Source organism: Pseudomonas sp. 91RF (assembly GCF_003576265.1).
GTDB lineage: Bacteria > Pseudomonadota > Gammaproteobacteria > Pseudomonadales > Pseudomonadaceae > Aquipseudomonas > Aquipseudomonas kribbensis.
The window spans coordinates 114,558-172,088 of record NZ_QWFC01000043.1 but is presented as its reverse complement, the minus strand read 5'-3'; the positions used below and the strand labels follow the sequence as shown (position 1 = coordinate 172,088).

50 protein-coding genes and 1 tRNA gene (2 of these 51 running past the window's edge) are annotated in these 57,531 nt (G+C 60.7%); 30 read left to right on the top strand and 21 right to left on the bottom strand.

The annotated features are described in order from the left end of the window. The 5 genes in view from DXT77_RS22400 to DXT77_RS22380 are tightly spaced (at most 15 nt apart) and all read left to right on the top strand, a layout consistent with a single transcriptional unit that may run on beyond the window. Positions 1-289, top strand: partial view of a non-ribosomal peptide synthetase gene (locus tag DXT77_RS22400; RefSeq protein WP_119429215.1) — the 3' end only. It extends 3,824 nt beyond the left edge of the window; 289 of the gene's 4,113 nt are visible here — the last part of the coding sequence; its start codon lies off the left edge, out of view; the stop codon is at positions 287-289. After that, the gene (locus DXT77_RS22395; RefSeq protein WP_119429214.1) at positions 286-9,381 is read left to right on the top strand and encodes a hybrid non-ribosomal peptide synthetase/type I polyketide synthase; all 9,096 of its coding nucleotides are present in this window, start codon (positions 286-288) and stop codon (positions 9,379-9,381) included. The genes DXT77_RS22400 and DXT77_RS22395 overlap by 4 nt, the downstream gene beginning before the upstream one ends. Beyond that, positions 9,378-10,052, top strand: a complete 675-nt coding sequence (locus DXT77_RS22390) for a hypothetical protein (RefSeq protein WP_256663010.1) — start codon at positions 9,378-9,380, stop codon at positions 10,050-10,052. The genes DXT77_RS22395 and DXT77_RS22390 overlap by 4 nt, the downstream gene beginning before the upstream one ends. Continuing rightward, the gene (locus DXT77_RS22385; RefSeq protein WP_119429213.1) at positions 10,049-10,255 is read left to right on the top strand and encodes an MbtH family NRPS accessory protein; all 207 of its coding nucleotides are present in this window, start codon (positions 10,049-10,051) and stop codon (positions 10,253-10,255) included. The genes DXT77_RS22390 and DXT77_RS22385 overlap by 4 nt, the downstream gene beginning before the upstream one ends. 15 nt (positions 10,256-10,270) lie before the next feature. Further along, on the top strand, positions 10,271-11,140 hold the full coding sequence (locus DXT77_RS22380) for a TauD/TfdA family dioxygenase (RefSeq protein WP_119429212.1): 870 nt from the start codon (positions 10,271-10,273) through the stop codon (positions 11,138-11,140). 34 nt (positions 11,141-11,174) lie between these two features. Here the strand turns inward: DXT77_RS22380 and DXT77_RS22375 are convergent, their stop codons facing one another. From DXT77_RS22375 to DXT77_RS22355, 5 genes are all read right to left on the bottom strand, one after another. Further along, a complete protein-coding gene (locus tag DXT77_RS22375; RefSeq protein WP_119429211.1) occupies positions 11,175-11,864 on the bottom strand; it encodes a hypothetical protein in 690 nt (229 codons plus the stop codon). Beyond that, the gene (locus DXT77_RS22370) at positions 11,833-12,867 is read right to left on the bottom strand and encodes a GSCFA domain-containing protein (RefSeq protein WP_119429210.1); all 1,035 of its coding nucleotides are present in this window, start codon (positions 12,865-12,867) and stop codon (positions 11,833-11,835) included. The genes DXT77_RS22375 and DXT77_RS22370 overlap by 32 nt, the downstream gene beginning before the upstream one ends. Before the next feature lie 38 nt (positions 12,868-12,905). Beyond that, complete coding sequence (locus DXT77_RS22365; protein ID WP_119429209.1) at positions 12,906-13,421, bottom strand: GNAT family N-acetyltransferase; 516 nt, start codon at positions 13,419-13,421, stop codon at positions 12,906-12,908. Positions 13,422-13,657: 236 nt separating this feature from the next. Continuing rightward, on the bottom strand, positions 13,658-14,707 hold the full coding sequence (locus DXT77_RS22360) for an NAD(P)-dependent alcohol dehydrogenase (RefSeq protein ID WP_119429208.1): 1,050 nt from the start codon (positions 14,705-14,707) through the stop codon (positions 13,658-13,660). Between the two features lie 98 nt (positions 14,708-14,805). Next, positions 14,806-15,723: a LysR family transcriptional regulator gene (locus DXT77_RS22355; protein ID WP_119429207.1), complete on the bottom strand. Its 918-nt coding sequence runs from the start codon at positions 15,721-15,723 to the stop codon at positions 14,806-14,808. 124 nt (positions 15,724-15,847) lie between these two features. Between DXT77_RS22355 and DXT77_RS22350 the strand changes: the two genes are divergently transcribed. From DXT77_RS22350 to DXT77_RS22315, 8 genes are all read left to right on the top strand, one after another. Then, positions 15,848-16,606, top strand: coding sequence for a 5-oxoprolinase subunit PxpA (locus DXT77_RS22350; protein ID WP_119429206.1), 759 nt, complete (start codon positions 15,848-15,850; stop codon positions 16,604-16,606). An 89-nt stretch (positions 16,607-16,695) separates the two neighbouring features. Further along, positions 16,696-16,941, top strand: a complete 246-nt coding sequence (locus DXT77_RS22345; protein ID WP_085708515.1) for an acetyl-CoA carboxylase — start codon at positions 16,696-16,698, stop codon at positions 16,939-16,941. A 10-nt stretch (positions 16,942-16,951) separates the two neighbouring features. Continuing rightward, positions 16,952-18,325 carry an acetyl-CoA carboxylase biotin carboxylase subunit gene (locus tag DXT77_RS22340; protein ID WP_119429205.1) on the top strand — a complete coding sequence of 458 codons (1,374 nt, stop codon included), beginning with the start codon at positions 16,952-16,954 and terminating at the stop codon, positions 18,323-18,325. Continuing rightward, on the top strand, positions 18,322-19,194 hold the full coding sequence (locus DXT77_RS22335; RefSeq protein ID WP_119429204.1) for an allophanate hydrolase subunit 1: 873 nt from the start codon (positions 18,322-18,324) through the stop codon (positions 19,192-19,194). Before DXT77_RS22340 ends, DXT77_RS22335 begins: the two co-directional genes overlap by 4 nt. Next, positions 19,191-20,165, top strand: coding sequence for a biotin-dependent carboxyltransferase family protein (locus DXT77_RS22330; RefSeq protein WP_119429203.1), 975 nt, complete (start codon positions 19,191-19,193; stop codon positions 20,163-20,165). Before DXT77_RS22335 ends, DXT77_RS22330 begins: the two co-directional genes overlap by 4 nt. 183 nt (positions 20,166-20,348) lie before the next feature. Next, positions 20,349-21,599 (top strand): cytosine permease, encoded by a 1,251-nt coding sequence (locus DXT77_RS22325; protein ID WP_256663008.1) that lies wholly within the window; start codon positions 20,349-20,351, stop codon positions 21,597-21,599. Positions 21,600-21,779: 180 nt separating this feature from the next. Beyond that, positions 21,780-22,832 (top strand): alpha/beta hydrolase, encoded by a 1,053-nt coding sequence (locus DXT77_RS22320; RefSeq protein WP_119429201.1) that lies wholly within the window; start codon positions 21,780-21,782, stop codon positions 22,830-22,832. 19 nt (positions 22,833-22,851) lie between these two features. After that, positions 22,852-24,003, top strand: coding sequence for a carboxymuconolactone decarboxylase family protein (locus DXT77_RS22315; protein ID WP_119429200.1), 1,152 nt, complete (start codon positions 22,852-22,854; stop codon positions 24,001-24,003). Positions 24,004-24,010: 7 nt separating this feature from the next. Here the strand turns inward: DXT77_RS22315 and DXT77_RS22310 are convergent, their stop codons facing one another. Next, positions 24,011-24,904 (bottom strand): LysR family transcriptional regulator, encoded by an 894-nt coding sequence (locus tag DXT77_RS22310; RefSeq protein WP_119429199.1) that lies wholly within the window; start codon positions 24,902-24,904, stop codon positions 24,011-24,013. A 299-nt stretch (positions 24,905-25,203) separates the two neighbouring features. Between DXT77_RS22310 and DXT77_RS22305 the strand changes: the two genes are divergently transcribed. After that, positions 25,204-27,045, top strand: coding sequence for a potassium transporter Kup (locus DXT77_RS22305; RefSeq protein ID WP_114882369.1), 1,842 nt, complete (start codon positions 25,204-25,206; stop codon positions 27,043-27,045). Between the two features lie 15 nt (positions 27,046-27,060). Here the strand turns inward: DXT77_RS22305 and DXT77_RS22300 are convergent, their stop codons facing one another. From DXT77_RS22300 to DXT77_RS22275, 6 genes are all read right to left on the bottom strand, one after another. Then, positions 27,061-28,410 carry an ATP-binding protein gene (locus DXT77_RS22300; protein WP_119429198.1) on the bottom strand — a complete coding sequence of 450 codons (1,350 nt, stop codon included), beginning with the start codon at positions 28,408-28,410 and terminating at the stop codon, positions 27,061-27,063. Then, positions 28,386-29,051, bottom strand: a complete 666-nt coding sequence (locus DXT77_RS22295; RefSeq protein WP_119429197.1) for a response regulator — start codon at positions 29,049-29,051, stop codon at positions 28,386-28,388. Before DXT77_RS22295 ends, DXT77_RS22300 begins: the two co-directional genes overlap by 25 nt. Before the next feature lie 86 nt (positions 29,052-29,137). Next, positions 29,138-29,575, bottom strand: coding sequence for a hypothetical protein (locus tag DXT77_RS22290; protein WP_085708504.1), 438 nt, complete (start codon positions 29,573-29,575; stop codon positions 29,138-29,140). 28 nt (positions 29,576-29,603) lie between these two features. Beyond that, a complete protein-coding gene (locus DXT77_RS22285; RefSeq protein ID WP_085708503.1) occupies positions 29,604-30,368 on the bottom strand; it encodes a hypothetical protein in 765 nt (254 codons plus the stop codon). A gap of 90 nt (positions 30,369-30,458) precedes the next feature. Further along, positions 30,459-31,328: a GyrI-like domain-containing protein gene (locus tag DXT77_RS22280; RefSeq protein WP_119429196.1), complete on the bottom strand. Its 870-nt coding sequence runs from the start codon at positions 31,326-31,328 to the stop codon at positions 30,459-30,461. Between the two features lie 122 nt (positions 31,329-31,450). Next, positions 31,451-33,418, bottom strand: a complete 1,968-nt coding sequence (locus tag DXT77_RS22275) for an alkyl/aryl-sulfatase (protein ID WP_119429195.1) — start codon at positions 33,416-33,418, stop codon at positions 31,451-31,453. A gap of 86 nt (positions 33,419-33,504) precedes the next feature. On the opposite strand from DXT77_RS22275, the gene DXT77_RS22270 reads away from it, so the two are divergent. Together DXT77_RS22270 and DXT77_RS22265 are read left to right on the top strand one after the other, a co-directional pair. After that, a complete protein-coding gene (locus DXT77_RS22270) occupies positions 33,505-34,434 on the top strand; it encodes a LysR family transcriptional regulator (RefSeq protein ID WP_256663006.1) in 930 nt (309 codons plus the stop codon). Between the two features lie 104 nt (positions 34,435-34,538). Next, positions 34,539-36,737 carry an OsmC domain/YcaO domain-containing protein gene (locus DXT77_RS22265; RefSeq protein WP_119429193.1) on the top strand — a complete coding sequence of 733 codons (2,199 nt, stop codon included), beginning with the start codon at positions 34,539-34,541 and terminating at the stop codon, positions 36,735-36,737. A 75-nt stretch (positions 36,738-36,812) separates the two neighbouring features. Here the strand turns inward: DXT77_RS22265 and DXT77_RS22260 are convergent, their stop codons facing one another. Further along, the gene (locus DXT77_RS22260) at positions 36,813-37,181 is read right to left on the bottom strand and encodes a VOC family protein (RefSeq protein WP_119429192.1); all 369 of its coding nucleotides are present in this window, start codon (positions 37,179-37,181) and stop codon (positions 36,813-36,815) included. Positions 37,182-37,317: 136 nt separating this feature from the next. On the opposite strand from DXT77_RS22260, the gene DXT77_RS22255 reads away from it, so the two are divergent. The 4 genes from DXT77_RS22255 to DXT77_RS22240 all read left to right on the top strand — a co-directional run bounded on the left by DXT77_RS22255 (position 37,318) and on the right by DXT77_RS22240 (position 39,692). Beyond that, on the top strand, positions 37,318-37,878 hold the full coding sequence (locus DXT77_RS22255) for a fasciclin domain-containing protein (protein ID WP_119429191.1): 561 nt from the start codon (positions 37,318-37,320) through the stop codon (positions 37,876-37,878). A 77-nt stretch (positions 37,879-37,955) separates the two neighbouring features. Next, the gene (locus DXT77_RS22250; protein WP_119429190.1) at positions 37,956-38,411 is read left to right on the top strand and encodes a VOC family protein; all 456 of its coding nucleotides are present in this window, start codon (positions 37,956-37,958) and stop codon (positions 38,409-38,411) included. A gap of 96 nt (positions 38,412-38,507) precedes the next feature. Then, positions 38,508-39,014 carry a peptide-methionine (S)-S-oxide reductase MsrA gene (gene msrA, locus DXT77_RS22245; RefSeq protein WP_119429189.1) on the top strand — a complete coding sequence of 169 codons (507 nt, stop codon included), beginning with the start codon at positions 38,508-38,510 and terminating at the stop codon, positions 39,012-39,014. 198 nt (positions 39,015-39,212) lie between these two features. Continuing rightward, on the top strand, positions 39,213-39,692 hold the full coding sequence (locus tag DXT77_RS22240) for a hypothetical protein (RefSeq protein WP_119429188.1): 480 nt from the start codon (positions 39,213-39,215) through the stop codon (positions 39,690-39,692). Between the two features lie 93 nt (positions 39,693-39,785). On the opposite strand, the gene DXT77_RS22235 is transcribed toward DXT77_RS22240, so the two are convergent. Together DXT77_RS22235 and DXT77_RS22230 are read right to left on the bottom strand one after the other, a co-directional pair. Beyond that, a complete protein-coding gene (locus DXT77_RS22235; protein WP_119429187.1) occupies positions 39,786-40,694 on the bottom strand; it encodes an alpha/beta fold hydrolase in 909 nt (302 codons plus the stop codon). 121 nt (positions 40,695-40,815) lie between these two features. Further along, on the bottom strand, positions 40,816-41,256 hold the full coding sequence (locus DXT77_RS22230; RefSeq protein WP_119429186.1) for a GFA family protein: 441 nt from the start codon (positions 41,254-41,256) through the stop codon (positions 40,816-40,818). A gap of 104 nt (positions 41,257-41,360) precedes the next feature. Here DXT77_RS22230 and DXT77_RS22225 point away from each other — a divergent pair, with 104 nt between their 5' ends. From DXT77_RS22225 to DXT77_RS22215, 3 genes are all read left to right on the top strand, one after another. Beyond that, positions 41,361-42,245 (top strand): LysR family transcriptional regulator, encoded by an 885-nt coding sequence (locus tag DXT77_RS22225; RefSeq protein ID WP_119429185.1) that lies wholly within the window; start codon positions 41,361-41,363, stop codon positions 42,243-42,245. A 175-nt stretch (positions 42,246-42,420) separates the two neighbouring features. Then, positions 42,421-43,548, top strand: a complete 1,128-nt coding sequence (locus DXT77_RS22220; RefSeq protein WP_119429184.1) for a saccharopine dehydrogenase NADP-binding domain-containing protein — start codon at positions 42,421-42,423, stop codon at positions 43,546-43,548. Between the two features lie 2 nt (positions 43,549-43,550). Further along, positions 43,551-44,042: a DUF2269 domain-containing protein gene (locus tag DXT77_RS22215; protein ID WP_119429183.1), complete on the top strand. Its 492-nt coding sequence runs from the start codon at positions 43,551-43,553 to the stop codon at positions 44,040-44,042. Positions 44,043-44,105: 63 nt separating this feature from the next. Here DXT77_RS22215 and DXT77_RS22210 read toward each other — a convergent pair whose 3' ends face one another. Continuing rightward, positions 44,106-45,095 carry a zinc-dependent alcohol dehydrogenase family protein gene (locus tag DXT77_RS22210; RefSeq protein ID WP_119429182.1) on the bottom strand — a complete coding sequence of 330 codons (990 nt, stop codon included), beginning with the start codon at positions 45,093-45,095 and terminating at the stop codon, positions 44,106-44,108. A gap of 168 nt (positions 45,096-45,263) precedes the next feature. Between DXT77_RS22210 and DXT77_RS22205 the strand changes: the two genes are divergently transcribed. After that, complete coding sequence (locus tag DXT77_RS22205; RefSeq protein WP_085733973.1) at positions 45,264-46,154, top strand: LysR family transcriptional regulator; 891 nt, start codon at positions 45,264-45,266, stop codon at positions 46,152-46,154. A gap of 81 nt (positions 46,155-46,235) precedes the next feature. Here the strand turns inward: DXT77_RS22205 and DXT77_RS22200 are convergent, their stop codons facing one another. After that, complete coding sequence (locus DXT77_RS22200; RefSeq protein WP_119429181.1) at positions 46,236-46,760, bottom strand: hypothetical protein; 525 nt, start codon at positions 46,758-46,760, stop codon at positions 46,236-46,238. Between the two features lie 90 nt (positions 46,761-46,850). Here DXT77_RS22200 and DXT77_RS22195 point away from each other — a divergent pair, with 90 nt between their 5' ends. Then, on the top strand, positions 46,851-47,228 hold the full coding sequence (locus tag DXT77_RS22195) for a hypothetical protein (RefSeq protein WP_119429180.1): 378 nt from the start codon (positions 46,851-46,853) through the stop codon (positions 47,226-47,228). A gap of 34 nt (positions 47,229-47,262) precedes the next feature. Here DXT77_RS22195 and DXT77_RS22190 read toward each other — a convergent pair whose 3' ends face one another. Continuing rightward, positions 47,263-47,808: a GNAT family N-acetyltransferase gene (locus DXT77_RS22190; RefSeq protein WP_256663005.1), complete on the bottom strand. Its 546-nt coding sequence runs from the start codon at positions 47,806-47,808 to the stop codon at positions 47,263-47,265. A 113-nt stretch (positions 47,809-47,921) separates the two neighbouring features. Then, the gene (locus DXT77_RS22185) at positions 47,922-48,845 is read right to left on the bottom strand and encodes a LysR family transcriptional regulator (protein ID WP_178083484.1); all 924 of its coding nucleotides are present in this window, start codon (positions 48,843-48,845) and stop codon (positions 47,922-47,924) included. 124 nt (positions 48,846-48,969) lie between these two features. On the opposite strand from DXT77_RS22185, the gene DXT77_RS22180 reads away from it, so the two are divergent. Then, the gene (locus tag DXT77_RS22180; protein ID WP_119429178.1) at positions 48,970-50,412 is read left to right on the top strand and encodes an aldehyde dehydrogenase family protein; all 1,443 of its coding nucleotides are present in this window, start codon (positions 48,970-48,972) and stop codon (positions 50,410-50,412) included. A 51-nt stretch (positions 50,413-50,463) separates the two neighbouring features. Here DXT77_RS22180 and DXT77_RS22175 read toward each other — a convergent pair whose 3' ends face one another. Next, positions 50,464-52,026 carry a sensor domain-containing diguanylate cyclase gene (locus DXT77_RS22175; RefSeq protein WP_119429177.1) on the bottom strand — a complete coding sequence of 521 codons (1,563 nt, stop codon included), beginning with the start codon at positions 52,024-52,026 and terminating at the stop codon, positions 50,464-50,466. 226 nt (positions 52,027-52,252) lie between these two features. Between DXT77_RS22175 and ycaC the strand changes: the two genes are divergently transcribed. The 4 genes from ycaC to DXT77_RS22150 all read left to right on the top strand — a co-directional run bounded on the left by ycaC (position 52,253) and on the right by DXT77_RS22150 (position 57,282). After that, complete coding sequence (gene ycaC, locus DXT77_RS22170) at positions 52,253-52,885, top strand: isochorismate family cysteine hydrolase YcaC (RefSeq protein WP_119429176.1); 633 nt, start codon at positions 52,253-52,255, stop codon at positions 52,883-52,885. A 12-nt stretch (positions 52,886-52,897) separates the two neighbouring features. Beyond that, the gene (locus DXT77_RS22165; protein ID WP_119429175.1) at positions 52,898-54,130 is read left to right on the top strand and encodes a hypothetical protein; all 1,233 of its coding nucleotides are present in this window, start codon (positions 52,898-52,900) and stop codon (positions 54,128-54,130) included. A gap of 742 nt (positions 54,131-54,872) precedes the next feature. Continuing rightward, positions 54,873-54,947, top strand: a tRNA-Lys gene (locus DXT77_RS22155). Between the two features lie 25 nt (positions 54,948-54,972). Then, positions 54,973-57,282 carry a hypothetical protein gene (locus DXT77_RS22150; RefSeq protein ID WP_119429174.1) on the top strand — a complete coding sequence of 770 codons (2,310 nt, stop codon included), beginning with the start codon at positions 54,973-54,975 and terminating at the stop codon, positions 57,280-57,282. 52 nt (positions 57,283-57,334) lie between these two features. Here the strand turns inward: DXT77_RS22150 and DXT77_RS22145 are convergent, their stop codons facing one another. Next, positions 57,335-57,531, bottom strand: partial view of an FAD-binding oxidoreductase gene (locus DXT77_RS22145; RefSeq protein WP_119429173.1) — the 3' portion only. Its footprint extends 1,066 nt past the window's final position; 197 of the gene's 1,263 nt are visible here — the last part of the coding sequence; the start codon falls outside the window, past its right edge; the stop codon is at positions 57,335-57,337.

Genomic DNA, 57,531 nt, shown 5'->3' with positions numbered 1-57,531 from the left:
GCAAGTCGAGCGCTATTTCCATATCTACAACCACAACCGTCTGGCCATGGCCGCCTATGAATGTGCGCCGCGCGCCGGGCGTGTGGTGCTGATTCAGGCAAGGGAAGACTTCAGTCGCCATCAGTTGCATGAGCTGCGCGGGTTTTGGCGGCGTCGCGCGGGCAGCGGTTATCTGGCGAAACTGGTCAGCGGCGGGCACTGGGACATGCTCGAAAGTGCAGAAATCCATCGGGTCTCGCAGATTATCCGGCAGGAGCTGCAACGCTTCGCCGCGCAGGAGGCGAAATGATGAGCGCATCCAATGACCTGACGTTGCTCGCACGCTTTGCCGAGCAAGTGCAGCACAATCCGCAAGCCCTGGCCGTCATCGACGGCTCGGTAACCCTGACTTACGCCGAACTGGCCAGCGCCAGCGAGCGCATCGCCCGAGGGTTGCTGGCACGCGGCGTCGGGCCCGGCCAGTCGCTGGCGTTGTGCATGCCGCGTTGCTGGCAATGGCTGGCGGCGATTCTCGGCGCGTTGAAGGTTGGCGCGGTGGTCGTACCGCTGGACCGTGCCAGTCCGCTCAAACGGCGGGAATTGATGCTGGCGGATGCGGCGTGTGTAGGGCTGATTACCCTGAACGAAGAGCCACTGATGTCGTCCTCACTCTGGCAAGTCAGTGTCGAGGCGTTGCTCGATCAACCGGACGTTCCGCCGCAAGCGCTGACCGCAGAGTTCGCCGAGGTGATGTTCCTGTTCTACACCTCGGGCACCACCGGCACACCGAAGGCGGTCGAGGTTGGCGAGCGCGGTTTGTTGCGACTGGCGCACACCGCCGGCTATATCGAAATTCGTCCAATGGACCGGTTTGCCTGCCTGTCCAACCCGGCGTTCGATGCGTGCAGTTTCGAGCTGTGGGCGCCGCTGCTCAACGGCGGTTGCTGCGTGATGATCGCCGACGAAGACGTGCTGGATGCCCGGCGTCTAGCCGAGGTGCTGGAACGGACGCAGGTCGACAACCTGTTCATGACGGTGTCGCTGTTCAACACCTTGATTGCCGAGTGGCCGTCGTGCTTTTCCAGCGCACGTCAGGTGCTGATCGGCGGCGAGCAGATCAGCGCTGCGGCCGTCCGTGGCTGGTATCGGGCGAATCCTGATAGCGGGTGCCGGATTCATAACGTGTACGGTCCCACCGAATGCACCACGTTCGCCCTGTGCTGGCCGATCAGCCGCGACTTTACCGGTGACCTGGCGCCCATTGGCCGACCGTTACCGGACACCGGTGTGTTGTTGCTGGATGAGCAGCAACGGCCGGTGCCTGCGGGAGAGATGGGCGAGTTGTACCTGAGTGGCAGCGGCGTCGCCCGTGGCTACCGCAACCGGCCCGAAGAAACCGCCCGCCAGTTCGTCCGGTTGCCCGACCTCGACGGTGGCGCGCACGTCCATTACCGCACCGGCGATCTGGTGCGGCGCAATGCCGAGGGCTTGATCGAGTATCTGGGGCGGGTCGACCGGCAGGTGAAGATTCGTGGTTTCCGCATCGAGCCGGGGGAGGTGGAACAACGGATCCTGGAGCATCCGGGCGTGGCGCAGGTGTATGTCTGCACCCGGCGTCAGGCGGCGGAGGATCATCAGTTGCTGGCGTTCATCGTGCCGCGCGGGGAGCTGGACTATCACGCCTTCGAAACCCATCTGCGGGCGCAACTGGCGCCATACATGAGACCGCATCAGTTGTTCCTGCTGGGGCGCCTGCCGCTGACGGCCAATGGCAAGATCGATCGCGACAGCTTGCTGGGGCAACCGCTGAACCCATGGCATCCAGCTTCCGTGGCCATGGAAAACGACAACGCTTCGCCGACGCTGGACTGGTTGCTGAGCCAGGCGCGTTCGCTGCTCGGCCAACCGGGCCTGAGTGCGCAGGACGACTGGCTGGGCAGTGGTGGTGATTCGCTCAAGGCCATGCGTCTGCGCTCGGCGATTCGGACCCGTTGGCAGCGCGAGATCCCCCTCGACACGTTGCTCAGCAAGTCTTTCTCATCACTGGCCGGACAACTGCTGGGCGAGCGTGGCGATTCGATCTATCCACCTGCGCCTGCGATCAGCCGCGCCGCACGCTTGCCGGCCACCGCCGAACAGCGCCGCTTGTGGCTGTTGCAGCAACGTTCGCCGACTTCGACCGCTTACAGCGTGCCGCTGATTCTGCATCTGGCGGCAGGTGTCGAGGTCGCAGCACTGGGCGAGGCCGTGGACCGTCTGGTGAAGCGCCATCCTGGTTTGCGCATGGCATTCGCATCGGGTGCCGAGGGTCTTGATCAGGTGATTGCCGAGCAAGGCTCGGTCTGTAGCACTTTTGCCGTCGGGCATTTCACCGAAGACAACTGGCAGGCCTTTGCGGAGCTGGTGTTCGCCACGCCGTTCGACCTGTCCACGCCGAACCTGTTTCAGGCGTGGCTGTTGCCGTTCGCCGATGGCAGCTGTCGGCTGCTGCTGAATCTGCATCACATCATCGTCGATGGCTGGTCGGTGAACCTGCTGTTCGACGACCTGAAGCAGCTCTATGCCGACGCCGTGCAAGGTCGCGAAAGCCCTGAATCGGCAGCCCATCTGACGACGCTGGAGTTTGGCCAGTGGCAGCGGCAGTGGAGCGTCGATCCGCATTACCGCGACCAGCGGCGAGCCCTGGCTGAGCTGCATCGGCGGCAGGAAGAACCATCGCCCGCGCTGATGCCGATGCGCCCGGTCAGCCCGGACGCGAGGTTGCACCGCGAGACCCTCGGCGCGGTGCGCAGTGCAGCCCTTGAACGGTTCTGCACGCAACAGCGACTGACCCGTTTCGAAGTGCTGTTCAGTGTCTTCGCCTGGAGTCTTTACGCCCTGACCGGGTGCGAGCGGGCCCGGATCGCCAGCCCGGTGGCCAACCGGCCCCTGGCGGAGTTCGAGGACAGCGTCGGCATGTTTGCCAACACCGTGCTGATTCCCACCGCCGTAAACCACGCAGCGACCCTGAGTGAACAGCTGCATCAACAGACCGCCACCGTGCGCGAGGTGCTGGCGCTGCAAGATGTGGCACTGGCGGATCTGGTCGAAGATCTGCGGTTGTCGTCGAATACTGCGCTGTTCGATTTCATGTTCGTGCTGGAAAACACCGAATACGCGGCGCTGGCTGACTCCAGCCTGCGCGCGACCCTTGAGTTCAACGAACACCTGCACGCCAAATGTCCGCTGACCTTGTTGATGGTGGGCAGCGGTTCGCAGCTGGAGTGCTGGTGGGAATATCAGTGCAGCTATTTCGATGCCGACCAGATGAGCACGGTGAACGCATTGTTCCGCCGTGGTCTGGACCTGTTGCTGGAAAGCCCGGCGGCAACGCTCGACAGTCTGCTGGGGCCTTATCGACATGCTCTGGCCCCGGCCAGTGAAGGTCCGAAGGGCGAGCTGCCGTTCAATACACTTGCAGACTGGTTCGAGCATCAGGTGCATTGCACGCCGGATGCGGTTGCGCTGGTGCAAGGTCAGCGTCGTTTCAGCTATGCCGAGCTGAATGCGCTGGCCGATTCCCTGGCGGCGACATTGATCACGCGTCATCCATTACCGGAGGGAAAAGCGCCGCTGCATGTGGTGCTGTTCCTCGATGCCTCGGTCGAGCACATCGTCGCGCTGCTGGCCCTGGCCAAACTCAATCTGACCGCCGTGCCGCTGGATCCCGGTTATCCGGTGGCGATCCAGCGTCAGGTGCTGGAACAGGCGCAACCGCATTGTGTGCTGTTCAGCGACACGACGGTGGCCGCGCTCGATGATCTCAATGACGGACGATTCGCCACGCACCGGGTCAATCTGCACGTCGATGCCGAAGCGTTCGAGCGTCCACGTCACGCCGGTGAGCGACCGCTGTACACGCTGTTTACCTCCGGCTCGACCGGCAGGCCCAAAGGTGTGCAAGTGTCGGAACGCACCCTGTGCAATCTGCTGCAATGGCAGCGCACGGAAGGGCAGTTGCCGGCAAAAGCGGTGACCTTGCAGTTCTCGATGCTGTCGTTCGACGTGTCGTTTCAGGAGATTTTCAGCACTCTGTGCGGGGGTGGCTGCTATCACCTGATCACGCCGCGCTGGCGTCAGGATGCCGAGGCGTTGTTGGGATACATGGTCGAGGCGCGGATCGAGCGGTTGTTCCTGCCGTACGTGGCGTTGCAGCATCTGGCGCAAACCGCTGTGGCTCGCGGAGTGTATCCGTCGGCATTGCGCGAAGTGATCACCGCCGGGGAGCAATTGCTCTGTACCGACGCGCTGCGCAACTGGTTCGGCGGTATGCCGCAGGCTTCGTTGTTCAATCACTACGGCCCGACCGAAACCCATGTGGTCAGTGCCTTGCGTCTGCCTCCGCAGCCCCGTGACTGGGCGTTGCGTGCACCGATCGGTCATGCCGTCGGCAATGCCCGGTTGCTGTTGGTCGATGAGCAAGATTGCCCGGTGCCAATTGGCAGTCGCGGCTATCTGCTGGTGGCCGGGCCGATGGTTTCCCGATGCTATCTGGGTGATGCAGGTCTGAATGCCAAGCGGTTTGTAGAGTTGCCAGAGGGCCGCTTGTTCTATCGCACCGGCGATCTGGCGTGGGCCGATGCCCAAGGCTGTCTGCATTATCTGGGACGTGACGACCAGCAGATCAAACTCAGCGGCCATCGTCTGGAGCTGGGGCAGATCGAGGCGGCCCTGATGCAGGTGCCGGAAGTGGTCAACGCGGTGGTGGCGGTTCAGGCTGATCCGCCGCGCCTGATCGCCTGGCTGCAACTCGACGGCGAGCCTGCGACGTCGCAAGAGCTCGATCGTCAGGTCGCGAAACAGCTGCCGGCCCATGTGCGGATCGATGAATATCGGCGGATCGACGTCTGGCCGCGCACCCCCAGCGGCAAGATCGACCGCAAGGCCTTGCCGAATGTGGGTGAGGCGCTGGAGCGGCGCAGTACGCTACAACCGGTTGTTCAGTTGAGCGCACTGGAGCGGCAACTGAGCGAGCTGTTCCGGGATGTGATCGGCCGTGACATCGAACCGGAACAGACCTTCTTCGAGGCCGGCGCCACCAGTCTCGGCCTGATGCGTTTGCATGGTCGTTACGCCGAAGCGCTGCCGCACAAGGTGACGATGGCCGACCTGTTCGAACACGTCACGATTCGGCGTCTGGCGGCGCATCTGTCGACGGCTTCGGTGGCAGCAGTGGAGCGTGTCCGGCAGACCGATGCTGGTCATCAGCCGATGGCAATCATCGGCATGTCGGTCAATGTGGCCGGGGCGCAGAACCTGTCCGAGTTCTGGGCGATGGTGCAGGGTAACGAGCTGGGCATCGAACACTTTGCCGCCGAAGAAGGTCTGGTCGGCGCCCGCAGCCAACTGGCCGGCATGCTCGACTTCGATCCCGAGTACTTCGGCATCAGCCGCCAGGAAGCGCGTCTGATGGATCCGCAACAGCGGCATCTGCTGATGGGGTGCGTTCAGGCCTTGCAACACGCGGGCATCGTCCCGTCGGCGGATGGTCCGCGCATCGGCCTGATCGCCAGTTGCGGCGAAACCACCTACTTCCAGCAGATGCTGCGCGACACTGCAGAAGGCGATCTGCCGGACGGCTTCCAGATGGCGCTGCATCACGACAAGGACTTTCTGGCGACCAAAGCCGCGTATCACCTGGACCTCAACGGCCCGGCCCTGAGCGTGCAGGCGGCGTGCGGCAGTTCGCTGATCGCCGTGCACCTGGCCAGTTCGATGCTGCGCCAGGGCGACAGTGACGTGATGCTGGCCGCCGGCGTGCTGATCGACCCGACCCTGACTGATGGCTACCGTCATCGCTCGCAGCACATCTTTTCCGCCGATGGTCTGTGCCGTCCATTCAGTGACGACGCCAGTGGCACCATCGGCGCCAGCGGTTATGGCGTGGTGGTGCTCAAGCCATTGGCCAGGGCGCGGGCGGATGGCGACCGGATCTACGCGTTGCTCGAAGGCTCTGCACTGAACAACGATGGCCGGGCCAAGATGAGCTACACCGCGCCATCGGTGGCCGGGCAGAGTGCAGTCATCAGCGACGCCTTGAATCGCGCCAGACTGACGGGCGCTGACATCGGGTACATCGAAGCCCATGGCACCGGCACTTTGCTGGGGGATCCGATCGAGGTCGCGGCGTTGACCAAGGCCTTCGGCGAAGCGCCGGCCGGCAGCTGCGCGCTGGCCTCGGTGAAGAGCCAGATCGGCCATCTGGGTGCGGCGGCGGGGGTGGTCGGGCTGATTCGCGCCAGTCTGGCGGTGTTCCATGGCGTGTTGCCGCCGAACCTCGGGTTTGGCCGGATCAACCCGCAGATCGATCTGGAGCATTCGCCGTTCTATGTGCCCACTGCATCGCGGCCGTGGCCGGAAGGGCGGCGGCGTCTGGCGGGTGTCAGCAGTTTCGGGATTGGTGGCACCAACGCCCATGTGATTGTCGGCGCTGCACCCAAGTCGCAGGACTTGACCGAGGAAACGCTGCCACTGTTGATGATCTCGGCCCACAGCCGAGCGGAGCTGCTGCGCGATATCGCGGTGATTCGCGAGCACATGCAAGCGCATCCGGAACAGCGGACTGCATTGCTGCGGCACTTGCAGTCTGGTCGCCGGCAACTGCGCTGGCGCTTTGCGATGGTCTGCCAACCGGGTGACGCAATTCCTTTGCAGCCGACAACGATCAAGGAAATCACCACTTCGGGTGCACAGCTGACCGTTCGTGATCATACAGCGCAGGCGTTGCTGGAAGCCTGGTACGAAGGCGCCCATATCCAGTGGCCGCAGCGTTCGGCACCGCCGCCATGGGATTTGCAGCCGTCGTCTTTTGATCTCCAGACCTATCGGTTTCAACCCCCTGGCGAAATCGTTGCCCCGGTTTTGGCAGGCATCGAGCGGCAGCCGCTGGCGCAGTGGTTTCATCAGCGGCAGTGGGTGCGTGTCCAGCGCCTGGGCTTGAAAGCACCAGAGGCCATACGAGAAACGCTGATCCTTTGCAGCCATGAAGCACCCGGCGCGGCATTGCTGGAACATCTGCGAACGGTTTATCGACGTGTGGTTCAAGTCCGCACCGGCAATGGCTTCAAGCATCTCGGCGCAGATCGATTCGAACTGGATCCGCTGGACACCGAAGCCCTGAGCCGTTTGCTCACCGAGGTCACAGAACCTGAACCCGGCGAACTCGACTGGCTGCACACCTTGCCGCTGGCAGTGTCCGGCGCGGTCAACGAGCAATCGCTGGATCTGGCGCAGTGGGCCTGTCTGGACACGGTCAGTGCGCTGATGCAGGCCTGGGGGCAAACCGCGCGCACGACACGACTGCGGTTGTGGCTGATGTCGTGGCAGGCGTGTCCGGTGGATGGCGAAGTACGGCGTCCCGAGCTGGGGGCGCTGGCCGGGATCAGCGAGGTGGCGCCGCAGGAATACCCGGTGCGTTGCCACTGGCTGGACTGGCCGTCGCCGCACCTTGATGCGCAGGCCAGAGAGCTGGCGGCGCTGCTCGGCGATCCGGCCGCGTTGCCTCGGCGGATGGCGGTGCGCGACGGTTACCTGTGGCAGCCACGGTTGATCGCTCAGCCATTAACGGGTCCGACCACGACTTCCAGCCTGCTGCCGGAGGACGGCACGTTTCTGGTGCTGGGCGGCACTGGCGGGATTGGTCGAACCCTTTGCGAACATCTGTTGCAAGCACCTGCGCGGCGTGTGGTGTTGCTCTCCCGTCAAGGTGAATTGCCTGTAGAACTCGCGGCCTACGCCTCGCGAATCGACTGCGTTCAGGCGGACATCGCTGACCTGTCACGCTGGCCGCAGGTACTCGAGCAACTGGCCCGACGTTACGGTCAGCTGACCGGGGTGATTCATGCGGCGGGTGTCGGTGCGGGCAGTCTGATTCGCCATCGCGATGCCCGGCAGATGGCCGAGGCGATGGCCGCCAAGACTCGCGGCATGCTCGCGGTCGAAAGCCTGATCGAGCAGCTTTCGCCGGGCTTCGTCCTGTACTGCTCGTCGATGTCGGCACTGTTCGGCGGCGCAGGGCATCTGGACTATTCGGCAGCCAGTGGTGTGCTCGACGGCTTCGCGCATTACCGTCCGGACACGACCAATGCTTGCCTGCGTCTGGGGATCAACTGGGACATCTGGCGCGACATCGGCATGGCCACGACCAGCAATGGCGGGGACGCTGCGCATCAGGAGCATCTGACGGTCGGCTTGTCGGCCGAAGAGGGTTGTCGGGTGTTCGATCTGGCGATGGCGGCGCAGTTGCCGCAATTGCTGGTTTCGACCACCGGTATCGACACCGCGCGGCGTTTCTATCCGGTTCGCCATGGCGCCGTGGCCGCGCCGGTCGCAGTGCCGAAGGGCGTGGATCTTTCCGCGCGCCTGCGTGAATGCCTGTGCAAATGGCTCGGCGTGGCTGAGTTGGAGGACGACGATTCGCTGTACGACCTGGGCGCGGATTCGCTGACCCTGCTGGACCTGATCGATGAACTGCAAGCGGCCACCGGCGAGGTGTTCCAGCTGTCGCAGTTCAGCCACAAGGTCAGCCTGGGCGAGGTGTTGGGGCTGGTGGCAGATTCCACGGCAGAGGCTTCAGATGACGCGTCGCACAGCTGGAACGACGCGGTGCGGATCGATCAATGGCATGCCGGCGCCGGTCGCGAGTGGGTGTATTTGATCCATCCGGTGGGCGGCGATGTTCAGGCCTATCGGGAACTGGTTTCGACGCTGCCGACGGAACTGGGTGTCTGCGTGATTGCAGACCCTGCGTTGCGTGTGCCGGCGCTGCCGAACATCAGCATTGTCGAGCGGGCCCGGTGGTATCTGCAGGCGATCAAGTCCCACATTCCGGACGGTTGCGCCTGGCGTCTGGCGGGTTGGTCGTTCGGGGCCTGGGTGGCGCAGGCGCTGTGTCTGCAAGCTCAGGCTGAAGGCTTCAGGCAACCGCTGCTGTATCTGATCGACCCACCCGCGCCGGATGCCGGTGCGGAACTGGCCGGCATCGACGAGCGGACCATCGAACAGGTGTTCCAGCGAGAGTTCGCCCAACGCTGGCCTGACGTTGAAGGGCATGGGATGTCCGAGGAGCGTCAGGCTTATCTGCAACGGCTGACGGTGTGCTGTCGCAATAACATGGCCAGCATGGTCGATTTCCAGCCCCCGGCGTTGGTCGCCACATCCGTGTGGATGTTTATCGCCGGGCACGCCAACCCTTATGGGCTGGGCAACGCCTGGAACATGAATGACCTGCAACGCAACTGGCAGGCCTTGCTGCCGCAGTTGCAGAGCTGGCAGCAACTGGACACCGACCACTACGGCATCGTGGCGGGCCGTTGGGCGCGGTTGCTGGCCGAGGTCATCGGCACGGAGGAGTCGTCGAGATGAATGAGCCGATCTTGATGCCTCGGTGGTTGCCAACCTTGGCGCAGGTGCTGTGCGAAGAGCAGCCCGATGTCTTGCTTCAAATGATTTACAGGGTCGATGAACCGCAGTCGCTTCGGCCAGTTCATCGTTGGCAAGCCGACGTGGTGCTGCCGATGCTATGCGAGGCATTGCCGAAACACCGGCCAGCGCTGCTCGCACTGCAAAGCCTGCATCAACGGGCGGCCCTCGGTTTGTCCGGGCGTCACGGCGAGTGGCGGGCCACCCTCAAACCGGTGTTGCTGGCGTTGTATCGACGGGCCTATGCCTATGACGCGGCGTACGCCCAGGCCCATGCCAGTGCGATGACTTACGGCCTCGCGCCGAGCAACACCGCGATGATCGCCGAGCACTTCGGCGATGCCGAGGCGTTCGCGGTGTATTACGCGCAACTGAATACCGACGCCAGCGCCACTGCGTTCGCTCAGGCCCATGCCGCCGCCAATGTTGAAATCTCGTCCCGGGCTTTTGCGACTGACGACGCGGATGCGTATGCGCAGGTTTGCGCAGCGTCGGCGCGGGTTTATGTCTGGGCCTGTGCGAAGACCGACGAGGAGCGACGTGCGCTGTTCAACCATCTCGCACAAGGGCTGATCCGGCACCTGCAGTCCCATCCAACAGGAGAAACGACATGAACGATGCACAGCAGCAATTCGATGTGGTGATCAACGCTCAGGGTCAGTATTCCCTGTGGCCGGCGGGCAAGCCGATGGCCAGCGGCTGGAATGCGGCCGGGATGCGTGGCGAACGTCAGGTCTGTCTGGATTACATCAATGAGCACTGGATCGACATGCGCCCGCGTTCTCTGCGCGAGCAGTCATCGGTGTCGTTCCAATAAGAAAGGTGAGAGAACATGGATCAGTTGGCACTCAAGGCAATCGAGCGCATCGCCGCAGAAAAGCGCGCGCCGTATCAGCGCATCACGGTCGACCGGATCACGCCGATCATCGGTGCCGAAATCGGCGGCGTCGATCTTTCGCAACCGCTGGATGACGCTCAGCTCGCGGAAATCCGCCGGGCCTTTCTGGAGAACCACGTACTGGTGTTCCGCGATCAGCATCTGACGGTCGAGGAGCACAAGGCGTTTGGTCGGCTGTTCGGCGAACTGCGGGCGTTGCCGGTGGAGGATATCGACGGCGATGACCCGGAACTGGTGGTAATCCGCGCCAATGCGCAATCGCGCTATGTGGCTGGCGAAACCTGGCACACCGACGGCACGGCTGACCTGGCGCCGTCCATGGGTTCGATGCTGTACGTCAAGGAAACCCCGGCCATCGGCACCGGCGGCGATACGCTGTTCGCCAACATGCACCTGGCGATTGAAATGCTTTCGCCAACGATGCAGCAGTTTCTCGGCGAATTGACCGCGATTCACGACGGCGCGATTCCGTGGAAAGGCTATGAGGCGCCGGCCAACCTGCCAAAAACCGAACACCCGGTGGTGGTGCGTCACCCGGAAACCGGACGCAAGTCACTGTTCGTCAATTCCGGGTTCACGTCGCACATCGTGCAGTTGTCCGGAGGCGAAAGTCAGGTGCTGTTGAACATGCTGTTCGACCTGGTGGCCCGTGAGCCGTCCCTCAGCTGCCGGGTTCGCTGGGCGCCGAACACGCTGGTGTTCTGGGACAACCGCTGCACCCAGCACCACGCGATCTGGGATTACTTCCCGCATTCGCGTTATGGCGAGCGGGTGACGATTCTCGGCACGCAGCCCAAGGCTTGAAAACATCAGAGGGAGCCATGCGCTCCCTCTTTTTCTAAATGCCGCGACGAATCAGTTGCTCGACGATCAACTCACCGAACGCCAGATTGCCGTGCAGCGGGTCATCCACTTCGCAGAACGCCTCACGCTGAAAACCCTGCTCATCGTTCGCCGCCTCGCGCACGTCGATCAGCTCGACGCCAAGCCCTTGCAAACGTTCGATCAACAATGACTGCGCCGCCATGAACACGCGCGGGTCGGACAACTCCGGCACCCGTTGCGGCGGCAGCGCGGCGAACACCTTGAGGTTCAGCGCCAGAGCCTGTTCATAGAAAGCCAGGGCGGGACGGGACAGGGTGTCGATGATCGTCTCGAACAACGGCCCGGCGAGAAAACCGTCGTCGAACTCACCCTGCGCATTCTGGTAACAGGTCCAGTTCGGTGCGGTGGCGAGGTAGTGCAGGCTCAGGCCGATTGTGCTCACCAGCGGCACGCCGACCTTCGCCAGTTGCGGGACTTCCAGCGTGTTGAGGGCCTGGCGGTACAGTCGATCCATTTCCGCATCCCGAAAGACGACGTCATGACGGGTCAACTGGAAGAAGTCGACGGCGAAGTCCCGACCGGTTCCCAGCGGGCCGCCACCGAAAGCTATCTCACGGGCCTGCGCCGCCTTGCCGATGACGCCGGCATGGGAGTCGCCCAGCAGCAGAAACCTAGGCGTAGTAATCGAGTACGGCGTCTTCACAGACAAGATCCTCGCTGGACACACGGGTGGAGGAGGTCGGCGCCTGCACCGACTGGACGGCTTCAAGTCCGGCAAAGAATTGCTGCATCACGAACGCCACGCCTTCTGGCGTGACTTCCCGCTGGTTAGGCTGGTAGAACGCGCCCTTGAACGGCGTGCCGGTGATGATTTCGTAAGACGGGAAATAGTCGACGTCGGGCAGGTCTTCACACAATTGCCCGGCGACTGCGCGCAGGACCGATTTGGAGTAGGTCGTGGCGCTCAGCACATGTTGCCCGGTGGCGGTGGCCGTCAGGGGCACCGGTGAAACGGTGAGCAGCAGGCGCAGTTGCGGGTTGATCGAACGCATCAGTTCCAGCGCCCTGACCATGTCGCCGTAAGTGTCCATGAAACCGAAGTTGCAGAACCGGTGGAGCAGCGGATCGAAAGTGCCACGCACGGTGCCGGGGCACACGGGATAGACCAGACCGGTCTCGCGATGTTGCCAGGCTTCGGTCAGGCCGAGGGTGAACACAAACACCTTGGCCCGACGCAGTGCTTCGCGGATGGCGTCGAGGGTGGCCTCACGCGACTCGAACAACGCCTGCTCGCTGGCAAATCCGTCAGGCTCCACGGCGGGGCGGAACGGATCGAAGAAACGCCCGTCATGCACCCAGGCCTCATCCGGCGGAGCGCTCACGCCCAGCGCCCATTCAAGCCATTGGCACAACATCGCCGGGGTATAAAGATTGCCGGTGCGAAAGGAAAACACCCCGTAGTTGTGGGCTTTCCAGTCGGCCTCGGGCAACGCGTCCGGGGCGGGCTCCGCGTCCAGCCAGTGCATGCCGCGTTCCACCAGCGCGCGGCCGATGTGCTGGGCGAAACAGGAGCCGGCGGTAACGATGGCATCCTTGTTGCCGATCTCGAATTGCGGGGTCCACAGTTCACCGATGTCCGGCGCGGACTTGTCGGCGACGGCCGTACGCCAGAAAGCGCGGGGTGGCAGGCATTGATAGGGATTCACGACGAGAGGCCTCCTTGGCGAGTCGTTGAGCGCAAGGCTCAGCGGATTTGATAGTGGTAGATCAGATCGTCGAACCACCGATCACCGATCTGGTAGGCCTGCGGCACACGACGTGCGAACACAAAGCCGCATTTCTCCAACACCTTGCAGGACGCGACATTGCCGTCGGTCACGGTCGATTCCAGCGAGTTCAGCCCGATGGTCGCGGCGTAGTCGATGATCGCCTTTCGCGACTCGGTGCCAAAGCCTTTGCCCTGATGCTCCGGCAATAGCAGGCATCCCACTTCGGCATGCCCCGGCGACAGGATGCGAAAACCGGTCACGCCCAGTTCGTGCCCGCTGGCCCTGTCGGTCACCACCAGGCACAGCCAGTGCTCCGACTGCGGTCCCCACGCCGGGAGCCGATGCTCGAAACCTTTGCGAACCTGCTCCTCGGCAATTTCGCCGAACACGTACCGCATGGTCTGCGGCTCGGAATGCAGCCTGAGAAACAACGGCCAGTCGGATTCGACCATCGTGCGCAGGTCCAGTCGATCCGTGGATAGCTCGAGCATCCGCTGCTCCTTGCGAGGGTGGAAAAAGGAGAGGGTTTTTTACTTGGTGTGGGGGGAAAGATCAATGAGCGGATGGGGAGATGCTGAAGGTAATGGCGAATGCCGGCCATCGATGGGTACAGGCACGCAGACTGGAGGGCCCGTTGATGAAGGGAAGTCCCGGTTGGCGGGGCGGTGCGGAGAAAGGCGTTCGTGTCCGAACGGACAAGCGTAACGCCTCTCTCCAGTGGTGCCTGTCAGCCCGCCAACGTCGCGTTATCGATCACGAACCGATACTTCACATCGCCCTTGAGCATCCGCTCATAGGACTCGTTGATCTGATCCGCGCGAATCAGTTCGATGTCCGACACGATGCCGTGCTCGGCGCAGAAATCCAGCATCTCCTGGGTCTCGGGAATGCCGCCAATCATCGAGCCGGCGATGGTGCGGCGTTTCATGATCAGGTTGAACACGTTCGGCGATGGATGCGGCGAGGCGGGCGCGCCGACCAGGGTCAGTGCGCCGTCACGCTTGAGCAGCACCAGGAACGCATCGAGATCGTGAGGGGCGGCGACGGTGTTGAGGATGAAGTCGAAGCTCTTGGTGTGCGCGGCCATTTCTTCGGCATTGCGCGACACCACCACTTCATCGGCGCCCAGTGCTTTCGCCGCTTCGCGCTTGGATTCCGACGTGGTGAACGCCACCACGTGAGCGCCCATCGCATGGGCCAGTTTGATGCCCATGTGGCCCAGACCACCGATGCCGACCACACCGATCTTCTTGCCCGGCCCGGCGTTCCACTGACGCAGCGGCGAATAAGTGGTGATGCCCGCACACAGCAGCGGTGCGACGGCGGCCAGTTGCGCTTCGGGGTGGCGGATGCGCAGCACGTAACGCTCATGCACCACGATGTTTTGCGAGTAGCCGCCGAGGGTCCAGCCGGGGGCGTCCGGCGTCGGGAAGTTGTAGGTGCCGATCATGCCGTCGCAGTAGTTTTCAAGACCGGTTTCGCAGTCTTCACAGTGTTTGCAACTGTCGACGATGCAACCGACACCGACCAGATCGCCGACCTTGTATTCGGACACATGGGCACCGACCGCCGAAACGCGGCCGACGATTTCGTGTCCCGGGACGCACGGGAACTGGGTGCCGGCCCACTCGGAACGGACCTGGTGCAAGTCGGAATGGCAGATGCCGCAGAAGGCGATGTCGATCTGGACGTCATGGGCCGCAGGGGCGCGGCGATTGATCTGGATGGGCTCAAGGGGTTTGTCGCCCGCGTGGGCACCGTAGGCTTGTACAAGCATGGGAACGTCCTCGATGGATCTGTCGGACAGTCATCTTCCCGCTCTGAAGTTGCATTCCGTTAGTGCATTCCTATCGAATGCTTGCCTGATCCTGTGCGTCAGCGCCGCGCAGAAAGTTGCTGCGGGGCCAGGAACGCGTCGTGGAAGTAATTGCGCAAGGCCTGCATCGCCGGGCTGAATTCGCGCTCGCGGTGCCAGGCCAGGCCGACGCTCATCGGGGTCACCTTGTCGGTGATCGTCAGGGTCTCGATGCGCTTGCCTTCCAGCGACCAGGGGCGGTGCACCAGGTCCGAGAGAATGGCCACGCCGCTGCCATTGGCGACCATGCTGCGCACGGCTTCTACAGAGCTGGTACGCACCCGCACGTTGGGTTGCTGGCGGGCGTTTTCCCAATAGCGCATGGCACTTTGTTCCGCTTCATCCACAGTCAGCAGGATGTAGGGTTCCAACGCGACATCCGCGAGGCTGACGGCCGAGCGCTCACAGAGCGGATGGTGGCTGGGCAGCCACAGGCGGCGTTCGGAGTTGAACAGGGTTTCCGAAACGATGTCGGGGTGCGTGAGGTTCGCGGTAAGCACCACCGCCATATCGAACTTTCCTTCCAGCAAACCCTGTTCGATGGCCTGCCGTTCCTGCTCGTGGACTTCGATGGCGACGTCCGGGTGCCAGTGTTCCAGCCGTTGCAGATGATGCGGCAGAAAATAGCCGATCACCGTGTAGCTCGCGGCCAGGCGAATCAGGCCGCTGGCGCGGATGTCGGGTAGCGGGCTGTTCAGCGCGTCGTCGACGCTGCGCAAAATCACGTAGGCACGGTTCAGGAAGTGCCGACCGGCATCCGTCAGGCTCATGCCTTGTGCCGAACGCTGGAACAGCAACGTGCCGAGCATGCCTTCCAGTTCCTTGATCGCCGTGGTCACCGCCGACTGGGAAATATTCAAGTGAATCGCTGCCTGGGATATCTGCCCGATCTCTGCGGTGGCAACGAAGTAGCGAATCTGACGCAAGGTCAACGACATGGGTATTCCTGAATTAAGGTATCTGTTTTTCAGAAGATACCCTATCTGTTAATAGATCTTCCCAAGGGGTTGGCGGGAATTTAACGTGGCCTGCATGAAGTCACAAGCGTCAGGAGCAAGGGTTATGCAGGCAGTAGATTTCAACTCGGACATGGGCGAAGGCTTCGGCCCGTGGACCATCGGCGATGGTGTCGACGACGAACTGATGACGTTCATCAGTTCCGCCAACATCGCCACCGGTTTCCATGCCGGGGATCCCGGCACCATGCGTCGCACCGTCGAGCTGGCCAAGCGTCTGAAGGTCGGCATCGGTGCGCATCCGGGGTTTCGCGATCTGGTGGGATTCGGGCGCCGACACATCAATGCACCGGCTCAGGAACTGGTCGACGACATCCTTTATCAACTGGGCGCACTGCGCGAACTGGCGCGGGTGCAGGGCGTGACGCTGCAACACATCAAGCCTCACGGCGCGCTGTACATGCATCTGGCCCGGGACGAAGAAGCCGCGCGTCTGCTGGTGGAAAACCTGCAACGGCTGGAACCTGACCTGTTGCTGTATTGCATGCCGGATTCGGTTATCTGGCGTGTCGCCAAAGAGCTCGGCCAACCGGTTGTTCGCGAATTCTATGCAGACCGCGAATACGACTTGAGCGGCTCCATCGTCTTCACCCGCAATGTTCGCGCCTACGATCCGGGGTTTGTCGCCGCCCGTGTGTTGCGCGCTTGCCTGGAAGGCGTGGTGCGCACCGTCGAGGGTGAGGATCTGGCGATCGAGTTCGATTCCATCTGTCTGCACAGCGATACGCCGGGTGCTTTGGCGCTGGTCGAGGCCACCCGCAAGGCGCTCGATGCCGCCGGGATCGAGGTGCGCCGCCCCCGCTGAATAAAAACGAAACACCCGGCACACAGACGCCGGTGTTCAAACATCGATTTTTTGCCTGCCTTTCTACAACTATTCCAAGAGGAACAGACATGGCCGAACACTCTGTCATCACCCCGTTACCCGGGACTTTCTATCGAAAGGCCACGCCGGATTCGGCGAATTACGTCGAGGTCGGCGATCCTGTCAGCGCCGACACGGTGATTGGCCTGATCGAAGTCATGAAGCAGTTTTCCGAACTGACCGCCGGGACGGCGGGGCGCCTCAGTGCCTTTCAGGTTGAAGACGGTGATCCGGTGGAGCCGGGTCAGGTCGTCGCTACGCTTGATAGCGAGTGAGGGCGTGAACATGACTCAACCTATTCGTAAGTTGCTGGTCGCCAACCGTGGCGAAATCGCCGTGCGCATTATCCGTGCGGCCAAGGCCCTGGGCATTCCCACCGTTGCCGCGTGCAGCGAGGCCGATATCGACTCCCAGGCCGCACGCCTGGCCGATGAAGTGCATCTACTGGGGCCGGCCCGTGCCGATAAAAGCTACCTGAATATCGAGGCGTTGCTGGGTGCCCTGCAAGCGACGGGCGCCAATGCGGTTCACCCTGGATATGGCTTTTTGTCCGAGAACGCCGGGTTTGCCGAAGCCGTGATTGCCAGCGGCGCGATTTTCGTCGGGCCGGACCCGGACACGATCCGGCGCATGGGTGACAAGGCCGAAGCGCGGCGTACTGCCCAGGCGGCAGGTGTTCCAGTGGTGCCGGGTTCGCCGGGTGAGCTGTTTGATGTCGAGTCGGCGCTTCGGGCGGCGGAATCGGTCGGTTACCCGTTGCTGATCAAAGCCTCGGCCGGTGGCGGCGGGCGGGGTATTCGCCTGGCAGAAAATGCCGCGCAATTGAGTGAAGAGTTTCCCCGTTCGCAGCGCGAGGCACAGGCCGCTTTCGGTAATGGTGCGGTGTATCTGGAGCGCTTTATCGGCAAGGCCCGGCACATCGAAGTACAGGTTCTGGGCGACGGGAAAAACGCCGTGCACCTGTTCGAGCGCGAGTGTTCGCTACAGCGTCGGCGTCAGAAAATCTTTGAAGAAGCACCGTCGCCCGTACTGAACGCGCAGCAGCGGGAGGCACTCTGTGCCAGCGCCGTACGCTTGACCGAATCCCTCGGCTACAAGGGGGCGGGCACGCTGGAATACCTGTATGACGACGTCACCGGCGAGTTCTTCTTTATCGAGATGAACACCCGGATCCAGGTGGAGCACCCGGTCACCGAACGGGTCACCGGCATCGATCTGGTGCAGGCGATGTTGCGAATTGCCGGTGGTGAACCACTGGGCCTGAAACAGAGTGACATCCGCCTGAATGGCGCGGCCCTGCAAATGCGCTTGAATGCCGAAGACCCGGCCCGGGATTTTTTCCCAAGCCCCGGTCTGGTCGAATCGTTGGTCTGGCCGCAAGGCGAAGGTGTTCGTGTGGACACCCACCTGTATGAAGGCTACCGGGTGCCACCGTACTATGACTCGCTGTTGGCCAAGCTCATTGTGCACGGGCCGGATCGCTCCACAGCCCTGGCGCGTGCCCGGACAGCGGTGGCGCAAACCTTGCTGACCGGCATGGCCAGCACCTTGTCCCTGCACGCTGAATTGCTGCAGCAACCGTGGTTGCAAACCGCCGACTTTCATACCGGGACGCTGGAAAACTGGCTGTCCGCACGCCGCAGCGGAGGTGAAGCATGAGTCGTCCGATCCGCTACAGCTTTGGTGCCGATGAGCATCTGTTTGCCGAAGTCAGTGAAAGCATGTCCCTCGAGGCGTTTTTCAAGGGCATGGCGGTCACCCGCGCCGTGGAGCGGTTGAAACTCGATGGCGTACTCGATGTGTGTCTGGCCAACGCATCCTTCCAGATCCGCTTCGATCCGGATCGCATTGCGCCGCTGGCCTTGCTCGAGGCGGTGCAGGGCGCCGAGGCAGAAGCCGTTGCCGAGCGCACGTTGCAGACCCGGATCATTGAGATTCCGGTGCTGTACAACGATCCGTGGACCCACGAAACGCTGATGCGTTTTCGCGACCGGCACCAGGACCCGAGCGCCACGGATCTGGAATACGCCGCGCGCATCAATGGTCTGGCGGACGTCGATGCGTTCATTGCGGCTCATAGCGGGGCGCCATGGTTTGTCTCGATGGTGGGGTTCGTCGCCGGTTTGCCCTTCATGTTCCAGATGGTCGAGCGCGAACGTCAGTTGCAGGTGCCCAAGTACCTGCGTCCACGTACCGACACGCCGAAACTGACACTGGGTCACGGTGGTTGCTTCGGTTGTATCTACTCGGTGCGTGGCGCCGGGGGGTATCAGATGTTCGGTGTCACACCGGCCCCCATCTACGACCCGCAGCAATCGCTGGCGTACCTGAAGGAGCACATGGTGTTTTTCCGTCCGGGTGACATTGTGCAGTTCAAGCCAATGGATCGTGCAGCGTATGACCAGGCCGTTGCAGAGGTGGAGGCCGGGCATTTCGATTTGCGGATCCGGCCGGTGGAGTTTTCACTGGATGCGTTTCTCGCCGACCCGGTCGGTTATCCCGTGTCGCTGCAGGAGGTGCTGGCATGATCAAGGTACTCAAACCCGGTCTCGCCACGTCGGTTCAGGATCTGGGCCGCGAAGGTTACTACCACCTCGGCATCCCGCCGTCCGGCGCGCTCGATCAATATGCGCTGAGAGCGGCCAATCATCTGGTCGGCAATGCGGCGGATTGCGCCGCGCTGGAGTGTACGTTGCTGGGCCCTGAGCTGGCGTTTCAGCAAGACGCACTGGTCGCGGTGTGTGGCGCGCACATGGCGCCTCGACTCGATGGTGTGGAAATGCATCACGCCACCGCGTTCGCGGTGAAGGCCGGCCAGGTCCTGCGTTTCGATTTTCCCAAGGCCGGTGCCCGGGCTTATCTGGCGGTGGCAGGCGGAATCGATGTGCCGCTGGTGTTGGGGAGTCGATCGACTTATGCGCTCGGAGCGCTGGGTGGTTTTGCCGGACGACGCTTGATCGCCGGAGACGAATTGCCGGTGGGCAAAGCCAGCGGCAAGGGGCGTGCCGGTGCCAGTCTGCCCATGGCGCTGCGCCAGTCACTGGGTGGGGAGATCAGGCTGCGCGTGGTGCCGGGGCTTTATTACGATCGCCTGACCGACGCGGCAGCGAAGAGCTTTTTCGCCGAGCCGTGGACCGTCGGATCGGAAGCGGACCGCATCGGCTATCGCTTCAAGGGCGGCAGCGCGCTGGACTTCCAGCCGCGAGAGCAACCCTTTGGTGCTGGCTCCGATCCGTCGAACATCGTTGACAGCTGCTACCCGATCGGCTCGATTCAGGTACCCGCCGGCCTCGAACCCATCGTGCTGCATCGCGATGCCGTATCGGGTGGCGGTTACGCCATGATAGGCACCGTCATCAGTGCCGACCTGGATCTGATCGGCCAGATGCAGCCCAACCAGAAGGCTCGCTTTGTAGCGGTCAGCCTCGACGAGGCCCTGGACGCACGGCGTTCCTACAAGAAAAAACTCAGCTGCCTGAGCAAGCTTTTCCCTTCCTGACTCTGCCCGCCGCACCGCGCGGGCCCTGCCAAACGCCAGGCCAACGCCGCACTTCGGTGCGGTGAAGGCTGCCCGCGCTTCAACCTTTGACTGGTTCTGGAGTACACGCATATGGCTGCTTTATCGCAATCGAGTCAAACCGGGCAAGATCCGGCCCATCATCCCGTTTCCACCGAGGCCCGCATGGGCCGACTGTCTCTGACCATGGCCTGGTGGGCCGTGTGCAGCGCCATGTTCTACATCGTGGTCGGCGCTTCGCTGGCCTTGTCTTTCGGTGCACGCAATGCGCTGATCGGGATGGTGCTGTCGGTGATCAGTTATGGGCTGGTCAACAGCGTTCTCAGCCGTTTCGCCATGCGCAGCGGATGGTCGGTCGCGTTGTTTTCAAGCGTGTTGTTCGGCCGGGCCGGGGCATGCCTGGCCACGCTGATTTTCTTTTCGACGGCGATTTACTATGCCGTGTTCGAAGGATCGGTGATCGCCGTGGCGCTCAATCACCTGTACCCGGAACTGGTCTATCCACTGGCTGCCCTGCTGGTGGTGCTGTACAGCGTGCCGATGATTCTGGGTAGCGTGCAGCACTGGCTGGACAAGCTCAACGGCGTGTTGTTGCCGGTGTACCTGGGCGGTTTGCTGGTGGCGGTCGGGCTGTCGATCAGCCGTTATGGTTACCAGCCGCAATGGCTCGATTTCGGCCCGGCAACCCCCGCGACCTTCGGCTGGTGGGATTGCTATGTGGCCTACATGGGCGTCTGGATCCTGATGCTGTTCACCTTCGACTACGCCCGTTTCGGCAAGCCGCAGGACGCTCAGTATCATGGACGCTGGAACTTCGGCATGCCGTTCTATGCCGTGACGTTTCTGCTCAACGGCGCGGCAGGCATCTATCTGGTCAGCAGTATTCCCCATGAAGGCGCGCTGAACGAAGTCTCTGTGGTGATGGCCATTCTGCAGTTGATGGGGCTGTGGGGCCTGCTGTTCGTCTGGGCCACGCAAACCCGGATCAACACCGCCAACTACTACCTGGCGACCCTCAACATGCAGGCATTCTTTGGTCGTTTCGGCATACGCGGTTCGTACCTGCTGTGGGCAGTGGTGGTCGGGGTAATCGTGTACGGCTTGATGCTCGCTGACGTGTTTTCCTACTTGCTCAAGGCATTGGCGTATCAGGGCATTTTTGTGGTCGCCTGGGTCGGTGTGGCACTGGCGCAGATTGTCTATGGCAGCAATGACGAGGGTGCACTTGAACGCAGCCCGGCGTTCAACCCGGTCGGCCTGATGGCGTGGTTCGCTGCCACGGCACTGGGGTTGTTGCTGATGTGGACGGGCGGTGTTTCCGGCAGTTTTTCTGCGCCGTCGACGGTGGCGCTCGCGTTCGGCTTGCAGGCCGGGCTTGCTTATCGCCATCAGTGGGTAGGGCAGAGGGCAAGTTAAGAGGATCGGCGTTGGCCCGCTCGACGGCGGGCCAGCGTCGCGAGTGCATGATCAGGAAGCCGAACGTCGGACTTATGTGATTCTGATATCAGTGCTATCCAATTAGTGCCGTTTATCAATCAATCGTCGAAGGGTAGTTTGCATCTCCATACCGTATTGATGGAAAGGAGGGTGCAAACGATGCGAACCACGATGAAGGCCGGCGTGCTGGCCGCGATGATCGGAATGTCGGGCGCTGAAGTCGAGGCGGCGGATTACCGGCAGAACCCGTTCACCTTGACCTACGGTGGCGCGATCACCCGTAACGAACCGGGCAAGGTCAACATTCACCCGGTGACCTACACGCTCAATGGCCTGGCCATTTCCGCCAACGTCTACACCCCCGCGAACTACGATCCGGCCCGGCACTATCCCGCCGTTGTCGTCGCGCACCCCAATGGTGGGGTGAAAGAGCAGGTTGCCGGTCTTTATGCTCAGCGTCTGGCCGACCAGGGCTATATCACCATCACGGCGGACGCGGCCTATCAGGGCGCGAGCGGTGGTGAGCCGCGCAACATCGACAAACCGGCCAACCGAGTCGAAGACATTCATGGCATGGCCGACTTCATCGCCAGCTACCCGGGCGTCGACACCGCCCATCTCGGCTTGCTCGGCATCTGCGGCGGTGGCGGCTATTCGTTGAAGGCTGCGCAGACCGACAAGCGCTTCCGCTCGATTGCCACGGTGAGCATGTTCAATTCCGGGCTGGTGCGCCGCAACGGGTATCAGGATTCGCAACTCGACACCATCCAGCAGCGCTTGCAGCAAGCCTCGGCCGCCCGCGCCCAGGAAGCCGCTGGCGGGGAAATCCAATACATCGGTGATGCCAAACTGACCGATGAGCAGATCGCCAAGTTGCCGTTCGACCTGTACCGCCAGGGTTTCGAGTATTACGGCAAGACTCACGCGCATCCCAACTCGACTTTCCGTTACACCCTCAGCAGCCTGCTGGACCTGATGAGTTTCGACGCGACGGACCAGATCGAACTGATCGACAAGCCGTTGCTGATGATCGCCGGCAGCAAGGCCGACAGCCTGTACATGTCGGAGCAAGCCTTCGCCAAGGCCACCGGGACCCAGGACAAGACGCTGTTCAAGATCGACGGCGCCACCCACATCGAAACCTATTGGGTGCCGGCCTACGTCGATGTCGCCATGCAACAGCTGACGGCGTTCTACGCCCGAACCCTCTGATTCGAAGGAAGCCATCGCCATGAACAAAACCTTGTTGGGTCTCGCCATGTGCGCGGCCACCCCTTTTGCCAGCGCTGCCGAAGTCGCGGGCGGCGGCAGTGAGCCGTCGAGCGCGCAGCAGATCCGTCGTGCGGGTTCTCAGGCCTCATTTGTGGGGCCCGAAGATTATTTCTCCGGTCGGGTGCGCGTCGATCCACTGTTCAACGACACGGGCGAAATCAATGCGTCCGGCGCTTACGTGACGTTCGAGTCGGGCGCTCGTTCGGCCTGGCACACCCATCCTGCCGGTCAACGATTGGTGGTGATTTCCGGTGTCGGGCAAACCCAGGAATGGGGCAAGCCTGTGCAGGAGATTCACCCCGGCGATGTGATCGTCTGCCCGCCGGGCGTGAAGCATTGGCACGGCGCCGCGCCCAACAGCACCATGACCCACCTGGCGGTGACCGGCTCGGTGAACGGCAAGAATGTGGAGTGGCTGGAGAAAGTCGCTGAAGACCGGCCAGTGCCACCAACAGCACCAATAGAAGCCGCCGTCTCCGATGTGCTGTCCGCGAGACAGCAGGCAATCGTGCCGATTGGCGCGGCCATGGCCAGCAGCAACATGCCGCGTCTCAACAGCGCTTTGAACGAAGGATTGGATGCCGGGCTGACCGTCAGCGAGGCAAAGGAAATCCTGGTGCAGTTGTATGCCTACGCCGGTTTTCCACGCAGCCTCAATGCGCTGGGCGAATTGATGAAAGTGGTCGAGGCGCGCAAGCAACGGAGCATTCACGATGAGCCGGGGCGCGAACCCGGTCACGCCGTGGCGACAGGCGACGCCTTGCTGGCTGTGGGCAAGGCCAATCAGACCCGTATTGCCGGGGCGCCGGTTCAGGGCCCGTTGTTCGACTTCGCGCCGGTCATCAACCAGTTTTTGCAGACGCACCTGTTCGGCGACATCTTCGAACGCGACAACCTGGACTGGCAAAGCCGTGAACTGGCCACGGTTTCAGCCCTGGCGGCTACGCCCGGCGCCGAATCGCAGTTACGTTCGCATGTCGCGGCCAGCCTGCGGGTGGGCTTGAGCGCTGCGCAATTGCGTCAGTTGACGCAGGTGTTGACCCGGCACGGAGAAGTCGAAGCGGCGGGGCGCGCCAGCGAAGCACTGGAAAAACACCTGGCCCAACCCTGAGCAAACATCATCCGCCGTAGCGCAGCGCATCGCGCAACAGGGTGAAGGCGGGTGAACTCTGGCGCCGACTGGGGTAGTAGAGGTGATAGCCGGAAAACGGCTCGCACCAGTCGGCGAGCACCCGGATCAACCGGCCCTGCGCGACATGCTCCTGCACCAGGTCTTCCGGCATGTACGCCAGCCCCAGCCCCTGGAGCACGGACTGCAGGCGCATGGCAATGTTGTTGAACACCAGTTGCCCTTCGACTCGCACATTCAGGGTTTGTCCGTCCTTCTCGAATTCCCAGAGCAGCAGGCTGCCATGGGTCGGCATGCGCAGGGTGATGCAGTTGTGTTCCATGAGGTCGGGTGGAATCAGCGGTTTGCGGTGGCGGGCGAAGTAGGCCGGGGAGCCGACCACCGCCATGCGCATGTCCGGGCCTATGCGCATGGCGATCATGTCCTTGGCTACCTGTTCGCCCAGCCGCACGCCGGCGTCGAAGCCTTCGGCGACGATATCGGTCAGGCCGTAGTCGACGATGATCTCGACATTCAGGTCGGGGTTGTCGGGCATCAGCCGGGCGAGGGCGGGTTGCAGAATAGTGATCGCCGAATGCTCGCCGGCGGTGATGCGCAGTTTGCCGGCGGGTTTGTCGCGAAACTCGCTGAGCAAGGCCAGTTCGTGATCGATCTCCTCGAACCGCGGCGCGATCACGCGCAACAGATGCTCGCCGGCCTGGGTCGGGGAAACACTGCGGGTGGTGCGCGCGAGCAAGCGCACGCCAAGGCGTTCTTCCAGTTGACGCATCGCCCGGCTCAGGGCCGGTTGCGACATGCCCAGTTTCGCCGCCGCACGGGTGAAGCTGCGCTCTTGCGCCACCGCCGAAAAGATCGCGAGCAGGTCGTAGCTTTCAACTGACATTGATGCGCCCCTGTTATGAACTGCTGGCGATTATGCCATCAGCCATAACAATCGGCCGACTCTAAAAACCTGCGTCACAGCTGGGGTCAGGTGGATTTTTTACGCATTCTTTACGGTGGAGGATTGGGTTCGCATCGATACTGGCCGCGTTTTTTTGACCGCACCTGAGCCTTGTATTCCTGAAGGCCCCGGTTCGCGTATTGCCCAAGGATGGCATGCCACTACTTCCCGCCGTTCGAGAGCCGCGACCCTTGAGTAAAACCAACGAAAATTCCCCAACCAAGACCTCGGGCGCAGCCATGCTGGTGGCCGCTGTCGGCGTGGTTTACGGGGATATCGGCACCAGCCCCCTCTACACCCTCAAAGAAGTGTTTTCCGGCCACTACGGCGTGCAGCTCAATCACGACGGTGTGCTGGGCATTCTGTCGCTGGTTTTCTGGTCGCTGATCTGGGTGGTCTCGATCAAGTACGTGCTGTTCATCCTGCGGGCCAACAACCAGGGTGAGGGCGGCATCATGGCGCTGACGGCGTTGGCCCGTCGTGCGTCGGCGCCTTACCCGCACTTGAGCAAGGTGCTGGTGTTGCTCGGTCTGTTCGGTGCGGCGCTGTTCTACGGCGACAGCATGATCACTCCGGCGATCTCGGTGCTCTCGGCGGTAGAAGGGCTGGAGCTGGCGTTCGACGGCATCGAGCACTGGGTGGTGCCGCTGTCGGTGGTGGTGCTGGTGGCGCTGTTTCTGATCCAGAAACACGGCACGGCGCGGATCGGCATTCTGTTCGGCCCGGTCATGGTGCTGTGGTTCGTGGTGTTGGGCGCGCTCGGGGTCTACGGCATTGTGCAGCGCCCCGAGGTGTTGCAGGCACTGAACCCGATCTGGGCGGTGCGCTTCTTTACGGCCCATCCGGGCATGGGCGTGGCGATTCTGGGCGCGGTCGTCCTGTCGCTGACCGGTGCGGAAGCGTTGTACGCCGACATGGGCCATTTCGGCCGCAAACCGATTGCCCGTGCCTGGTTCATGCTGGTCCTGCCCGGTCTGGTCCTGAATTACTTTGGTCAGGGCGCGTTGATCCTCGGCAACCCGGAAGCGGTGCGTAACCCGTTCTATCTGCTGGCTCCCGAATGGGCGCTGCTGCCGATGGTCGCGCTGTCGACGCTGGCGACGATCATTGCTTCGCAAGCGGTGATTTCCGGTGCGTTCTCCCTGACGCGCCAGGCCATCCAGCTGGGCTACGTCCCGCGCATGTTCATCCAGCACACCTCGAGCCAGGAGCAGGGCCAGATCTACATCGGCACGGTCAACTGGGCGTTGATGGTCGGCGTGGTGTTGCTGGTGATCGGTTTCGAATCCTCCAGCGCCCTGGCTGCCGCATATGGCGTGGCGGTGACGGGCACCATGTTGATTACCACGCTGCTGTCCGCCGCCGTGGTGTTGTTGCTGTGGAAGACGCCGCGTTGGCTGGCGATCCCGATGCTGTTCGGTTTTCTGTTGGTGGACAGTCTGTACTTCGCGGCCAACGCACCGAAGATCCTGCAGGGCGGTGCATTCCCGGTAATCGCCGGCATCGGTCTGTTCATCCTGATGACCACCTGGAAGCGCGGACGCAAGATCATCGTCGAGCGACTGGATGAAACCGCGTTGCCGCTGCCGTTGTTCATCAGCAGCATTCGTGCGCAGCCACCTCATCGCGTGCAGGGCACGGCGGTGTTCCTGACGGCGCGGGCCGACGCGGTTCCCCACGCGCTGCTGCACAACCTGTTGCATAACCAGGTGCTGCATGAGCAGGTGGTGCTGTTGACAGTGGTATCCGAAGACAGCCCGCGAGTGCCGGTGGATCGTCGCTTTGAAGTCGAGTCCTACGGCGACGGCTTCTTCCGGGTCAACCTGCATTTCGGTTTTACCGAGGAACCGGATGTGCCAATGGCGCTGAGCCTTTGCCACCTGGCCGAACTGGATTTCAGCCCGATGCGCACCACGTACTTCCTCAGTCGTGAAACGGTGATCCCGACCAAACGCATCGGCATGGCCAAGTGGCGCGAGTACCTGTTCGCGTTTTTGCTCAAGAATGCCAACAGCAACCTGAAGTACTTCAAGTTGCCGTTGAACCGGGTGATCGAGCTGGGGACGCAGGTCGAAATGTAGGGAACGGGAAGCGGCTCAGGGCTGCCCGATGCTGACGGTGACACACAGACCACTGCGCTCGATGACGTCGGTAAACCCCAGATCGACCTTGAGCCCCGTGCGATCGGCAATCGCCTTGACGATGGACAGACCCAGCCCCGAGCCCGACTCATCGGTGCCCAGGCTGCGGTAGAACGGGTCGAAGACACGTGCCTGTTCTTCCACGGCAATCCCGGGGCCGGTGTCGCTGACTTGCAGGACGACCGCCGCTTGCTCCCGTTTGACCGAGAGGTCGATACGCCCGCCGGGCGGGGTGTAGCGGATGGCGTTGTCCACCAGGTTGCGGATCAGGATCAGCAGGTCGGTTTCATTGATGCTGACCTGCACGTCCTCGCTGCTCTCGACGCCGATATCGATATTCTTGCGGTCCGCCAGCGGCAGCAGGTCTTCCAGAATCCGTCGGTAAATGTGCAGGACTGAAACACTGGTGGGCGCTGCATTTGAGCTCGACTGCGCGGCAGCCAGGCTCAGCAGTTGATCGATCAGGTTCCGGCTGCGTTCTATGCCCCGGGACAGCGGCAACAGGCGTTCGCGGGCGGCGGCCGGCATTTCCGTGGCGGCCAGTCGTTCGGCCTGCAGGGACAGGGCGGTCATCGGCGAGCGCAGTTCATGGGCCGCATCGGCGACAAAACGCCGCTGGTTGTCCACGGACTGGGCGACGCGACCGAGCAAGCGGTTGATGGCCACCACAAATGGCCGGATCTCGCTCGGCACATGGCTTTCGTCCACTGGGTGCAGGGCCTGTTCGTCACGTCGATCAATGTCGGTCGACAGCGTGGCGATGGGGCGGAACATCTTGCGCACCAGATCGCCTACTACCAGCAACAGCACCGGAAACAGGATCAGAAACGGCAGCAGACTGCGCCAGGCGCTTTCGCGGGCCTCCTTGTCGCGCACGCCGGTTTCCTGGGCGACGACGATGCGCTCGCCACGGGCGGTGGTTCTGACCAGTACGCGGAAGTCTTCACCGGTCACCTTCAAGGTCGACAGGCCGTCGGACAAGGTCGTGGGGAAGGGCAGCGGCAGCAGGGCGTCGTCGTTGCCGACCGCCTGGCTGCCGTCGGCCAGGTATTGCACGATGACCCTGGATTCTTCGTTGTCGTCGTCCACGGCCTGAGCGGCGGGGTAGTGCAGGGTCATTTGCTGGCGGTCGTAAAGGGCCGCTACCTGACGCAAGGTTTCATCCTGCATTTCGTGGGCTTCGTCCAGCGCCGAGACGAACGCAAACGCCGCGGCCAGCAGTGCAACGACCAGAATCGCCAGCGACAGGGTGACCGACAGCCGCAGTTGCACCGAATCCCTCAGGCGCCTTTTGAAACCATCCATCCCATTCCCCTGACGTTCTTGATGACGTGACTGCCGAGTTTGCGTCGCAGGGCGTGAATCAGAAACTCCACCGCGTTGCTTTCCACTTCATTGCCCCAGCCATAGAGCCGGTCTTCGAGTTCACTGCGCGAAAGGATTGCCCCTGGCCGGATCAACAGAGCCTGCAACAGGGCGAATTCGCGGCTGGACAATTGCACGTCCGGGTTGTCGGCGGTCGTGGCTTGCTTGGAGAGCAGATCAAGGGACACCACGCCGTTGTCGAGCAAGGACAACGCCGTCCCGCCCTTGCGCCGCAGCACCGCGCGCATCCGCGCCAGCAGCTCGGCCATGTCGAAAGGTTTGAGCAGGTAATCGTCAGCACCGCCGTCGAGGCCGCGCAGGCGATCGTCGAGGCCGTCCCGGGCGGTGATGATCAGCAGCGGCACCGGGTTGTTGCGAGCGCGAATGCTGTCGAGCACGTCCAGTCCGTCCTTGCCGGGCAGGCCGAGGTCCAGCAGCACCAGGTCGTAGTGCTGGGTGTCCAGCGTGGCCAATGCGGTGAGGCCGTTTTTCACCCAGTCGGTGGCGTAGCTGGCGTCGTTGAGGGCGCCCTGGATGGCATCGCCGATCATCGGATCGTCTTCGACCAGTAATATCCGCATGACCCGCTCTCCAAAAAAATAGCGCGACGGGCAGGGCCGTCGCGCTTGTATTGAAGCATCTGTGCAAGGGTTTGTCCGGCCCCGAATCAGGCGTTGCCCTTCAGCGAGTCAAAGGCCTTGAGCAATTCGTCCATTCGTGCCTTGCAGTCTTTCTGTTGCGGGGCGCTGGCGCGCAAGGTATCGAGCGAGCGGTCGATGGCCTTGTCCAGCATGTGCCAGTCGCCGGCGGCACGGGGTTTGATCCCGGCTTCGGCGGAGTCCCAGGCGGTTTCCAGATCCTTGATCCGGGCCTTGGCGCCGGGCAGATCGTTTTTATCGACCAGGGCAGCGACGTCGGCCGCGATGTTGCGGAACTCGGACAGATCCCCCAGTTTGGAGGCGGCCTGGCCTTGTGTGCTGACGGCTCCTGCAGCGGCGTTTGCAGCAGGCTTGTCCGCCGGTTTCGAGCAGCCGGCAGCAATGCTCAGCAGGCAGATGGACGAGACGATGGCAACGTGACGAATGATGTTTTGAATCTGGCGCATGATGATTCCCTGATGAAAGTCTGAAGGTTTACTGAGTGATGGCTTTGCGATTGCCGACGCTGATCTGCGCGACGGTGACCAGCAGGACGATGACGCAGAGGAATATCGCGCTGGTCCAGGTTGCGCCCATGCCGAGGCCGCCGTAGGTCTTGGCCTGGGTCAGCAAGTCGCCGAGGGAGGCGCCGAAGGGGCGAGTCAGGATGTAGGCGATCCAGAACGTCAGCACGGTGTTGGCACCCAGACGCCAGGCGATCAGGGTGGCCGCGATCAACGCGCCGAAGATCACTGCGCCGACGGTGAAGCCCAGGCCCAGCGCTTCAGTGGCCAGGTCGCCGGCGGCGGTACCGAGGGCAAAGGTGCAAAGCACGGTGGCCCAATAGAAAAGCTCCCGACGCGGGGTGACGATTTCGCGGATCGACAGGCTGCGTTCGGTCCGGTACCAGATCAGGAAATTCACCACCAGCAACACAGAGAACACCGCCGTGCTGGTGTAGAGGCTGACGTCCAGCATGTCGGTCAGGATGTCGGTGATCTGCGTGCCGACGATGCTCACCAGCACCACGGTCAGCCAGTAGATCCAGGGGGTGTAGGCCTTGGTGCGCAACTGGGTGAACAGCGCGATGGCCAGCAGCGCGGCCATGCCGAGGCTGGTCGGGCCGGCGCCGAAACCGGCGTCCACGGCCAGAAAGTCGGCACCGGTTTCACCCACGGTCGTGGACAGGATCTTGATCACCCAGAAGGACAGCGTCACTTCGGGTACTTTGTTGAGCCAGTCGGCTATGGCGGGTTTCATGGGTGGATGGCCTCTCCTGAGCAGCGCTGAATGTGCGCAGGAGAGAAGGTATCCAGTGAAACTTAGCTGAGCCTGAGGGGCTGGCGATTGTCAGCGCAGCGGCACGTAAATATCCGTTTGCCACTGCTCCTGCGGGGTCTCGGGACTGATGCTCAAGTACTCGAAAAACAGCGGGTGATCGCGCAACTCTTCGCCGCTGGAGGGCAGCCAGTCGCGGTAGACCGGGTAGATGGTTTCACCGATGTGATCGGTGGAACCTGTGTGACGCACCACCGCGCAGCGGCCGGCAGGAATGTTCAGCTCGCGGACGCTGAATTCATTCGGCGCCACCGCTTCACGGGTTTCGCCGCAGATCGCGAAATGGAAGTCCTCCGGCGGCGTCGTGTCAGGGTTGCCGTAAGGAATCCCGAACGTGCGGCTCGATGTCACCGGCGACTGCCCGCTCTGTTGGCGCCACTGGATGAAGCGTTGCACGCTTTGATTGACGAGCCCTGGTGGCCCACGGTGATCGAGCGCAGCGACCTGGACTCCGGGGAAGTCGACGATTCGTACCTGCATGGTAATGCTCCTTGAAAAGTGAGGAATGGCGAAGACCGTGTGCCAGACGCTCCAGTCCGGAGCCTTGCGAAATGCCCCCGGCGAAGTACCGAAGGCTCGCTTGAATGCCCTGGAAAACGCTTCGGGACTTTCGAACCCCGCGTCGAGCGTGGCTTCCATCACCGAATGGTCGGGCAGGGTACTCAAACGGTGCGCGGCACGGCGCAGGCGCATCAACTGCACATAGCGCGAGACGGGCACACCGACGTATCCCGTAAACTGCCGGTGAAAGTGGAACTCGGAAAAGTTCGCCACCTGGCTCAGCGTTTTCACCGACAGATCGCCCTCAAGATTGGCGTCGATGTAGGCGAGTACGACGGTGAAGCGCTTTGCGTAGGCAGTTTGCGTCGGTGCGTCTGGCACGGAGTGAAGCTCCTGGAGTAACGGTCGGCCCTAGAATCGTCGAAAGCGGCGTACAGATACCTAGCCGGACTTGCTCAGGGTTTGACCTCTTCAGGCATTACATCCGAACGACCCTGCACGAATCAATCGCGCGCCTGAGCGACGATTGCAAAGTTGCCCGGGGCTTTCTCCAGCAATCCAAGAAATCTCACCAGATCCACCGTGCTGCCATCGACCTTCAGGTCTTTTGAGGTGAGGGCGTCCTTGAACCCCGCCGTGCCGCCCAGCAGTTGCACGAAAAGATCCTTGGTGACGCTCAACGTGGCGTTGGCATTGCTGGCCGGTGCGCCCCGGCGATAGTGCAACACGGCGTTCTCGATCCACAGCACGAACGACTCCTTCGTATCGGTCAGTTGCAGGTTGAAGGTCCAGTTCTTGCCGTCCGCCGCCGGCCCGTCGAGGCTCGCGGCCATGGCTTCGAGGAAGCGTTCGGTGGGCGTCTGCTTCATCAGCTCGATCAGGTCCGAACGTCTCACGCCTTTGGCCGGCGGGCCGTTGCGCAGTTCCTGGGCGGCGGTCAGGTAGCTGTTGCGCCAGGTCGCGGATTCCGATTGGTAGCCCAGCTGTTCATAGGTTTGGGCCAGCAGTTCCTTGTCGGCCTTGTCGTCGGGCTGGTCGAGGACGGCCTGATCCAACAGTTCGGCCACCCAGCGGTATTCGCCTTTGTCATAGGCCACGCGTGCGGCCTCGACCACTTTGGCGCTGCCGCCCATCAACTCGACGTAACGTCTGGCGGACTCCCTGGGAGGCAGCGGATTCAGATGCGCCGGGTTGCCATCGTAGGCGCCGAGGTACATCTGGTAGATCGCCTTGACGTTGTGTCGCAGGTCGCCGTAATAGCCGCGGGTGCCGAAGTACGAAGCCAGCGAGTCGGGCAACTGGATCTTCTCGGCGATCTCGTCGGGCGTGTAGCCGGCATTCATCAGGCGCACGGTCTGGTCGTGCATGTACTTGTAGACGTCGCGGTGCTTGGTGATGAATTCGCGGATGCGCTCGTTGCCCCAGACCGGCCAGTTATGCTGGCCGAAATAGACCTCGGTGTCGCCCAGTTCATCGAGGGCAGCCTGGGCGTAGTCGGACCAGAGCAACGCGTCGCGGACCTTGGCGCCACGGATCGGCAACAGATTGTGCATGGTCTGCGCCAGCAGCTCGGCACCGCCGTAGGCCTTGCGTTCGGGGATGGAAAAGGTCAGCTCGGCCGGGGCCTCAGCCCCCGGAATGTTGTGGAACACGAAGGTCACGCCGTCGATCATAAGTTCCTGCGTCGGCTGATCGATGATCTGCGTCGGCGCCAGAATGCCGATGCTGCCGTAGGCGACGTTTTTGCCCAGCCCGGTATCCACCATGCCGGTGGCACCCGGCGCCAGGTTCTTGCCGAACTGATACATCGAACGGCGCGACATCGCCGGCCCCGCCAGCACGTTTTCGCTGGTGGCTTCTTCCATAAAGCCGACAGGGGCCACCACGGGAATCCTTCGCTCGGCCACTTCCGCGACCGAGGTAATGCCCAGCACACCGCCGAAGTGGTCGGCATGGTCATGGGTGAAGATGATGGCGGTCACGGGCTTGTTGCCGAGTTGCTCGCGGGCAAAGGCCAGGGCAGCGGCGGCGGTTTCCTTCGAGGTCAGCGGGTCGACCACGATCCATCCGGTCTGGCCTTCGATCAGCGTCATGTTGGCGATGTCGAAACCGCGCAACTGGTAGATGCCGTCGGTGACTTTGAACAGACCGATCTGGGCGTTGAGCATCGCATGACGCCACAGGCTCGGGTTGACCGTGGCGGGAGCCTTGCCTTCGACGAATCTGAACGCATCGAAATCGATCAGCACAGAGCCGTCGGAGCCGAGGATCTGGCCGGTCGGACGGGCGATGAAACCGCGCCGGGCGTCTTCCATGTCCCGAGTGTCGTTGAGGTCCAGGCCCTTGATCGAGGCTTCTATTACCGCCGCCGTGGCGGGCGTCGCTTCACCGCTGGCAACGCTGGGCGGTTTGTCACAGCCGGCGAGGGAAACCAGCGTCAGGGCGATCAGTGTGTGAAAGGTCGGTCTCATTCTTATTGTTCTCCGAGGATCGATTCATCAGAGAGTAGGGAGGCGGGCACGATGTATCCAATGCATTGTTTACATCCGGACAATGCGTGGCTAGCATCGGCCAGATGGACCTCAAACGACTGACACACCTGCTGGCCCTTGCCGATGAACGCCATTTCGGCCGCGCCGCCGAACGCGTGCACCTCAGCCAGCCGGCCCTGAGCCGCAGCATCCAGGTGCTCGAAAGCGAAACCGGTCAGCGCCTGTTCGACCGGGACAGTGGCGACGTTCGCCCGACGCCGGCGGGGGAGTTTCTGATCGAGCGGGCGCGACGGCTACTGTTCGATGCACGCTCGCTGGAGCGGGATCTGGCACTCTACGGCGATGGCCGGCTAGGCAACCTCGCATTCGGCGTCGGGCCGTTTCCGGCGGCGATGTTGATGCATCAGGTGGTGCCTCGGTTGCGCCGGGAATATCCGCAAGTCACCCTGCGGGTAGAGATCAACAACTGGCAGATACTCGAAGCACGGCTGCGGGATGAGGCGATCGAATTCTTCGTCGCGGACATTCGCAATTTCTCGGCCGACACCGATCTGCTGATCCGCTCGCTGGGTCAGGCCTCGGCGGGGTTCTTCGTCCGGCCACAACACCCGCTGGCCGGGCATCAAGTAACGATGAGAGACCTGGAAAAGTACGGCATCGCCACGACGCGCCTGCCGGCCGTGGTGAAGGAAGAGACTGCGCATACCCTGGGCATTTCCACACGTCAGGCCTTGCCGCTTGCGCTGGAGTGCGACGATGTAGCGTTGCTCAGGACGGTGGCCTGTTCGACCGATACCATCCTCGGCGTGATCCACGGCGCCGTGGCTGAAGACCTGCACAGCGGCAACCTGATCGAATTGCAGGTCGTGGACCGGCCCGGACTGCACTCCGAAATCGGTGTCGTCAGCCTGCCCAACAGAAGCCTGTCACCGACCGCTCGCTGCGTGATCGACGCCATCGCCGACGAGATGGCGCAGCGCAACGTCTCGACCTGACCGGCGCTCCGGTCGGCGGCCAAAACGCCAAAGCACAAGACTTCCCGCTCAAAAACCGGATAATGGCGGCCATTCTGTTCAGCTCGCTATTCTGGTAGTCCCCCATGGAAATCAAGGTCAACTTTCTCGACAACCTTCGACTTGAAGCCAAGTTCGACGACTTCACGGTGGTGGCCGACCAACCGATCCGCTACAAGGGCGATGGTTCGGCACCGGGTCCGTTCGACTACTTCCTGGCTTCGTCGGCGCTGTGTGCGGCGTACTTCGTGAAGCTGTATTGCGAAACCCGCAATATCCCGACCGATAACATCCGCCTGTCGCAGAACAACATCGTTGACCCGGAGAACCGCTACAACCAGATCTTCAAGATTCAGGTCGAACTGCCGGCAGACATCTCCGACAAGGACCGCCAGGGCATCCTGCGCTCCATCGACCGCTGCACCGTGAAGAAGGTGGTGCAGGCCGGTCCCGAGTTCGTCATTGAAGAAGTGGAAAACCTCGACGCCGACGCCCAGGCTCTGCTGATGCCGGGTGCGAACTCCAGCGCCAGCACCTACATTCCGGGCAAGGACCTGCCGCTGGAGCAGACCATCGCCAACATGTCGGGCATCCTCGCCGACCTCGGCATGAAGATCGAAATCGCCTCGTGGCGCAACATCGTGCCGAACGTGTGGTCGCTGCACATTCGCGATGCGCACTCGCCGATGTGTTTCACCAATGGCAAGGGCTCGACCAAGGAAGGCGCGCTGGCGTCGGCACTGGGCGAATTCATCGAGCGCCTGAACTGCAACTTCTTCTACAACGATCAGTTCTGGGGTCTGGACCTGGCCAATGCGCCGTTCGTGCACTACCCGGACGAGCGCTGGTTCAAGCCGGGCAGCAATGATGAGCTGCCGAGCGAGATCCTCGACCCGTACTGCCTGAAGATCTACAACCGCGACGGCGAGCTGCGTGGTTCACACCTGATCGACACCAACTCCGGCAATGAAGAGCGCGGCATCGTTTCGCTGCCGTTCGTGCGTCAGTCGGACGGCGAGGTGGTGTACTTCCCGTCGAACCTGATCGAAAACCTGTACCTGAGCAACGGCATGAGCGCCGGCAACACCCTGGCCGAAGCCCAGGTGCAGTGCCTGTCGGAAATCTTCGAGCGTGCGGTGAAACGCGAAATCATCGAAGGTGAATTCGCGTTGCCGGACGTGCCGCAGGAAGTGCTGGCGAAGTACCCGGCGATCATGGCCGGCATTCAAGGTCTGGAAGCCCAGGGCTTCCCGGTACTGGTGAAGGATGCGTCGCTGGGGGGCGAATTCCCGGTGATGTGCGTCACGCTGATGAACCCGCGTACCGGTGGTGTGTTCGCCTCGTTCGGCGCACACCCGAGCTTCGAAGTGGCGCTGGAGCGCAGCCTGACCGAACTGCTGCAGGGCCGCAGCTTCGAAGGCCTGAACGATCTGCCGCAGCCGACCTTCGAAGCTCAGGCGGTTACCGAACCGAACAACTTCGTCGAGCACTTCATCGACTCCAGCGGTGTGGTGTCGTGGCGCTTTTTCAGCGCCCAGGCGGAATACGAATTTGTGGAGTGGGACTTCACCGGCCAGGGTGAGAATTCCAACGTCGAAGAGGCCGAAACCCTGTTCGGCATCCTCAAGGGCATGGGCAAGGAATCTTACATGGCGGTGTACGAGCACATCGGCGCCACCGCTTGCCGCATCCTGGTGCCGGATTACTCGGAAATCTACCCGGTGGATGACCTGATCTGGGACAACACCAACAAGGCGCTGTTCTTCCGTGAAGACATCCTCAACCTGCATCGCTTGAACGAAGAAGAACTCCAGTCGCTGGTCGAGCGTCTGGTCGAAAGCGAACTGGACGACTACACCGACATCACCACGCTGATCGGTATCGAGTTCGATGACAACACCGTGTGGGGTCAACTGACGATTCTGGAACTGAAACTGCTGATCTGGCTCGCCCTGGGACAGATCGAGGAAGCGAAAGAAGCAGTGGAGATGTTCCTCCAGTACAACGACAACACTGTCGAGCGCGGTCTGTTCTATCAGGCCGTCAACGGGGTGCTGGAGATGCAACTGGACGAAGACCTGGAGCTGGCCGACTACGAAGCCAACTTCCGCCGCATGTTCGGCAACGAACGGATGGATGCGGCGATCGGCTCGGTGGACGGCAGCGTTCGCTTCTACGGCTTGACGCCGACCAGCATGAAGCTCGAAGGCCTCGACCGTCACCTGCGACTGATCGACAGTTACAAGAAACTGCACGCGGCCCGGGCCAGCGTGAAGACTTCGTAACGCTGACAGCAGCGACAAAAAAAGCACCTTCGGGTGCTTTTTTGTTGTCTGGAGGTGGGGCGGTCGTTGGCTCTGTTACGTGCGAGCCGGTTCCTGGCTTGTCCAGACGGCCAGTTCATAGCCGTCCGGATCAATGAAGTGGAAGCGGCGGCCACCGGGGAAGGAAAAGGTCGCGCGGGTGATCACCGCGCCCAGCGTTTTGAGCCGCTGCTGAGCGCCTTCGAGATCTTCCGCGTACAGAATGATCAGCGGGCCACCCGGGCGAACCGGTTCTCCCGTGGTGAAGCCACCGGTCAGCCTGCCATCGCTGAACTCGGTATAGGTCGGGCCGTAGTCAACGAATGTCCAGCCGAACGCATCACCGTAGAACGCCTTGCTGCGGGCAATGTCGCCGACATTGAACTCGATGTTGTCGATTTGCCGATCTTTACCACGAACACTCATGGTGGCCTCCTTGGCTGATTTTAAAAATCGATCATAGACGAATAAAAATACTTGCACCGTGATGCATCCGATTGCGCGTCTGCTCCGTAAATTCATCACCCTCATTCGAAGGGTCGAAGAACTCAGGAGACACACCATGCACTCGCTCATCAAACGCATTGTCATCGCCTGCTTCACCTTGCTCTGCCTTGGCACGGGATCGAGCTTTGCCGCCGATACCGTGATGGTCGGCGGTGCGGCCATGTACCCGAACAAGACCATCGTCGAAAACGCCGTCAACTCGAAGGACCACACGACGCTCGTTGCCGCGGTCAAGGCGGCTGGGCTGGTCGATACCCTCAACAGCAAGGGGCCGTTCACAGTCTTCGCGCCGACCAATGAAGCCTTCGCCAAGTTGCCCGCCGGCACCGTCGATACGCTCGTCAAACCGGAGCACAAGGCCGACCTGACCACGATCCTCACCTATCACGTCGTTGCCGGCACTCACACGGCAAAACAGCTGATGGATGACGCCAAAATGCACGGCGGCAAAGTCATGCTCAAAACCGTTCAGGGCGAATCCCTGACCGTCATGCTGCACGACGGCAAGCTGTGGGTGGTGGATGCCAAAGGCGGGAAGGCAGCGATCACCATCGCGGACGTGATGCAGTCCAATGGTGTGATTCATGTAGTGGATACGGTGCTGATGCCGAAGTAGTCATTTTCATCAACAGAAAAGCACCTCCGGGTGCTTTTTTGTTTTTAAGATGGACGTCTCTCAGAAGGAGCGCTGCAATGGATCTGAAGTTCAGTCACGTCGACGTACTGGTCAACAACCTCGAGGAAGCCTGCGCCTACTATGCGCAGATCCTGCAAGCCAGAATCTCCAGAACCCTCGTCTGGGAACGGGGTGGCCTGCACGTTCGCTACGCGGTTGCGCTGATCGGCCAGGAGCGTTTCATGCTGGTCCAGCCGTTGGCGGGCAATCTCAAGGAACTGCTGGATTCGTCGGGGGAGGGGATGGTCTATCGTCACTGCTATTCGACACCGGACATCGAGAAAGCCTACGACGAACTGGTGATCGCCGGCGTGCAGCCAGAAGACGAAAACGGGCGGCCACTGGAACGCGCCAACCTGCAATCACCGTCCGGGACACGCATCATCTGGCTGCCCAAGCGCTTCGGGCATTTTTCTATCGAGATTCTGGAAGAACAGGCGCTTGAGGCATTCATCGAATCTGCGTTTGCCTGATTCTTTAATGGGGACACCCATTTGGGGTCTTGGAATTGGCCAGCACGCCCTCATAACAAGGTTTACCTCCAACATCCCCGAAGGGAAGGACAGACCATGACCAGCCAAACCGAAACTGCCATCCTCGCCGGCGGCTGCTTCTGGGGCATGCAGGACCTGCTGCGGCGCTACCCCGGTGTCCTGAAGACGCGCGTCGGTTACACCGGTGGCGATGTGCCGAATGCGACCTACCGCAATCATGGCAACCACGCCGAAGCCATCGAAATCGTGTTCGATCCCGCTGTTATCAGCTATCGGCAGATCCTCGAGTTCTTCTTTCAGATACATGACCCGACCACGCCCAACCGTCAAGGCAATGACCGCGGCCCCAGCTATCGCTCGGCGATCTATTACCTCAGCGAACAGCAACGCGACGTCGCCGAAGACACCGCTGCCGATGTCGACGCTTCACGCCTGTGGCCTGGACGAGTGGTGACCGAAATCGAACCGGCCGGGCCGTTCTGGGAAGCGGAGCCGGAGCACCAGGATTACCTGGAGCGCATTCCGAATGGCTACACCTGCCACTTCATTCGCCCAAACTGGAAGCTTCCGAAGCGCGCCTGAGATTCAGTAGCGTCAGTGTGAAAGAGGGGGCCGGTCTGTTTTCCGAAAAATGGGCCGGTTTCCTTTTTTCATTCAATGGGTATCCCCATTTTGTTTAGAATTGCGCCCCCTGCATTTCTGCAGGTTTGCCATGGAAAGCCGTCGTCCGACCCCGCACCAGGCAATCGGCTTCCACAAATTGAACAAGGACAAAGGCTCATGGGTATGAGAACGGCTGCGTTGGTTTTGTTGCTTGCAACGTCACTGACCGCCTGTGGAGGAAGCAAGGACAAGGCCAGGGAACTGGTCGATATCAGTGGCGCCTTCAAAGAGCATTACGATGAGGTGGTGGAAACCACAATGCGAGATTACTCGCCACGTTACATGGCGGTGATGGACGAAGAAATCCGTGAGGTTGTGGAAGACAAGGTTCCCTTCGACGAGATCAGAAACCTGCGGATCGATACCCTGGCGGCTCACTTGCAGCCGGATGAACTCAATGCGGCGATTCGTGCCCACGATAACCCCGCGCAGAGCAAAGAGATTTTGAATGACACGCCTGAGGGCCGCGCCTTTCTGGACAAGATCTTCGACGCTGAAGACGCCGTCGAAAATACCTTCCAGGCCCTGTTGAAGGAGCGTGAACCCGCCATCCTTGAAGCGCTGGATAAGATCAATAACAAGAGGCTGAATGGATAGGTGTCCCTGACGCTCTACGCCGGAGGTTCAATGGGACACCCATTTTATTGAGGCGTAGACAGGCTGCCTGAGGGACAGCATCCATCTCCTGCATCAGCGGGTCATAAAACGGCGAATCGCCTGAGTGGTTTCCCCCGGCGCTTCTTCCATCAGCCAATGGCCCGCGCCGGCGATCACCACTTCGGTGACGTTGTCGGCGGCGTTGCGCATCACGATGGCTTCATTGTTGCCGAAGGATTTTTCACCGCCGACGGCCAGGACCGGCATCGTCAGCCTGTTCTTTGACGACGCTTCATTGTCCACCGCATCCTGGCGAATGGCGCGGAACTGGGCGAAGGCTGCGTGCATCGCGCCGGGGCGGGCGTAGAGTTTTGCGTAATGCTGGCGGGTGGCTTCGTCGACTTTTTTCGGGTCGCCGGCGAACTCGTTCCAGAACCGGTCCAGGTAAATGCGCTCACGGCCGGCGACCAGCCGCTCCATGTCCGCGCCTCCAAAATCGAAGTGCCAGAGCATCGGCGAACGCACGATGTCATTCCACGGCGCAATGCCCGGAACGGGCGCATCCATCACCACCAGGCGGTCGGTCTGTTGCGGATACCGCGAGGCATAGGCGAAAGCGACCATGGTGCCGATGTCATGGCCGATGACGACCGAATGTTCGATGCCCAGCGAGGCGAGCACGGCGCGGATGTCTCCTGCCTGGGTCTTCTTGTCATAGCCATTGTCGGGAATCGACGACAACCCCATACCGCGCAGATCAGGGATGACCACGGTGTGATCCTTCGCCAGATCGGTCGCCAGCGGCACCCACATGTCCCCGGTATCACCAAAACCATGCAACAGCACCACGGCCGGGCCCTTGCCGCCGATACGCGTGTGGATCTTCGCGCCGTCCACGGCAATGTCTTGCGTGCGGAAGGAAGCGGGGAACGGTTTTACGTCAGCATGGGCCGGAACACTCAGGGCCACCAATAAGGAGGCGGTCAGCAAGGCGCGGATCATCACGGAGACTCCAGAGGTGTGGTGGGTGGAGCGTAGACCGCTTTTAATGCGTTGCCTTACTTCTGACTGCCGATCATCGTTATTGGCGAAGGGGGCGCCCGAAAAGCGCCGAGTCCGCTTCTCACCCCTGAGTATTCATGGCGCTGGCAAAAGCCTCGGGTGTGGGGCTTTCCTGCCATTGGGCGACACCCTCTGGCAAAGAAACCCAGGGCTGTTTGCGCTTGACCCAGATATGCGCCATCGGTGTCAGCCGTTCCGAGCCATCGAGAATTCCGGCGCGCAAGACCCGCATTCCCGGAGCCGCTGTCGTGTCATTGAAAAGCCTGGTGAAGCAAAGGCTGCAGACAAAGTGGGTCGACGTATTCCCCTCATGAGTGTGGTTGTACATCAGTACGTCTCCCGATATTTCCACCTGCCGCTCGCCGCAAAGGATGTGCAGTGCAAATGCGCTGCCACTTGTGCGCTGACAGTTCAGGCAATGACAGGCGTAAAGCGGCGCCAGGGTATCTGCTTGCAATTGCACATGGACTTGTCCGCATCGGCATTGGCCGGTGAAAGGCATGGTGTTGCTCCTTATACTGCTGCGCTGAAAATGAGAGGTGCATGATCCCTGTTCCTTTCGTTCGGCAGAAGACAACAAACGGACCAGTCGTTGGTAAGAAATGTATGAGCAACCTTGAATGGGAAAGCCAACGGGTATTTCTGGCGGTGCTGCGCAGCGGCAGTCTGTCCGGCGCAGCTCGGCTGTTGGGCATTGCGCAAGCTACCGCACGGCGGCGCCTGGAAAATCTCGAAGCGGGACTGGGGGTAAAGTTGTTCACCCGGACCTCCGCGGGCCTGACCCCCACAGCTTCAGCACGAGGGCTCACTCACCATGTCGAGTCCATGGCGATTGCTGCCGAAGCGTTCAATCGCATGGCCAGCGGCGAGACCGAGGCATCTCATGGTGTCGTCAGGCTGACCGGCAGCGATTTCGTTGGTGTGGAAATACTGCCTGGAATCTTGCGTCAGGTTCAGCAACACCTTCCCGGGTTGAAATTTGAGATCAGTATCAATGATGCGCTGGAGGATATCGCCCGCCAGGAGGCAGACATTGCTGTACGCCTGCTGCGTCCTAATGGCGCAGATATCGTTGCGCGGCGAACAGGTGTCTTGCGCGTCGGTCTTTACGCAAGTGCCGATTGTCTCGCCCGTCACGGCAGTCCCGTGAGTCTCGATGTGTTGCGACGCGGGCCGTTGATTGGCCCTGACCGGCGCTCTGCCGATCTGCGTCGCTGGGTTGAAGTGGGCCTGTGTGATGCTGATCAGTGCTTCGCGGTTGCCACCGACAATCATCTTGCTCAATTCGCTGCACTCAAGGCCGGTCTGGGTTTCGGTTTATGCCCGTCAGTGGTTGCTGCGCCCTACGATCTGATTCCGGTCCTGCCGGACGCCTTCGGTTTCGAGGTCGAGGTATGGATCGCCATGCACAACGATTTGCGTAAAGTCGGACGTATCGCCCGAACCTTTGAGCGGCTTGGTGAGGCACTGAACACGTATCTCGCCGATTGACTGACGCACGTTGTCGATGCCCGGGTGGTCATCACGGTCGAGGGTCCATTCGAACTTCAGAAACGTCAGGAATTTCCGGTCGTATTTCTTGCCTGACCCGCCGATATCAGGGAAGCTCCCGCGAATCTGTCTCGGGCAAGTCGGCTGGACGATCAAATCGTTAGGGAAGCGTTGAATGGCGTTCAAGGTGTTGGTGGTCGGTGGGTATGGAAACTTCGGCAGCATTGTCTGCCGGCATCTGGCGTCCATGCCTGATGTTGATCTGGCGATCTCGGGTCGCGATGCGCGCAAGTTGCTGCGCAAGGTCGAGGCGTTGCAAGCCGCTTCCGGAAAAGCCTGCGCAAGTTGGTGCGGCGATGCCATGGGGAATGGGTTCAAGTCCGCTCTGAATTCGATGGGGATCGAGTTGGTCATCCACACCGGAGGCCCGTTTCAAGGGCAATCCTATGCGGTTGCCGAAAGCTGCATCGAGGCCGGTGTGAGCTATTGCGATCTGTCCGACTGCCGAACCTTCGTCAACGGTATTGCTGTACTCGATGCGCGCGCGAAAGCGGCGGGCGTGGCGATTCTCAGTGGTTGCAGTTCAGTGCCGACGTTATCGTCAGCCATCATCGATCAGCAGCGGTATCGCTTTCAGCGCATCGACTCGATCGAGCATGGTATTTCCTCTTCCGCCAAGATGCCGGGGCTATCGACCGTCGAAGGTGTGCTTGCCTACGCGGGCAAGCCGATCAAGCAGCTCAAGGGTGGCCGGGTTCACGAGGTGCCGGGCTGGCAGGATTTGACGCTGCGCAGGATGCCGCATCTGGGCACTCGCTTGCTGGCTAACGTCGACGTGCCGGACATGGATATTTTCGCCGGTCGTTATGGCGCCCGGACACTGAGCTTCAAGGCCGGTGCCGGGCTCAAGCTCAGCGGTGTCGCCAATGCGCTGTTTGCACAGGCCCAGAAGATGGGGTTGATTCGGGACCATGCGCCCTGGGCTGCGCGACTGCATCGCCTGGGCACCCGCTTCGAGCGATTCGGCGATGGCAAAAGTGCGATGTACATCGACGTGCAAGGTCTCGGGGTTGAAGGGCAACCACTTTCCATGACTGCTCAGCTGACGGCATGGAATGACAAGGGCCCGGAGATCCCGAGCTGCGCCGCTGTTGCCCTGGCCACCAAAATGGCCCGAGGCTATGTGCCTGAACCCGGCGCCCGGCCTTGCGTCGGCGAAATCACCGTCGACGAATACATGGCCGCGATCAACGACCCTGAAAACCTCAGCCTGTCCGTGCATTTCTCTGACGGGCAGTGCTGACCATGCTTTACCTGAGCCTCAAATATATTCACGTGATCGCCGCTGTTTTCCTGTTCGGATTCGGCATGGGGTCCTACCTTTACCTGATCGCCGCCAGCCGCACCGCCAACCCTCAGGTGATTGCTCACGTGGCGAAAATGGTCGTGCGCTTCGACGCCTGGATCACTACCCCGGCAGGCTTCATTCAGATCGCATCGGGTTATGGGCTGATCAGGCTGGCCGGCCTTCCGTTGATCACGGAATGGGTGCTGGCCTCGTTGATCATCTTTCTTTGCGTGGGGGCGCTCTGGCTGCCGGTGCTGGTGCTGCAGAAGCGCTTGTACGTGATGGCTTCGAATGCGATGGAAACCGGGGGAGGGCTCACGGATGAGTATCGGTCGGTGTACCAGAAATGGTTCTGGATGGGGGTGGCCGGTTTTCTGGGGATGTTCGTGATCGTCTTGATGATGGTGACGAAGATGACGCCCGTGCAGGTAGCCGGACTGCTGCTGTAGCGGGGCGGAGGCATGTCTGCCGGCGGCCCGACGCGATGCATCGGGCCGTGGCGACATCGCGATTTAAACAGTCACGACAATCTTCCCTACCTGCTGATTGGCCTCAAGAAAGCGATGCGCCTCCTGAATATCCTCAAGGGCGAACGTCTTCGCAATGATCGGCTTCAGCGCGCCAGATGCGAGGCCGTCGCCGATGAATGCCTTGGCTCTGGCCAGCGCCGCAGGATCCGCGACGATCTCTGCGTAAAGATAGCCCTTGAGCGTCAGGCTTTTACCCAGCACGGTGAACAGCGGGAACGGCGTGGGTTCCGGGCTCAATGCGCCGTACTCGAGCAGAATGCCGCCTCTGGCCATGCTCTGGGTGAGCTGTTCGAACCCGGGGCCGCCGATCGGATCGAACACCACGCGCGCACCCTGGCCATCGGTCAGGGCCATGACGGCGGCGACGATATCCTCTTCATCGCTGACGATGACGTGCGCGGCGCCGGCGTCCAGCAAGGCTTGCTTCTTGGCGCGGGTGCGGGTCACGGCGATCGAAGTCGCGCCCACCATTCGGGCAATCTGGAAGGCTGCCAGGCCGACGCTGCTGGAGGCGGCGGTGACCAGCACAAAATCGTTCTTCGTCAGCTTGGCCTGTTCGACCAGCGCGCCCCACGCGGTGACATATTGCATCCAGGACGCAGCAGCCTGTTCGAAAGACAGGTTCGACGGGTGTTTGACCGTCAGCTCGGCGGGCACGTTGGCCAGTTCGCCGTAGGTGCCCCATTTGGCGATGTCCAGCGGCGGGATCAGGCTGACCGCGTCGCCGACCTTGAACTCGCTGACGCCGGCACCGACGGCCGCCACCACACCGGCCGCTTCATAACCGAGGCGGCTGGGAAATTGCGCTTCCTGCAGATAGGCGTGATTGCGGAACATGACCTCGGCCCGATTCAGTCCGAAGGCCTTGACCTCGATTTGCACCTCGCCGGATGCCGGCGCCGGCACATCGACCGATTCCAGTTTCAAAACGCTTGCGTCGCCGTATTCATGAATCCTGACAATGCGTGTCATGGTTACCTCTTCTGTGATCAATGAGGCCGGTGTGGCCGGCCTTAGTTCGAGTAAAAAAAACGCGCCTGTTGCAGTTGTGCGCGTCGTTACCGAGGCCGTCAATTTAGGCTTTGGCCCCGGTCGGATAAAGACCTACGATAGCGCAACACTAGAAACACAGGGTTTCCAATGGATCGCCTCACATTGATGGCTGTCTTCGTCAAAGCGGTGGAGCTTGGCTCCTTCAGCGCGGTGGCCGATGAGCTTAATCTGTCTCCGCAACTGGTCGGCAAACAGGTCAAGATGCTCGAGCAGCATCTGGGTGTCTCGCTGCTCAATCGCACGACCCGCAAACAGAGCCTGACCGACTTCGGCCGCACGTTCTATCAACGGGCGAAGCTGATCCTGGCCGATATGGACGCCGCCGAAGAAATGGCCGCGATGACCCGAGGCGTGCCCAGTGGCCGGCTCAGAATCAACGCACCGGTCACCTTTGGCGTCAGCACGCTGGCGCCTCGACTGCTGGAGTACATGGTCAGGTATCCGCAGGTGTCGGTGGATCTGACCTTGTCCAACGAACTCGTTGACCTGCTGGAGGGCGGGTATGACGTGGTGTTTCGAATCGGTGAACTGTCTGACAGCGGCCTGAAGGCATTGCCTTTGAAGCCATATCAAATGGTGCTGTGCGCGGCGCCCGCCTATCTGGCCAGGCGTCCACCGATCACGACCCCGCTGGATCTGCAGGAACATGAATGCCTGGCGTTCGCCTATTCCGACGGTCGTTCCCATATTCGTCTGGAAGGGCCGGACGGCTGCATCGACGTGCCGATTAAAAGCAGATTGACGATCAATCAGGCCGACCCGTTGCTGTCGGCAGCGGTGGCCGGGCTGGGTGTGGTGCTGCTGCCGCTGGAACTGGTCAAGGATGCGCTGAGAAGCGGAACGCTGGTCGGGCTGCTGCCGGACTACAACGTCCCGGTCTCACCGATGAACCTTCTGTACGCACCAGACCCTCGGTTAACGCCCAAGTTGCGAAGCTTCGTGGATTTTGCGAGGGCTGTGTTTGGGGCGGGTGCTTGAGCGGGGGAGCGAGGCCGTCATAACGTGATTTGATGATTGCGCTCTCCCGAGTCGGCGGATTGAACAGTGCCACAGCGCTGCTCAATCCGATTGTGATTTCTCTGCCGCACCGCATCTTTTCATCCAGTCCCAGTTCAGAAAACCTCCGGTGAACGCCAGCAGTTCCTGATTGATCTGGTCAACGGTTGCATTTATCCCGGCTCGGGCCAGATCGTAGGCATCATCGAAGTAGCCGCACAGGGCAAGTGCCTCCGTAAAACTGCCATTGTCCCTCGCCCAGACTTGATACATCCCTTCAGCCAGTGCTCTGGCGAAGCCAGGATTGTCGAGAAGCATTTTGTGCGCATCGGCCAGGACGTACGGCAGTAGCTCTGCGGTGGTCATGGAGGGACGTGCGATTCGTAATAATTGATTCGCGGTGTCGAATCGATTTGATTCGCCCATCAGTGCGAGTTCTATCAGCGCATAGGCAGGGTTCGTCTGGTCCCGGATCTGCGCATCCGCCCACTGCACGATGTCCGGGACGTCAAGTGTATGGAGTTCCAACGCGAGCTTCAGGTAGGCGACTTGTTCGCTCAAGGGCACATCGGATGCAGAAGCTGTCATGCGGTTCTCAAATGTTCAGGCGTAGGGGCAGAGTGTTTAACAGGCAAATGATGGGTACGATGCAGATCAAAGACAGGCCAAGGAAACAATATGCCGCTGCTCGTATGGGACCCGTTTGATCTGATTGGTGTACTCGGTGTCCTTCCGTCCCATGATGAATTTGAAACGTCGCATCGCTACTCGATTCAACAAGGCTCTCTCAGACTGGAGCTGACGGTATGGCAGTACGATTCCGATGTCGAGATTCAGCTATGGGAAGCATCGCTGCCCAACCCCATCATCAAATACACTCTGCTGGGCTGCCCGGGGATCCGGGTTGTAGAGGACAAGCGCGGAAAATTCCTCGAATTTGCCGCGTCGAACACGTTCACCGGGCGATATGACGGATATTCAGTGATTCCCTACGGGCTCAGGCTCTGGGTCGAACCTCAGATTTTCCTGGAGCCATTCAGCTACTCGACAGCCTGATGACTCCACTGTCGCAAACGTCGCATTCCGTATTTCAAGCGTGTTGTTGCGACGTAGCCCATTGCTCTCTGGTCAACCCGTAACACTTGCACCAGGCCGGTGTCGTGGACAGCGTCAGCTCGGCATCATACAAGTGCACCGCACCGATCTTCATGGCGGCTTTCTGCGAGCGGATGTTTGACGGCGCGATGTGAAGATAGACCGTGTCGTAAGCCTTGAAGGCGTGTTCCAGCATCAGTTGCTTCAGTTCGCGATTGGTCTCGCCACCCCATTTCGCCCGCACCAGAAAGGTGTACCCGATGGCGATACTGTCCGGCAGGTCGGGCGGGGTGTAGTAACTCGACATGCCCAGGATCACCCCCGTATCGATATCAATGACGACCAGGGATTGGCCGGTGGCCAGCCGCGCGGCGAAGTACGTTTCGAATACCGGCCGCTCATGGCGGTCACTGGCGGGGTGGCCTGCCCAGATGTGCGGGTCCGAGGCCGCCAGAAACAGGCCTTCAAAATCGTTTTCGGTCAGAGGCCTGAGCCTCAGCGTGCTCCCGCATAAAACGGGTTGGCAGTCGAAGTCGCGCACTTGAATGGGTTCCTTTCCAGTTGAATCGCGGGAAGGGAACCAGTCTAGAGTCACGGAACCTCAAGAAAAGAGCCAATGCGCCTGATATTGATGGAGCCATCGCCCGCCCGTTTTCAATACTGTTTCTTCCTGATATCGCACAAGGTCGGCCGCAACTCGTGCACCAGATCAATCAGCGCACGCAGACGTGCCGGCACGAAGCGATGGCCCGAGTAGTAAAGCCTCAACCCGCCAAACGACGGACACCAGGGCATCAACACCGGCACCAGCGCGCCGCTGGCCAGTTCTTCCTGGATGAACCACTCGGAAATGAAACCGATGCCCAGGCCCAGCACCACGGCCTGTTTGATCGCCAGCAATTCGTTGAACACGAAGCGCGTCGGCAGATCCATTTGCAATTTCTCGCCGTCGCGTTCCAGCTCCCAGTGATAGAGGCCGCCGTGGGCCATGCGCATGCCGATGCTCTGGTGGGTCAGCAGATCCCGTGGGTGTTCGGGCACACCGTGGCGTTCGAGGTACTCGGGCGTTGCCACCATGAGCATCCTGATGTCGCCTGGCAGTGCCACCGCAATCATGTCTTGCGGCACGGACTCGGCCAGGCGGATCCCGGCGTCGAAGCCCCCGGCGACGATGTCAACCATGCTGGCCTCGCTGACGACGTCGATGCGCACCTCGGGATAGCGCCGTGCGTATTGATTGAGCAGCGGCTCCAGCAGCAGGTACGCCGCACCGTGCGGTGCGTTGATGCGCAGTGTGCCGCTGGGCTCGTCGAGACCGACGCTGGCCTCTTCGCCGGCACTCTTGATCTGCGCCAGGGCCGGGGCGATGCGCTCCACATAGCGCTGACCGATGTCGGTGAGGGCAACGCTGCGCGTAGAGCGGTTGAACAGGCGCACCTTCAAGCGCGCTTCGAGGCCGGCCACCGCGCTGCTCACGGCGGTAGTGGACATACCCAGTTCCTGTGCCGCGCCGCGAAAACTGTTGCGTCGGGCGACGGCCAGTACCACTTCCAGCTCGGTCATTCCTGTTCTGTGCATGGATTGTCCTGAAAATAGGGATGCTTCATCAGCCAAAGGATAGCTTATCGGAACAATCAACCCTTCTTAGACTTCGCTTCATCGAGGCTTGCTTCAAGCGAGTCATTTTCAGCGAGGAGTTGCCATGCAGCGCATTGAACACATTTACATCAACGGCGAGTACGTCCTCCCACACGGTCAGGAATGGTTCGACCTCCATAACCCGAGCACCGAAGAAGTCATCGGTCAGGTCCGGTTGGGCGATGCACTTGACGCCCAGCGCGCCATCGCCGCCGCCAAGGCTGCGTTCCCGGCCTGGTCTCGCACAACGCGTGAGGAACGCATTGCCGCCCTGCAACGCATGCATAAGGCCGTCGCGGCCAGAGAGGAAGAACTGCTGGAAGCCATCCTTGAGGAGTACGGCTCGCCTGCGGTGCGCGGGCGCTGGATGGCGACGTACCCGGCGGATGTGATTGCGCAAGCGATCGAAGCGCTGGAGGCGTTCGACTTCGAAGAGCAGGCCGGCATGGCCAAGGTCATTCTGACGCCCGTGGGCGTGACCGGGCTGATCACGCCGTGGAACAGCAATGCCGGCTTCATCTGCAACAAGCTGGCCACTGCACTGGCGGCAGGCTGCACCGCCGTCATCAAGCCCAGCGAGATGAGCGCGTTGCAGACGCAGGTCGTGCTCCGCGCGTTGCACGAAGCGGGGCTGCCACCCGGTGTCTTCAACATCGTCAACGGCCGAGGCGACGTGGTTGGCGAGGAGATCGCCCGGCATCCCGACGTGGCCAAGATCTCGTTCACGGGATCGTCCGCGGTCGGTCAGCATCTGGTCAGAACCGGTGCCGACACCCTGAAGCGCGTGACCCTGGAACTGGGCGGCAAGTCACCCACCGTGGTACTCGATGACGCGGATTTCGAGGCGGTCATGCCGCTGGCGCTGCACGCCGGATTCCTCAACAGCGGCCAGGCCTGCATCGCGGGTACGCGCATTCTTGTTCCGCGTAAACGGCTCGCAGAGTTCGAGCAGGCTGCGAAGGAAGGCGTCGCACAGTTTCAATCGGGCGACCCACGCAACGCCGACACCGATATCGGCCCGATGGTGAGTCAGAAACAATGGGACCGAGTGCAGCGCTACATCCGTATCGGCCAGGGAGAGGGCGCGAGGTTGCTGGCGGGTGGCGAAGGTCGACCTGAAGGCCTGCACGCCGGATGGTTCGTCAAACCTACGATCTTCACCGACGCCAACAACCAGATGCGGATCGCGCGCGAGGAAATCTTCGGCCCGGTGCTGACGATCATCCCTTACGAAGATGACGCCGATGCGATCCGCATTGCCAACGATACGGACTATGGACTGAGCGCGCTGGTGCTGGGTCAGAATCCCGAACGTTGTGTGAGCATCGCCCGTCAGATCGACTCGGGACGCGTGCTCATCAACACCCTGGCCCACGAGCCGCGCGCTCCTTTTGGTGGATTCAAACACTCGGGCCTGGGGCGTGAAATGGGCAAGTGGGGGATGAGTGCGTATCTGGAGCCGAAGACGTTGATTGAGGATCTTCCGAAACCGGCCCGCGAAGATTGATCGATATCGAACGGCAACCCTGAATGGCGTCAGCTCTGCTGGCGCCATCGATCACACTGACTCATCCGCCGAACACCAACGATTGCGCCCCAGCCGCTTCGCCTGATACAGGCAGGTATCCGCCGACTTCAGCAGCATGGCCGGCGTCACCGCGTCGTCAAGCGGGTGACGGGTCGCAATGCCGGCGCTGGCGGTGACGTACCCGAGGGGATGCCCGGAGTGTTCCAGTTCCAGCGCGCGGATGGCTTGCAGGATGTCCTCGGCGACCTGGATGGCGCCGGCGTTTTTGGTGTTGGGCAGCAGCACGGTGAATTCTTCGCCACCGTAGCGCACGGCGAGGTCGCCGGGGCGTTTTACCGCTTGCTGGATCGCACGTCCGACGGCGATCAGGCAGTCGTCACCGGCGGCGTGGCCATAGCGGTCGTTGTAGCGTTTGAAGTGGTCGACATCGAGCATGATCAACGACAGCGACGAACCCTGGCGCCGGGCCAGACGAATCTCGTCCGCCAGCGCATTGTCCAGGCGCCGACGGTTGCCGAGGCCGGTGAGGCTGTCGGTCAGTGCCATGTCGCGCATGGCCTGGTGAGCGGAACGGATTTCTCGCTCCATCGCGATCCGCTGGCGCAACTGGCTCAGTACGATCAGTCCGAAACCGGCGAGGACCAGGATCAGGAAAATCAGCACGAAGCCGTTTTTCAGCAAGTCCCGACGCCAGGGTGCGGTGATGGAATCTTTCGACAGGCCGGCCTCCACCACCAGCGGATAGGTGGTCAAGGCGCGATAGCCATAAAGCCGTTCAGTGTCATCGACCACCGCCCGGATCTGCGCAATGCCTTCGTTGGAACTGGGCAGGTAGGTTTTGAAGATCTCGCTGTTCGCCAGGCTTTTGCCCACCACGGAGGCGATGAAAGGGCGGCGAACCAGAATCGTGCCGTCACGCATGGCCAGCACCAGTGCGCCTTTGTCATCGATCCGGAAATCGCCGTAATAGTCGACGAAGTAACTGACCTTGACCGTCCCCAGCAGCACGCCGGCGAACGAGCCATCGGGGTTGTTCAATCGGCGGGAAATGGGAATGATCAGGTCATGGGTGGAGCGACTCTCGACCACCTGGCCGATGCGCACTTGCCGATCCTCATGGGTGCGGTGGTACTCGAAATAATCGCGGTCGGCGTTGTTGGCCATTTCCGGGGTGACCTCTTTGTCGGTCACGATCCAGTGGCCGTCCGGGCCGTAGATGAACAGGCCGTGCAGCTGCGGCATGATTTTCGATTGCTGCACCAGCAACTTGTGAATGCGCGGGACATCGAGGTTCTGCAGACCATCACCTTCGACGCGCTCGGCCAGCCCGGCGGTGACCACATCGACCTGACGAATCGTATCCTCGGCGTGCTGGGCCGTGGCGCGGGCCAGGTTGGTCACCGAATCGCGCGCGGATGCAAAGACCGAACGATAGTCACGCCATGTCCGCCAGCTCTCGACCGCCAGAAACGCCACGACCACCACCAGCATGAAGCTGACGGTCAGCCGAAAGGTCGAACCGGCCTTCATCGCTTTGCCGGCGGGGCGCCGCGTGTCGTTCGCCGTGGGCGCTTGTGTGTTGCGTCCGAGCATCAACTTTTCCCTGGATGTCGTTCTGAACGTATTGCCGGCGAACATTATGACAAGGATCGACGGGAAGGTCGGGGCCGCCGTGTGATTGAGCCCAGGATTGAGCGGATTGTCTCGTTTGGGTTGACGGTTAAACGCTTTGCAGGTGATTTATCGCTTTCAGGCGAGTCATTAATCTGTGCCCATCTTGAACGCAAGCGAACTTCCACAACTAAAAAGGGGATTCAACATGAGCACTGCAACCTACAACCGCCTGAACAAAGACGACGCCGTGGTTCTGCTGGTCGATCACCAGACCGGTCTGATTTCGCTGGTCCAGGACTTCTCGCCGAACGAGTTCAAGAACAACGTGCTGGCATTGGCCGACCTGGCAAAATTCTTCGAGTTGCCGACCATCCTCACCACCAGTTTCGAGCAAGGCCCGAATGGCCCGCTGGTGCCGGAACTCAAGGAAATGTTCCCGGATGCGCCGTACATTGCCCGCCCGGGCCAGATCAACGCCTGGGACAACGAAGACTTCGTCAAGGCCATCAAGGATACCGGTCGCAAGCAGATCATCATCGCCGGTGTCGTGACCGACGTGTGCGTGGCGTTCCCGACCTTGTCGGCACTGGCGGAAGGGTTTGACGTGTTCGTGGTGACCGATGCTTCCGGCACCTTCAACACCACCGTGCAACAAGCCGCCTGGAACCGCATGACCCAGGCCGGTGCGCAGATGATGAACTGGTTCTCCGTGGCCTGTGAGCTGCACCGCGACTGGCGCAACGACATTGAAGGGTTGGGCAACCTGCTGTCGCAGCGGATTCCGAACTATCGCAATTTGATGAATGGGTATGCGGCGCTGACGGCGATTCAGAAGTGACCTAAAGCCGACATGCTAAAAGCCTGCTCTGTTAAAGCAGGTTTTTTGCATTTCGGTATTTTTCATGATTTCGGCCGTAACAAGAACTATCGGTATGAGCAGGCGAGTCGGTGCGAGGTAAAAATTGGCAAGGTTGATGGCCAGGAGCTATACAACACTTCAATGAATGTGGTGGTCGGAATTTCGACGTCAAAGGGACTTGCCATGCAACTAAAAACTCGGTCTTTTTTCGTAGCTGCCAGCATGATGCTTTCGGGTTATGCAGTAGCGTTCGGACTCCAGCTCGATACTGTCAAAGACTACTTCGATAAGACAGAAGCGGAAATGCCGCGCAAAGTCATTCCCTTCCTGGATGGCAAATACCCGGTGCATCAGGACCTGACCAGCAAGACGCTCAATTGCGGTGTCTCAAGTTCGCCATGTGCAGCTATCCAGGCGGTCGGAATCAATCCAAGTGATGTAATGAAGGGTGTGCGCTGGAATGATTTTCCTGCGTTCTATATGACCAAGAATGCAGGTAACTGTGAAAATCACATCTTACGGGCAACTCAGCCCAAGGACGTGCATTGCTATGTTCTGATGCTTGGCTACGCGTACCTGGATTCGGACCGATACGTCAGAGATCCGAATTGGGCTAAAAGCCAGCCACTTGGCGCGCGCGGTCACTTTGGTGATTTACAGTTCTGGCATTCGATGGCACAGGCCAATCAATCAGGTGGAGCAACCTACCAAGAAATCCAGATGTGGATGGAGTTTGCATTCCGGGCATCCTTGGGGGAGTTCAAGCTGACAGACGACATCACCACACTGCCTGTGCCCGGTCTGAAGAAGCACTTTTGGAAGGGCGCCCGTCGGGTTGGAGATCTGCTTGACTATCGGTATGAGTCGGAGCGAGAGGTCACGCAGGGAATTGCGTTGGGGCAAATGTTGCATATTGCGCAGGACTCGTTTGCAAAATGTCATGCACAACGCGATGACGAGGGTAGGATGGTGCGCTTCTATAACTACTCGGGGCAATCCGGGTCGATGCATAAGCACTTCGATGTTGACTCCAAGGAGATCAGCATTGCCGTGAGTCGTCGCCTCAACCCTTACGATTTCGGTGAAAAACTGCTGCGTATCAGAGGGGAATCAACTACTTGGGATCAGGCGGGTCCGAAAGTCCGTAAGCTTGTTGAAGAGTATTTCCGTCCGATGAATCCCTACCTGCTCTCGCGTTATGGCGAAGGTTGCTACCGGGCATAGTTCAGATTTTTCCCAATGGATTCAACGTCACTTTTTCGTGTTAATACGCATAAGGTAAATTTAATGCCACATCCTAACGGCGGTAACGGTAACCTTCTCCATGTTGCACATACTTTCGCACAAGCGTATGCGCGCGTAGGTCCAGCAGGCCTGGCTTTTTTTTCCACCACCGGAGAGCCAATGACAGCGTCACAAGGGCTGGCGGGCGATGGCGTAACTCCAACAATTGTTTTGCGAGGTCAGAACCATGTACATGGACGGGTATGTTCGGCGTGCTGGGGAAATACAGCGAGTTGTACTGGCGAACGGATAGGCCAAGCGGTTGCTCCTCTTGATGCGGCAACTCTTTAAGCTCAACAATATCGGCTACATGCCAACACTCCTGTGGAGTCTTGACAGCGCTGCTGTACCTGCGGATTTTCGAGGCTCTCTTAGGTAATGCGTTCTTAATGCAGCTCACCCAGGCCCCTTATTCCACCGATTATCCCCGGCCATTCGTTACGTCTTCCAATCCCTTGAAAGCGGCAGGGTGGGGTACTGGCGCGTTCCTGTCTTTTCCGGCCCATGGATAGAAACTGGAAAACAGGATTTCCAGCGGCTGGTTTAGTCAATTGCAAACCCTTGTCTACGTGTTCTGGGCATAGCAGGATGCCTGTTCAGCAAAAATGGAACCAAACTGCAACAAAATCCCCAAGTTTGAGCTTCACATCTTTTCATCGTCAGTCGACAATGCGCGCTCTGTTCCGGGGTAGTTCAGCGGTAGAACACTCGGCTCTTAACCGGGTGGGCGCTGGTTCGAATCCAGCCCCCGGACCCATTACAACGCAGGGTCACAAGGAAGCATGTCCAGGCACGATAGTGAATCGGATGCGTTAGTCGGGATAAATGACGGTTATGCGTACTTTCAACTATCTCGAGCGCTGACCGCCGTACGAGAAAACGACGCGGACCCACAAACGCTTGATAGGATTGAGCGTTGGAGAAAGGTGGTCGAGCATCTCGTAAAGGGCAGCGCGCAGTACGGCTCGCGCACGCCATTTACGGGGTTGCCCGAATGGGTCACGTTGGAAGTGGCCACTGGCGGCTTTGCCACTGGCAAACTTCTGGCCGGGGGCGAGTTAACGCTTTATGAGCGCCGGTTGGCTGCATTGATCCCCGGCATTCGCGTGGGGTTTGAACGACTCGATTTAAATACCTGGCATCTTTCAGATGAAGGCGTTGGATCGCTTCAAGCGTGTCTGGCGAAAGGGAATTATCAAATCGATGTGCCGGAGGAGGCTGCGCTGCTGACAGTTGCCTGGTTTCTGAAGCACCAGCGCATCGAGGAAGCACGAACGCTGATCGAGCAGATTGCGCCTTTTTTCGAACGACTGCGTTTCTTTCCGACAGCCACTGACAAACAGCCGCTCTCGATGGCAGAAGTTGAGGCTTTCAATGTCGGTTACATCAGGCCGCGCCTGTCCAAATTAACTGCGCAACCGCGTTTGAACGTTCAAAAGCACGTTGTCGAAAACCGTTTGCCTCTCTACGACGCAGCCATCTCGCTTTTCCTTCTGACCTATAAGGAAAGCTGGCCTTGCAGGCATTACCCTGAGGGTTGGTTCGAACGTGCAATTGCGCTTGGCGCACAGTTTGACAAGACATTTGAGTCTGATCCCCGCAGTGCTGGCTCCTCCATGAACCGGGTGGTGGAGTTGTATGCATTGCTCAAACAGTGTTCCTTTGATCCGGCATCGCTGACGGGGCGTCAAGTGGGACGTATCCGGAAGATTGTCGATGACTTTCTGGCCAAGCATGGTCATCCAGAATCCGAAAGACACTCCCAAAAGCGAGCAAAGCAACGCGGTCATGTGAAAGCGTCGGCACATCATCTGATTGCCAAGGCTGTCTCCGCGCGTCTGGCGAATTATCCAGACTCTGAAGGTATCTCTGATTTTTCCCCTCTCTTGGAACCCATCACCAATGATGAGGCGAACCTGCATGCCGTAATGGTAGGAGACGCCGTTCCTCCCTCGGTTCGTCGACGCCTTGAACGCTGTCGCAAGGGAACCGTCGCGGAGTTGATTGACCAGGGAGTGATTACATCCGGAGATACGGTGGCGCGAGTACTGCCGACCATGACGGCGGAAATCTGTAGTGCGGGATATCGAGACGCAACGCTGAGGACATTGTCTGTCGCTACGTACCGAGCTTTCAGGCGTCGACGCTCTTTGTTGCTATTGGATATGCAACGTCAGGTGAAAATCGGAGATATTCCGTGGGTGTCTGCGCTTGAAAGTGAGTATGAGGCGAACGCATCTGCGGTCGAAGGCGCCAGACAGGCCCTGATCGAAGCGTCAGCACTGACACTATCGGCGTTTCCACAAGCGATTATCCCGAACAAATTGCTTCAGGAATTTTCGTCCCTGGTTGAAACGGCGAAGCTGGATCTTCCAATCGTGGAGGAAGTCGCGGCAGACATTTTCATGGGCGCTTTCTCAAGTAAATTCGTGAAGTCCGCCAGACAATCAGCCCGTATGTTGACTGGATCGCTTTACGCCCGATATTACGATATCGATACGGATCAGTTGGCATGCCTTCCCGACCCGCCGAAATCGAGGCGCACCAAAACGTATTGGCAACGTTCGACAAACAACAGCGATTCGCTGGCCCGACTGTGCGCGCAGCGTGCAAATGTCGATATCGGTACTCGGCATCCTGCAACCAACGGCACCATTATCGAGCAGCAACAGATCGTGACAACACAGAACCTGGCAACGCTGTTTGGTGTGTTGGGACTGAGAGAGGTGTTACATGATCGCCTGAGTGCAATGGCTCAATCGTGCTTCGAATGGGTTTGCCATCGCCAGCAAATTCAGATCCAGCTTTACCACGCACGTTTGGTCATGTTGAAAAATACGGCCTATGCCTGGCGTCAGATGATGTTTTATTTGTCGATGTTGGATCCGGTTCAGTTGCAGAGTGCACTCAAGACTATTGAAATGCATTTTGCGGCCCAATCCAGTGAGTTTCGGGAAAGGTTTCTTCCGGCCATGATCGGGTTGCGTATAGCAGCGTCCGGGCACCCGTTGACTGAGAGTCGCCAGAAACGCGAAGGCGGGAAGGTGTTTCTCGGATGGACCACTGAACGACACTGGATGATGCCTTCCTGAAAATCTATCGCCAATCGAAAGGCCTGCCCTCAAAAACAGGCCTTTCGCTTTTTCAGAAACGATCCAGCCTGTAAGGCTCGATACTCGGCAGCTCCTCACCCCGAGTCGCAGCCAGCGGCGAAACCATCCGCTCGACCATCTCCGCCGTCACCGCCGCTTGCGTCAACCCCAGATGCTGATGCCCGAACGCGAGCAACACTTTGCCGTCGTCTGTCTGATCGATGACCGGCAGCGAGTCCGGCAGCGAAG

Bases quoted from the DNA above. Each gene is read 5' to 3' on its own strand.
- DXT77_RS22200 (WP_119429181.1), bottom strand. From the start codon at position 46,760: ATGACAGCTTCTGCATCCGATGTGCCCTTGAGCGAACAAGTCGCCTAC.
- DXT77_RS22180 (WP_119429178.1), top strand. From the start codon at position 48,970: ATGCAGCGCATTGAACACATTTACATCAACGGCGAGTACGTCCTCCCA.
- DXT77_RS22300 (WP_119429198.1), bottom strand. From the start codon at position 28,410: ATGGATGGTTTCAAAAGGCGCCTGAGGGATTCGGTGCAACTGCGGCTG.
- DXT77_RS22250 (WP_119429190.1), top strand. From the start codon at position 37,956: ATGGATCTGAAGTTCAGTCACGTCGACGTACTGGTCAACAACCTCGAG.
- DXT77_RS22205 (WP_085733973.1), top strand. From the start codon at position 45,264: ATGGATCGCCTCACATTGATGGCTGTCTTCGTCAAAGCGGTGGAGCTT.
- DXT77_RS22355 (WP_119429207.1), bottom strand. From the start codon at position 15,723: ATGTCGTTGACCTTGCGTCAGATTCGCTACTTCGTTGCCACCGCAGAG.
- DXT77_RS22235 (WP_119429187.1), bottom strand. From the start codon at position 40,694: ATGATCCGCGCCTTGCTGACCGCCTCCTTATTGGTGGCCCTGAGTGTT.
- DXT77_RS22325 (WP_256663008.1), top strand. From the start codon at position 20,349: ATGGGCCGACTGTCTCTGACCATGGCCTGGTGGGCCGTGTGCAGCGCC.
- DXT77_RS22340 (WP_119429205.1), top strand. From the start codon at position 16,952: ATGACTCAACCTATTCGTAAGTTGCTGGTCGCCAACCGTGGCGAAATC.
- DXT77_RS22285 (WP_085708503.1), bottom strand. From the start codon at position 30,368: ATGAAACCCGCCATAGCCGACTGGCTCAACAAAGTACCCGAAGTGACG.
- DXT77_RS22365 (WP_119429209.1), bottom strand. From the start codon at position 13,421: ATGCTCGAGCTATCCACGGATCGACTGGACCTGCGCACGATGGTCGAA.
- DXT77_RS22275 (WP_119429195.1), bottom strand. From the start codon at position 33,418: ATGAGACCGACCTTTCACACACTGATCGCCCTGACGCTGGTTTCCCTC.
- DXT77_RS22185 (WP_178083484.1), bottom strand. From the start codon at position 48,845: ATGCACAGAACAGGAATGACCGAGCTGGAAGTGGTACTGGCCGTCGCC.
- DXT77_RS22265 (WP_119429193.1), top strand. From the start codon at position 34,539: ATGGAAATCAAGGTCAACTTTCTCGACAACCTTCGACTTGAAGCCAAG.
- DXT77_RS22295 (WP_119429197.1), bottom strand. From the start codon at position 29,051: ATGCGGATATTACTGGTCGAAGACGATCCGATGATCGGCGATGCCATC.
- DXT77_RS22360 (WP_119429208.1), bottom strand. From the start codon at position 14,707: ATGCTTGTACAAGCCTACGGTGCCCACGCGGGCGACAAACCCCTTGAG.
- DXT77_RS22320 (WP_119429201.1), top strand. From the start codon at position 21,780: ATGCGAACCACGATGAAGGCCGGCGTGCTGGCCGCGATGATCGGAATG.
- DXT77_RS22255 (WP_119429191.1), top strand. From the start codon at position 37,318: ATGCACTCGCTCATCAAACGCATTGTCATCGCCTGCTTCACCTTGCTC.
- DXT77_RS22345 (WP_085708515.1), top strand. From the start codon at position 16,696: ATGGCCGAACACTCTGTCATCACCCCGTTACCCGGGACTTTCTATCGA.
- DXT77_RS22350 (WP_119429206.1), top strand. From the start codon at position 15,848: ATGCAGGCAGTAGATTTCAACTCGGACATGGGCGAAGGCTTCGGCCCG.
- DXT77_RS22395 (WP_119429214.1), top strand. From the start codon at position 286: ATGATGAGCGCATCCAATGACCTGACGTTGCTCGCACGCTTTGCCGAG.
- DXT77_RS22310 (WP_119429199.1), bottom strand. From the start codon at position 24,904: ATGTCAGTTGAAAGCTACGACCTGCTCGCGATCTTTTCGGCGGTGGCG.
- DXT77_RS22335 (WP_119429204.1), top strand. From the start codon at position 18,322: ATGAGTCGTCCGATCCGCTACAGCTTTGGTGCCGATGAGCATCTGTTT.
- DXT77_RS22315 (WP_119429200.1), top strand. From the start codon at position 22,852: ATGAACAAAACCTTGTTGGGTCTCGCCATGTGCGCGGCCACCCCTTTT.
- DXT77_RS22305 (WP_114882369.1), top strand. From the start codon at position 25,204: ATGCTGGTGGCCGCTGTCGGCGTGGTTTACGGGGATATCGGCACCAGC.
- DXT77_RS22330 (WP_119429203.1), top strand. From the start codon at position 19,191: ATGATCAAGGTACTCAAACCCGGTCTCGCCACGTCGGTTCAGGATCTG.
- DXT77_RS22175 (WP_119429177.1), bottom strand. From the start codon at position 52,026: ATGCTCGGACGCAACACACAAGCGCCCACGGCGAACGACACGCGGCGC.
- DXT77_RS22210 (WP_119429182.1), bottom strand. From the start codon at position 45,095: ATGACACGCATTGTCAGGATTCATGAATACGGCGACGCAAGCGTTTTG.
- DXT77_RS22380 (WP_119429212.1), top strand. From the start codon at position 10,271: ATGGATCAGTTGGCACTCAAGGCAATCGAGCGCATCGCCGCAGAAAAG.
- DXT77_RS22385 (WP_119429213.1), top strand. From the start codon at position 10,049: ATGAACGATGCACAGCAGCAATTCGATGTGGTGATCAACGCTCAGGGT.
- DXT77_RS22150 (WP_119429174.1), top strand. From the start codon at position 54,973: ATGTCCAGGCACGATAGTGAATCGGATGCGTTAGTCGGGATAAATGAC.
- DXT77_RS22390 (WP_256663010.1), top strand. From the start codon at position 9,378: ATGAATGAGCCGATCTTGATGCCTCGGTGGTTGCCAACCTTGGCGCAG.
- DXT77_RS22215 (WP_119429183.1), top strand. From the start codon at position 43,551: ATGCTTTACCTGAGCCTCAAATATATTCACGTGATCGCCGCTGTTTTC.
- DXT77_RS22240 (WP_119429188.1), top strand. From the start codon at position 39,213: ATGGGTATGAGAACGGCTGCGTTGGTTTTGTTGCTTGCAACGTCACTG.
- DXT77_RS22195 (WP_119429180.1), top strand. From the start codon at position 46,851: ATGCCGCTGCTCGTATGGGACCCGTTTGATCTGATTGGTGTACTCGGT.
- DXT77_RS22220 (WP_119429184.1), top strand. From the start codon at position 42,421: ATGGCGTTCAAGGTGTTGGTGGTCGGTGGGTATGGAAACTTCGGCAGC.
- DXT77_RS22165 (WP_119429175.1), top strand. From the start codon at position 52,898: ATGCTAAAAGCCTGCTCTGTTAAAGCAGGTTTTTTGCATTTCGGTATT.
- msrA (WP_119429189.1), top strand. From the start codon at position 38,508: ATGACCAGCCAAACCGAAACTGCCATCCTCGCCGGCGGCTGCTTCTGG.
- ycaC (WP_119429176.1), top strand. From the start codon at position 52,253: ATGAGCACTGCAACCTACAACCGCCTGAACAAAGACGACGCCGTGGTT.
- DXT77_RS22230 (WP_119429186.1), bottom strand. From the start codon at position 41,256: ATGCCTTTCACCGGCCAATGCCGATGCGGACAAGTCCATGTGCAATTG.
- DXT77_RS22290 (WP_085708504.1), bottom strand. From the start codon at position 29,575: ATGCGCCAGATTCAAAACATCATTCGTCACGTTGCCATCGTCTCGTCC.
- DXT77_RS22225 (WP_119429185.1), top strand. From the start codon at position 41,361: ATGAGCAACCTTGAATGGGAAAGCCAACGGGTATTTCTGGCGGTGCTG.
- DXT77_RS22260 (WP_119429192.1), bottom strand. From the start codon at position 37,181: ATGAGTGTTCGTGGTAAAGATCGGCAAATCGACAACATCGAGTTCAAT.